Genomic DNA, 57,671 nt, shown 5'->3' on the forward strand with positions numbered 1-57,671 from the left:
ACGGCACGGGGCAAACGAGTGCAAGGATTCATTTCGCTAGCGGGTCCAATGTGGGAACAGAGTTGTTTCCGCCTTCAATGGAGGCGGACGGCATGGATTCACGCAAACGCATTCAGCGTAGTCGCATACCCCACCACATGCCACGCAGCGGCCGGCCGAACAGGCAAAAATGCTAATCTGAGCGACCAATCGCTCAACCATTCGTCGAGAGTCACGCATGTCCAATCCCTTGCTGGATACCCCGGATCTTCCCGCCTTTGATCGCATCCTGCCGGAGCATGTCGAGCCGGCCATCGACCGCATTCTCAGCGAGAACCGGGCCGCCATTGCCGAGCGCCTGGACCAGGGCGCGCCGTTCAGCTGGGAGAACTTCGCCGCCCCGATGGAGGCGCTGGAAGACCGGATCGACCGTGCCTGGTCTCCCGTCAGCCACCTCAATGCGGTCGTCAACACCCCGGAGCTCCGCGCCGCCTACGAGGCCTGCCTGCCCAAGTTGTCCGACTACTCGACCGATCTTGGCCAGAACGAGGCGCTGTTCGCGGCCTACCGCGAGGTCAGCGAGCGAGCCGACTTCGAGACGCTTTCGGTTGCCCAGCGCCGCGTGGTGGAAAACGCGATCCGCGATTTCCGGCTCGCCGGCGTCGATCTCGAGCCGGCCGACAAGGCACGGTTCAAGGCGCTCAAGAGCGAGCTGTCCCAACTGAGCACGCGCTTTGCGAACAACCTCCTGGACGCCACGAATGCCTGGTCGCTGAACATCGCGGACGAGACACGCCTGGCCGGATTGCCGGCATCATCGCGTGCCCTGTTCCGCGAGGCAGCCGAGCGCGCCGAGGGCACCGGTTGGCGCATCACGCTCGACATGCCGAGCTTCATCGCCGTCATGACCCATGCCGAGGACCGCGACCTGCGCGAGACGCTCTACGAGGCATTCGTCACGCGCGCCTCCGATGTCGGCCCGCATGCCGGTCAATGGGACAACGGGCCGGTCATGGATCGCATCCTCGCCATCCGCCACGAACTGGCGCAGTTGCTCGGTTTCGACAATTACGCCCAGCGTTCGCTGGAAACCAAGATGGCCACCAACCCGACCGAGGTGCTCGAATTCCTGCAGGAGTTGGCCCAACAGGCCGTCCCCAAGGCTCGCCAGGAACTGGCCGACCTGCAGGCATTCGCCCGGCAAATCGATGGCCCCGAGACCTTGAAGCCCTGGGACCTGGCCTTCTTCGGGGAGAAGCTGCGCGAGGCCCGTTTCGCGATCTCCCAGGAGCAATTGAAGCCCTATTTCCCCGCCGATCGGGTGGTCGAAGGGCTGTTTACCGTGGTCGGGCGTCTTTTCGGCATCCGGGTGCGCGAACGCGACGACGTGCCCACCTGGCACCCCGATGTGCGTTTCTTTGCGATCGAGGACCACGATGGCAACCCGAGGGGCCGCTTCTACCTCGACCTCTACGCCCGGGCGCACAAGCGGGGTGGCGCCTGGATGGCCGGGGCGATCCAGCGGCGCCGGCTACCCGACGGGAGCATCCAGCAGCCGGCTGCCTTCCTTACCTGCAATTTCACTCCGCCGGTGGGCGATGATCCCGCGCTGCTGACCCACGACGAGGTCACCACACTGTTCCACGAGTTCGGCCATGGCTTGCATCACCTGCTGACCCAGGTGGACGCCGCCAGCGTATCGGGGATCAGCGGGGTCGCCTGGGATGCGGTGGAGCTGCCCAGCCAGTTCCTAGAGAACTGGTGCTGGGAGCGCGAGGCGCTCGACCTGTTCGCCCACCACTACCAAACCGGTGAGCCGCTGCCGGCCGAGTTGTTCGATCGCCTGCGTGCCGCGCGCCAGTTCCAGGCCGGCATGCAGATGGTCCGCCAACTGGAGTTCTCGCTGTTCGACCTGCTGCTGCACCAGGACTTCGACCCGGCCACGGGGGCCCGTATCCAGGAAACGCTCGATCAGGTACGCCAGTCGGTGGCCGTGATCCAGCCGCCGGCCTACAACCGCTTCCAGCACGGATTCGCGCATATCTTTGCCGGTGGCTACGCGGCCGGTTACTACAGTTACAAGTGGGCCGAGGTCCTCTCCGCGGATGCCTGGTCACGCTTCGAGGAAGACGGGGTGTTCAACGAGCGCGCCGGATCGGATTTCCTCGTCCATATCCTCGAACGCGGCGGCAGTGAAGACCCGATGGCCCTGTTCAAGGCCTTCCGCGGCCGGGAGCCGAGCATCGAACCGTTGCTCAAACAACACGGGATCGCCACCTCCGAGGGGGCGACACGATGACGCCGGATGCCTGCCAAACGTACAAGCCGAGCGCCCTGACCTGGCTTGTCGGGGCGGCGGCCGTGTTCATCCTGCTCGCCGGGCTCAAGACCGTCAGCCACATCGTGACCCCGTTCCTGTTGGCGGCCTTTCTCGCGATTATCAGCGCGCCGCCGATGGCCTGGATGCAGCGTCGTGGTGTCCCGGGTCTGGTAGCGATCCTGTTCCTGTTCTCGCTGGTGGGCATCGCCTTTTTCCTGCTCTTCCTCGCGCTGCAGGGAGCGGCCGAGAGTCTGGCAACGCAGGCACCCGCGTACCAGGCCAAGCTCGTCGGCTGGCTCGAGCAGATCCGCACGATGCTCGCCGAACGCGGTGCACCGCCCGAACTACTGCCGGCGCAGATCCCATTGCCGGCGACCAGCACCATCACCGGCACGGCCACGGGTATCGCGACTGGCCTGGGCCAGTTCACGGCCAGTACCCTGCTCGTCCTGCTGGCCTTCATGTTCCTGCTGCTGGAGGAACGCACCCTGGCGGACAAGCTTGCCGCGGCATTTCCGGGTCGCCGCCGGGCGCGCGTGCGTACTCGGCGTTTCCTGCGCTCGGTCTACCGTTACCTGCTGATCAAGACCGGCGCCAGTGTGCTCACCGGGCTGCTGGTGGGGGCAGGCTTGAGTTGGCTGGGTATCGATTTCGCCATTCTCTGGGGCATCCTTGCCGGGCTGCTCAACTTCATTCCCACGATCGGCTCGTTCATCGCCGCGATACCCGCCCTGCTGGTCACGGTAGTCAGCGGGTCACCGCTGGATATCCTGCTGGTCGGTACGTTGTACCTGGTGGTAAACATCAGTATCGGCAGCATCCTCGAGCCACGACTGCTCGGCCGCACCCTGGGCCTGTCACCGGTCATCGTGCTGATTTCGCTGCTGGTCTGGGGTTGGGTGTTCGGGCCAATCGGGATGCTCCTGGCCGTACCCCTGACCATGATCGCCAAGCTCGCCCTGGATTCCAGCCCGCAAACCCGTTGGGCAGGCATCCTGTTGAGTGACCGCGTTCGTCGCCAACCCCTTGCCGCGACCCGCCCCGATGACTGAGCCGGATGAGGCGACGCCCACTCAGGCCGACAGCGCCTTCGACACATCGGGAAGCCCGTCGCGGCCGGTGACCTCGAGCCAGACGGCACCGCACGAGGACCTTGAGCGACAATTGCGACGCCACGCGCGACGCCCCTTCGCCAAACCGATTGCCGCCTACAACCGCGAGGCATTCGATCGGGTGGCCACCCAGCTGGCATCAACCGAGCGCCCCCTGATCCTGGATTCGGGCTGCGGCACGGGCGACAGCAGTCGACTGCTCGCCTACCGCCATCCGGATCACTGGGTCGTGGGCGTGGACCGATCCGCCGACCGGTTATCACGACAACGCACGGACACCCCGGCAAACTGCCTGCTGGTAAGGGCGGATCTGGTCGATTTCTGGCGGCTGGCCCATGAGCACGGATGGAGGCCCGCCCGGCACTACCTGCTCTATCCCAACCCGGAACCCAAGCCCCGGCATCTCAAGCGGCGGTTTCATGCCCACCCGGTTTTCCCCGCCTTTGTCGCCCTGGGAGGGCGAATCGAGTCGCGCAGCAACTGGCGGATCTATCTGGAGGAGCTGGCGCAGGCCTTGGCGTTCCATGGACGGGCGTGCCACATCGAGTCCGTTCCGGCCGACGAGCCGGCCATGACGCTATTCGAGCGCAAATACCAGGCAAGTGGTCAATCGTTATGGCGATTGATCAGTATCGATTAATAAAGCCTTCCATTACGCACAAATGCCGGCACCTCATCTCCGATGTCATCAGCCACGCAATTTATGCGCAAATCTGCCTTTTCTATAGGCCGGCACGTTTGACAAGGCCGCTACCCTGTCCCGAGGCAGTCTCGACATGGCCCCGAATTCGCAGAGCTGCTGGCCTGTGCCTATACTCGGCCTGTCTTTGTGCCCCGCTGCCAAAAGCGAATCAATTTAATGGCACGGGCCGTCCATAAACGTTTCGTCCATGAAACGGGGCCGCAACCCTATTCATGGGAATTCCAGGAGGAGCCGATCGCATGTTTAACTCGATAATGGTCCCGGTGGATCTCGCGCATCTCGATGCGCTGGAAAAACCATTGACGGTGGCAGCCGACATGGCCCGTCACTACAACGCCCAGCTTTGTTACGTGGGCGTCACCACCTCTCAGCCGAGTTCCGTTGCCAGGACGCCCGAGGAGTACGAGCAGAAGCTCAAGACGTTCGCCCAGGAACACGCTCCGGATAACGGGCATCAGCCGACCGCTCGTGTCTACAACAGCCACGATCCGGTGACCGATCTCGACGACATCCTGCTCAAGGCGATTGACGACGTGGGCGCCGATCTTGTGGTGATGGGCACGCACCTGCCGCATCACATCGACGCGATCATGCCGGCCAATGGCAGCAAGGTCGCCGCGCACTCGGACGTCTCGGTCTTTCTCGTTCGGCCCTGATCACCGAACGACCGAAACGAACGAACTGGTCAACCTGAAATCGACGGAGAGACACACGTGGACAACAAACCCGACAATTCCCCGGACACCCATGAAGAGTCCGTCGGCGTTCCGGCGCCGGAAGGGGCCGCCAACCTGATCGATACCGATTACAAGATCGGCCAGGACAACTACCAGGCAAGCCCGATGGGCGTGAACATCGACCTCCACGGTGCGGTGTTCAGCTTCTCATCCCTGGTGGTTCTGGCCTTCGTGATCCTGACCCTCGCGCTGCCCGATCAGGCAGCCTCCTGGTTTGACGGCGCCAAGAACTGGATCAACGCGAACATGAGCTGGTTCCTGATCGGCGCGGCCAACGTGTTCGTGATCCTGTGCCTGGCGCTCATCGTCTCCCCGCTCGGCAAAGTCCGTATCGGCGGGGCCAAGGCCAAACCGGACTTCAGCTACCTGGGCTGGTTCTCGATGCTGTTCGCCGCCGGCATGGGCGTCGGCCTGATGTTCTACGGCGTTTCCGAACCCATGTCGCACTACGGCACGGCCCTGGGCGGCATCAGCATGGGCGAGGATGGCGCTCGGACCGACTGGGCCCCGCTCGGCGCGGCCGCCGACAATCCCGCCGCTGCCTATAGCCTTGGCATGGCCGCCACCATCTTCCACTGGGGTCTGCACCCCTGGGCGATCTACGCGATCGTGGCACTGTCGCTGGCCATCTTTGCCTACAACAAGGGCCTGCCGCTGACGGTCCGCTCGATGTTCTACCCGCTCCTGGGTGAGCGCATCTGGGGCTGGCCGGGGCATCTCATCGACATTCTGGCCGTATTCGCGACGCTGTTCGGGCTGGCAACCTCGTTGGGTATCGGTGCCCAGCAGGCAGCCGCCGGGCTGAACCATTTGTTCGACGTGCCGGGAGGAAACACGACGCTGGTGCTGCTGATCTCCGCGATCACCGCGGTAGCGATCGTTTCCATCGTGCTGGGTGTCGACAAGGGCGTTAAGCGCCTGTCGGAGATGAACATGGTGCTGGCGTTCCTGTTGCTGATGTTCGTGATCTTCGTCGGCCCGACGCTCTTGATCGCGACCGGCTTCTTCAAGAACCTCGGCTCCTACTTCGTCGAACTGCCGTTCCTGTCCAACCCGTTCGGGCGCGAGGACGCAAACTTCAGCCAGGGCTGGACCACGTTCTACTGGGCCTGGTGGATCAGCTGGTCGCCGTTCGTCGGCATGTTCATCGCACGGGTTTCCCGTGGCCGCTCGGTGCGTGAATTCCTCACCGCCGTGCTGCTGGTACCGTCCACTGTGTCCGTACTCTGGATGACGGCGTTCGGCACCACGGCCATCGAGCAGATGAAGAACGGCTTTGAAGGGGCCACGAACGCCGACCTGCCGGTCAAGCTGTTCGAGGTACTGAGCCAGATGCCGCTTGCCGAAATCACCTCGTTCATCGCCATCGTCTTGGTGATTGTGTTCTTCGTGACCTCGTCGGACTCCGGTTCGCTGGTCATCGACACCATCACCGCCGGTGGCAAGATCGATGCGCCGAAGCCGCAGCGTGTGTTCTGGGGCGTGATCGAGGGCGCCATCGCCATCGCCCTGCTCGTGGGTGGCGGTCTCGCAGCGCTTCAATCGGCCGCCGTGGCAGCCGGGCTACCGTTCACGGTGGTTCTGCTGGTGGGTTGTTATGCAATCGTGAAGGGGCTGATGAGCGAACCCCGCGGCAAATAATGAGCTGAGAGGCTCTGATTGACGGTGGGCCTGGACTCACCGTCATCCCATCAGCTCACACAGCAAAGGCGGCCAATCGGCCGCCTTTTTTCGTGGTCAGATGAAAATGCTCTCGGCCTGACCGCGCGTCACTCCCAGAGCTCGCCCACGGGCGTGTCGGGAGAGTAATGCCGGGCAATCTGTGCCTGTAGCAATTCGGCCGTTGCCAGGGCATCCACCTTGGCGTGGTGGGCCGAGTAGGCCGGCAGGCCGTAACGTGTCCGGCTATCCGGCAGCCGGACCGATGTGTGCGATCCCAAAAGCATCCCCTTGAGACGATTCCACCCGCCCTGGCGAACCTGGCGGGCCTCGATGCTCATGGTGTCGATCAACGGAAACAGACAGCGTTCACCACGCCGTGCGACCACGGCCGCATCCAGGAACGGCCGTTCGATTCCACGGAAGTGAACCACGACCACGTTCCCCGCGAGGGCAGCCAGCACCTCGTCGAGCACCTCGTCCAGATCCGGCGCCTGGGCGACCTCGGCATGCGTGATGCGGTGGAACCGGATCGAGGCTTCATCGAGGGGCCGTGGCGGTTTGACCACCCAGTAACGACCGGCCGAGGGACGGATTCGGGCCAGATCAAACGGCACCATGCCGATTGAGATGATGGCATGACGATGGACGTCCATGCCGGTCGTCTCGAAATCCAGCGCGATCAGGGGCACGTCGCGCAACGGGGTATCCGGGGCCGGCACCCCCGCGCCGTAGAACGCGCGCAGGGCCGAATCACGGCTGCGTCCGGCCTGGTCGGCAAAAAACGCCGCCCAAGTCGCTTCATCCGATTGTTGACAGGACATGGCCAGGCTCACCGTGTCGGCATCGGGTAGCGGAAACGCAGGAATTTCTGGGCGTTGCTCAGCACCTGGAAAGCATCCTTGAGGTTGTGGCGCTCGCCATCCGAGACGTTCTCCGGCTCGATGTTGTTGTCCGGGGCGTGGTGGTGCTTGAGGTCATACGCCTGGTGGCGGATACGCACCATGGAGATGAATTCCAACGCGTAGCGGAGCTTGTCCGCCTGCCCTGCCGGCAGCGTGTTCGCCCTGACGATGTCGTCGAGGCGGTCGAACGAGGTCTGCGAGCGCGAACCAACCGCCAGAGCGTGGACCCGGATGACGTCGACCAGTGGCGCGGTGCCACGTCGTTTGAGATTGATGGAGTTGTTGTGCTGACCGTCCTTTTCCATGACGAAAGTGCGAAAGAAGCCCAGCGGCGGCGTGCGATTGAGCGCATTACGCGCCAGGGCGGCCAGAAACAACGGGCTTTGGCTGGCGCGTTGCGCGACCAGATCCTGCAGCTGTTCGACAAAGCGCTCCTCCCCGTGCACGGCCTCGAGATCGAAGAAGATTGAACTGTGCAGCAGTTTTTCGGGATCGGGCTGATCGATCCACCCTTCGAAGTAGCGCCGCCAGACCGAGAGCGGTTGGCGCCATTTCTGATTGGTGCCCATGATCCCGCCGTTGCAATAGGGATAACCGCAGGCATGCAGGCCGTCGCTTACCCGCTTGGCCAGTGCCACGAACCAGGCATCGTGCTGTTCGGGGTCGAAGGAGTCGTCCAGGATCAGCGCGTTGTCCTGGTCCGTCGCGATGGTCTGATCGTTTCGCGCCATCGAGCCATTGACCATGAAGCAATACGGCACCGGCGGCGGGCCCAACTCGGCCTCGGCCAGTTCGATCAACCGTCGGATCAGGCTGCGTCCGATACTGGACATCGCCTGACCGATCATCTGCGAGGTCGCCCCGTCGTCCACCAACCGCACGAAGGCCGCCCGCACATCCGGCATCAACCGGGACAGCCCCTTGACCGACCCCTGGTTGAAGATATTACTGACCAGATACAAGCTGCTGTGCGTCTCGTAACGTACGATATCCGACAGGTGCACCACGCCCACCGGTCGACGGCGGTGCAGTACCGGCAGGTGATGGACGTTGTTGCGCAGCATCGCAAGCATGGCCTCATAGACCGACTCATCCGACTGGATGGTGATCAACCGGTCGTGCTTAATCTCGGTCAGCGGCGTTTCCCCGGATAGCCCGGCCGCCAGTACCCGACCGCGCAGGTCCTGATCCGTCAGGATGCCAGTCAGCCGCCAATGGCCGTGCTCCTCGCCGGCAAAAGCACGCTCGTCATCTGGTTCCGCGCGAGACAACAACAGGATCGACGAGACATGATGCTCGGTCATCAGCCGGGCCGCCTCATGCACCGTGGCGGTTTCCTCGATGTTGACCGGGCTTCGAGTCAGCAGTCGACGCACCCGACTGACCATCAGGTCGTTCTCGCGCTCGTTCTGTTCCACCGTGGACTGCAGGCGCGGACCGGACAGCTCGACGAAATCGGCGAACTGGTCGTCTTCCTCGCACAATTGATCGAACACTTCCGCCGGGATCAGGTAGAGCAGCGTGTCCTCGATGGCGCGCACCGGGAACCGCACCCGGCGATTGTGCAGCAGGCCGGTGTGGCCGAAGATATCGCCCTCGCCGATCCGGTTGTACAACTCGCCGTTGTGCCGATAGACCTCGACCGCGCCACTGCGGATGTAGCGCAGCGTGTCGATCGGTTCGCCGTACTCCTGAATCATGGAGCCGTCACGGTAATAGGCCACGTCCGTGCGGGCGGCGATCTGGTCAAGCCACTTCCGGTCAAGCCGATCGAACGGCGGGTAGTGACGCAAGTGTTCACTGATTTCCTGGACTTCCGCTTCCATCTACTGCCTCTGCCGGTTGGGTACGTGGCATCACAAGCGCACTCCGATGCGCCCCCTGCCCCGAGAGGTTGGCACAAAAAAGGCGGGCTTTCGCCCGCCTTGGTAACACTCAATTTCTCAAACGTCAGAAATAATAGCCGACGTTGATGTTAAACACGGTGTTGCTCTCACCGTCGCCAGTCATGCTACCGCCAACGAACGGCTGGTTGCGGCCGTTGATGATGTCGAAGTACGTGTACAGACCGCCGGCAGACACTGCCATGCCGGTGACGTTCATGTAGGTATCCTCGAAATCGTTGTTCTTGTCATAGATCAGGCTGTAGTCGTTGTAGAACGTCAACGAGGAAACCGGACCCCATTCAACCGGGAGCGTATAGGCCAGGTTGGCCGTAATCGCCTTAGCGGACAGCGGCCCGGTAAACAAGCCCGCGTAGTAGCCGTAGTTCATGAACTGAGCATTCGGATCATCCAGATCGTATTCCCAGTCGGTGTACTGCAGTTGCAGATTCCAGCGCTCGTAGTCCGCCACCAAGTGGGCTGCTGCCGCATAATAGTCGCCGTCTCCGCCGGAGTTTGCTCCATCCAACTGCCCATATTTCAGCGAGGCGCCCGGCTTGAGAGTGAGCTTGTCGCCAACCTTGTAATCATACTCAGCGCGGGCTGCCAACGTATTTACGGTTTGAGAATCTCGAGCCCCGTCCACCGCGTCGATGGCATCAGCATCGTCATAGTCGTAGCCCACAATATTCGCGGAATAGGATTCGAGGCTGGAACCACCACGCTCGTCATTCTTCATCAACGCCAAGTCGAAGCGCCAATCACCCGGCGTGTAGGTGGTGCCCACACCGAAATCGTAGTTGTCCTCCAGGCCTACGTAATAAAGCGAGGAGAAATAGAAGTTGTGGGAGTTGTATGGCAATACGCCGAACGGCACCTGGAAGATACCCGCCCGTGCCATCAAGTCATCGGTGAACTCGTAACCAACCCAGGCGTGGTGAATCACCGACATGTACTCGTACCAACGCCATTCAGCGGACAGGATCACGTCGTTGATCTCGCCGTCGAAGTTCAAACGGAAGGTATCGAACGCCAGGTCGCCGCCACGGTCCTTGCCCGCGCTATCGTTGTCAGCCACGGTGTAGTTGAACCGCACTGCACCACCGACATTGATATCCGGCTTGGCGGCTTCCGCCTTTTCTTCGGCCTTGGCGACCTTCTCGGCCTGCTCCGACTGCGTCTGCTCGATCTGATCGTTGCGCGCGCGCTCTTTCTCCAACTCGCCCTGCAGGTTCTCGACGCGCTGCTTGAGTGCCTCGAGCTCCTGCATGATGCGTTCGGCGCTGGCGTCGCCGGTGGCCGCCATACCGGAAAGCGGCGACGTTCCCAGCGCCACGCCGATGGAGATTGCCAATAACTGCTTCTTCATCATCGATCCCTCTTTCTTCGTTGTTTATCAACGGCTCTGATCGTTTTATTTTGTGGCCGTGGCCACGTTAACACGGGGTGCAAGCCCCTGAATCCGACGCTCACAGGAGCAGCCGACGTCACTTCCCATCTTCTGCTGCGCGATCCGGTGCACACGGGTCCGGCCGGGACACGGCCGGCATGATCAGTCGCAGGTCGAACGCGTCGTCCGCCCCCGGGGGATCACTCAGATGGTTTAGCGGCACCATGCCGACGGACAACACCTCCGGACGCCTCTTCTCGGCGACCCGTGCCAGCCAGTAGCCAACACCCCGGTCAAGTCGCGCGTGCTGATTGCCCATCACGGCGACGATCTGGTGGGCGGGAAAGGATTCCCGCGCGGCCATGATCGCTTCGGCCATCAACACATCGCGTGCCACCTGCGCCCGAACCATGCGGCTCGACATGGCGGGCGGAATCGCCTGGCAATGCGATTGCTCGAGGACCTCGACCAGCCCACGCTGCTGTGCATCCGGCAAGGACAATGTCGGGGCAATCGAATCGATCCATGCCCGTGCGTCGGCGTCCAGTTCGTCCCGCCAACCGGCATCATCTGCAATCGCCACCGCCATGGCCTTCTCTCGCGACAGGTTCAATGGCCAAAGCGGCACCCCGTGCTCCGTTGCCCAGTCAAACAACGGGCCGTAGTGTTGCCATCCCCACCCCTCGAAATCGAAGCCGCCCGCGTGGGCTCGTGCTCGACCGTTCTCGAAACGCCCGGCGTTTAGCCGATCGATCCTGCCCCCACCACCACGATCGAGCTGCTCGAGGGCAAGCACAAGCGGACCATCGAAGGCATCGAACAGCTCGACCTGGCGCCGATGGATGGCCTCGGAATCATGCACCTCCCCCAGCAGAATCACCGGGGCATCACGCAGGCGATCCAGCGCCTGGTCATTGGTCACGGCATGACCGCGGGCATCCCACCAGCTACCGACAAGCGGGGCGGTCTCAGCCCGAGCGGTGGAGATCACCAGCAAAACGGCAAGTCCGCCCAGCAGACCACCGATTCCGGGCAGCGTCCGACCATGCCGAACCACCAACGGAGTCATTTTGTTCGGGGATGCCATCGGGTCCATGCGTGACAGGTCGACTCCTTCTAGCTGGGGCATACGGTGGGCGGCCAAACCCGGGATGAACCGGAGCTTAGTAAAACGAGGGCGATTTGCCTCCCGCTCAAAACTCCATGCTGGTTGAAGGCGGTGGCGCCCGATACACGACCTCGATGGCTTCGAACGCTTGCTTGCCCTCCCAGACCCCCGTTTGATGCGCGTTTCCCATCGCCAGACGGGCATGGCGAACGCCACTGACCCGGGCTAGCGACCTCCCGTCAGAGTGATGGAAAACACTGCTTGCGTTCACGCCCGAATCGTTTACTGTCAATCCAATGAAGGGCCCGGCCCCTGCCCAGCACAAGTTTGGTGAGGCGAGCTGGTTACCTTCATCCGACCGGGGTGGATGCGTGCTGAACACCCCGTCCGGTCGCCAGATCAGCACGGTTTTGAGAGTTTGTTTTCGAGATGATCAATATTTACGTGGGCAACCTGCCCTACTCCCAGGATGACCAGGGCCTCCAGGCCGCCTTCGAAGCCTTCGGCGAAGTCAAATCCGCCAAGGTGATCAAGGACATGGCTACCGGTCGTTCCAAGGGCTTCGGTTTTGTCGAGATGACCGACAAGGCCGCCGGCGAACAGGCCATCGAAGCGCTTAACGATACCGACATGGACGGCCGCACCGTTCGTGTCAACGAAGCGCGTCCGCGCGAGCGTAGCAACGATCGCGGTGGTTTCGGTTCGCGTTACTAAGACGCTCTCCGGGAGATGACGAAAAGCCGGCCATTGGCCGGCTTTTCTGTTTCTGGATGGCCGGAATGCGCCGGTCGCTGACGAGCGTCCGCCACCATTACTCGGAATCAGATACCACCGACTGCCGCGGCAGTCGTGGATAGCGGAACAAATCGAACCGCCCCGCACCGATCAACGACTCGGCCTGAATTCCCGGCACCTCGAAGGCCAGCGAGTACAAGCCGCCCCCCTCGGGCAACTCGCGCTGACACTTGCGCCAGATACGCAACATCGGCTCAGGGGAAAGGAAGGTAAACACCGCCTCCTGATCACGCCAGGACACGCGCCAGAAATCACGAAATTTCACCTGGCAATTCGACAGCTGACGACAGCGCCACCAAGCCACGACATAGAGCAACGGCGCGGTCTCAAAGCCGGTGAATTGCGTCCCGGGAAACCGTTTGGCCAAGGCCGTGATCACGTGGCCGTCCCCACAGCCCACATCGGCCAGTTGCCGAATCCGGCGTGTCCGGATCTCCTCGGCCAATACCTCGATCACCGCCGTCCCCGAGCGATAAAGCGGCACCCGGTGGCGTATCGCATTGAACTGAATCAGCAAGAGGATCAAGGCCGCGGCGAGAAACCAGCCCGGATGGATCTGTAGCCCACCCCACATCACCAGCGGGGCGACCAACAGCACCCCGCGCCACCACGGCGGCAACAAGCGCCACCCCATCAGCATGGCCAACACGCCGGCTACCAACGCGATCAGCCACGCGTCAGGCATCTCGCCCTGCCACTGCATCCAACTGCGCGCAATCAGGAGACTCGCCAGTATCGCGAGTGCCAGAACGGCGAACCCGATCAGCAGGGCCAGATGGCGACGCATCGTGAGGTTATCGGCTGGCTTCGGTGTCGATCGGCGTGCCGGTGTCGGGGTTGTCCGTCGCCCCGGCTCCTGGATCGGTCACGCCCGTCGGGCCCTCGAGTAGATCCTCGACATTCATTCCGCCCCCGCGGGAGGGTTCAAGGATGCGCCGGGTTGCGGATTCCTTCATCACCGTCATCGATATGCGCCGGTTCTGCGGATCGAGCGGGTCTTCCGCGACGAACGGCAAGGCGTCCGCCATCCCGATGACCTGCAGGAACTTGTCCGGCTGATAGCCATACTCCGCCAGTGTTCGACGGGCCGAGTTCGCTCGCTCGGCGGACAGCTCCCAGTTGCTTCGCTCCCGACGATCGAAGGGACGGGCGTCGGTATGCCCCTCGATCGACAGGCGGTTGGGCATGTCGTTCAGGACCGGGGCGAGCGAATGCAGAATCTCGACGGCATACCCCTGCAGGTCATCGGAACCCAGCTCGAACATCGGCCGATTTTCCTTGTCGATGATCTGGATGCGCAGCCCATCGCGGGTAATGTCGAGCTTGATCTGATCCTTGTAGGCCTTGAGGGCCGGATCGACCTCGATCAAGGACTCCAGGCGCTCCTTGAGCTCTTCGATCTGCTCCCGCTCGAGCGCCTCGATCTGCTCCTGGATCTGCTCCTGGGTCATTTCGGACGGATCGGCCGTCTTGTCCTCGGATCGGGTATCCCGCTTTTCGGGCGTGGGCTTGTCGCCCGCCTGCACCTGCCCTTCCTGGCGGGTGAGGTCGTCCCCGCCCCCGTCGATCAGGCTTTCGCTCATGCCGGCACTGCTGCCACCTTCCAGGGTGACCTTGGTCGGGTTGGCGAAATATTCCGAGATGCCCTTGAGATCTTCCTCGCCCATCGAGCCCAGCAGCCACATGAGCAGAAAGAACGCCATCATCGCGGTCACGAAATCGGCGTAGGCAATCTTCCACGCCCCACCATGGTGACCACCATGGCCCTTCTTGACCTTCTTGATGACGATCTGCTGGTTTTGATCCGGTTGTTCGGCCACCGTCTTTCTACCCCGTATTCAACCGGTTCACTTGTTTTCCTTGAGGAAGGTCTCGAGCTCCGTGAAGCTCGGTCGATCCGAGGAATACAACACTTTGCGGCCGAACTCGACGGCCACCTGCGGCGGGTAGCCGTTCATGAACGCAATCAGCGCGGCCTTGATGCTTTGCTGATACTTGGTGCCGTCATTGATCTTGTGCTCGAGATTGTTGGCCACCGGATTGACGAACGCGTAAGCCGCGAGGATACCGAGGAAGGTCCCCACGAGAGCCGCGGCGATCAGTTTGCCGAGTTCCGACGGCGGCAGGTGGACCGACTCCAGGGTGTGCACCACCCCGAGGACCGCCGCAACGATACCGAACGCCGGCAGGGCCTCACCCATCTTGGCAATCGCTGATCGGGGCAGATCCGCCTCTTCGTGGTGGGTATCGATGTCCAGGTCCATCAGGTTGTCGATCTGGTGCACATCCAGCGTGCTGGAGACCATCAGCCGCAGATAGTCGGTGATGAATTCGACGGTGTGATGGTCCTTCATGACGGTCGGAAAACCATTGAACAACTCACTGTTTTCCGGATCGTCGATGTCTTCCTCGATCGCCATCAACCCCTCCTTGCGCGCCCGCGTGAACACCGCATAAAGGAGTGCAAGGGTCTCCATATTGAGTTTCTTGCCATACCGAGAGCCCTTAAAGGCGGTGCCGAAGCCACCGAGTGTTGCCTTCAGCGTCTTGGGCGAGTTGCCGGCAATCAGGGCGGCACCGGCCGCGCCGAAGATCATCAGGTACTCGATTGGCTGGAACAGGATGATCAAATGACCACCCGCAAGCATAAAGCCGCCAATTATGCTGCCCGTCACGATGAGCCAGCCGATTGCAACCATCATGGCGCGTTCATCTCCAAATAGTCATTCATTATCTTTTTATTTCAATGCCTTGCCGGCAATCTCGGCGAGATCGGGCGAGCAATCGACGCGATCCAGCATGCGCTCGAGTTCCCCTCGCATCCGATCGGCACGGCCGCCATCATATCGGCGCCAGCGACTGAACACCGTCGCCATTCGGGCGGAGATTTGCGGGTTGAAACCGTCGATCTCGATGATCTTGTCGGCAACCCAGCGATATCCTGAACCCGTCGCGGCATGAAACGCGACCGGATTGCCCCGCGAGAACGTACCGATCAGTGAACGCACCCGGTTCGGATTGCGGATCGAAAACGACGGGTGCGCCTCGAGTGCGGCCAACGTCTCCATGTCATCCGGCTCGACGATCCGCGCCCGCAAGGCAAGCCACTTGTCCATGACCAACGGGTCGTCCTGCCACTCGCTGGCGAAGGACTCGAGCGCCTCATCCCGCTCATCCGTCGCCCGCAGAGACAGCGCCGTCAGGGCGTTGAAGCGCTCGGTCATGTTGTCGGCTTCACGGACTTGCTCGACCGCGAGGCGGCGCCATGCCGGATGATCGAGCGCATTCAGATACGTCAACGCTTGAGCGCGCAAGGAACGGCGACCGACATCCACGCCATCGAATCGGTAACCGCCATCGACGGCGAGCTTTTCGAACACCAGGACCAGGGTCTGGGACCACTCGTTGGCCAGCTGCTCGCGCAGTTCGACACGCGCCTGGTGGATGGCGTCGACCGGTACATCCTGCGTGAACTGCTCGGCGATGTAGTTTTCGCTCGGCAGCGTCAGGCACTCGGCGACAAAGCGTGGATCGGCGCCTCCCTGCGTGCCTGCCGCCGAGTGCAGCAACCGTCCGAAGGCCTCGCTCAAGCCGTCCGGCAACCGGGTTTCCGGCCACTCGCCGTGTGCCTCGGCCTCACCCACCCGTTCGACCAGTGTCTTCATCACCAGACGCTGGTAGGCATCCCAGCGATTGAATTCATCGGTATCGGCACTGGCCAGCAAGGCCAGATCCGCGGCATCGTAGTCGTGCTCGATCTTGACCGGCGCGGTGAAACCGCGATTGAGCGAGAGCACCGGCAGATCGGACCCGGCCGGCAGGGAGTAACGACGGCTTTCCTCCGTCTTCGCGAGCACCAGGGTCAATGCCTGTTCGCCGTTGCCGTCCGGGCCGCCCAACGCCACCGGATGGCCGTCACGGTCAAACGCCGCCAGCCCGAGCGGAATCAGGAACGGCTCGTCATCGTCCTGCCCGGCGACCGCCGGCACCTCTTGTCGAAAGTCGACCACCAGCTCGTCGCCTTCCAGGCGTTTGCTCACGTGCACGTTCGGCGTGCCCGCCCGATCGTACCAACGGCGGAACTGGGCGGTATCGAAATCCGCCTGTTCGGCCATGGTGTCGATGAAGTCCTCGATGGTGACCGCCTGGCCGTCGAAGCGCTCGAAGTAGCGATCCGTGCCGCGGCGAAATGCGTCCCAACCGAGCAGGTTATGCCACATCCGCACCACCTCCGCGCCCTTGTTGTAGACGGTCGCGGTGTAGAAATTGTTGATCTGCTCGTATTCCTTGGGCTGCACCGGATGGGCCTGCGGGCCGGCATCCTCGGGGAACTGCACCTGGCGGAGCAGGTTGACCTCCTCGATGCGCTTGACCGCCCGTGAGCCCATGTCCGCCGAGAATTCCTGATCGCGGAACACGGTGAAGCCTTCCTTCAACGACAACTGGAACCAGTCGCGGCAGGTCACCCGGTTGCCCGACCAGTTGTGGAAGTATTCATGGGCGACCACCGATTCGATGCCCTCGTAGTCATGGTCGGTGGCGGTTTCCGACCGGGCCAGGATGAACTTGGAGTTGAAGACGTTCAGCCCCTTGTTCTCCATCGCGCCCATGTTGAAGTCGTCGACCGCGACGATGTTGAACACGTCCAGGTCGTATTCGCGACCGTAGGTTTCCTCGTCCCAGGCCATCGACTTGATCAACGAGCGCATCGCGTGATCGCAACGATCGATGTTGTGGGGTTCCACGTAGATCCCCAGATCGATCGTCCGGCCCGAACAGGTCGTGAACTGATCGTGGATCGACTTGAGGTCACCGGCAACCAGGGCGAACAGGTAGGACGGCTTGGGGTGCGGATCTTCCCAGATGGCCAGGTGACGGCCGTCCTCGAGATCGCGGGACTCGACCGGATTACCGTTACTGAGCAGCACCGGGCAGGTCGACTTGTCGGCAATAAGCGTTACACGGTAACGGCTGAGCACGTCGGGCCGGTCGGGGAAGAACGTGATCCGTCGAAACCCTTGCGCCTCGCACTGGGTGCAGAAATTGCCGGAGGACTGGTAGAGCCCGTCCAGCGTGGTGTTGTCGACCGGATCGACGCGGCAGACAACGGTCAAGCGGCACTGATCCGGCAGGCCGCTGATCGACAGGCCGTTTTCGCGTTGATCGACCTGCTCCTTGGCCAGCGACTCGCCGTCCAGCGCAATCGACTCGAGCGTCAACTCGTCGCCATCCAGCCACAGCGGCTCGTCGTGGGAGCCGTTGCGCCGGACGGTGAGCGTTGATTCCACCCGAGTCCCGCGAGCGGCCAGCTCGAAGGTCAGGTCGACATGGTCAATCAGGTAATTCGGCGGGCGGTAGTCGGCGAGGCGGACGATATGCGATTGACGTTCGGTCATGGTGGCCTTGTAGATAACAGCAAAAAAGAGAATTCCAAGTCTCGTGAGCATATCAGGAACCGGATGGATTCCGTGCCCGCGGGCCGCGAGCAATGCCCCCATCCATCAGGCATAATGCGCCGGTCCTGAACTGGGTGGGCGTGGGAGGATCTGCACGCATCCCATGCCACCGGTTCGTCATCCGCCAACCGTTTATCGGAGTCGCCGACGCCATGCTCTTTTCCCAGATTGCCGCCTTCGACCTGGCCGACTGGCCGGAACCGTCGCTGGATACGCTATCCGAACAGCTGGCCGAGAAGCGCTTTGCCCCGACCCTGTCGCAGCAGGTCGAATCCATGGGTTGGGCCCCGGTGGTCGCCGAGGCGCTTGCCATCGAGACCGACGGTGCCTTCGGCCTGCTGTTCCGCCGCGAAGAACGCGCCGTGCCGCCGCGGGTGGTCCAGGACCACGCGGCCAAGAAGCTGGCCGAGGCCGGTGAGCGCGAACCCTCCCGCGACGAGCTGCGCCAGGCCCGCGAGAATGCCCTGCTGGAGCTGTTGCCGCAGGCCTTCCCGCGGCAGGCCGAGACCCGGGTGATCATCGATGCACGCAACAAGCAGGCGTGGCTGGCCAACGCCGGCGAAAAGCGCAACAGCCAGATCAACTCCCTGCTTCGCGAGACCCTTGGCCAGTGGCGCGTCACCCCCGCGTTCGGGTCCGAGGAGCACGGCAGCCGACTGTCGCGCTGGTTGCTCGAAGGGCCGCCGGCCGGATTCGAACTGGGCGATTCGGCCAAACTGCTCGAACCGCGTGACGGCGGCAGCATCACGGTCACCCGGCTGGGATTGCCCGACGAGAATGTCCTCGCCCACCTGCGCGACGGCATGACGGTCGAACAACTCGAACTCGTCTGGCGCGATCGGCTGCGCTTTACCATGCGGGCCGACGGCGCCCTGACCAAGGTGAAGGCGCTCGACACCCTGGATGACGAGTTTGACGACGATGGCCTGGATGATCCGGCCACACGCCTTGAAGCCGAGCAACGCCTGACACTCGACGTACTGCGCGAACTGACCCGGGTGCTGCACGAGGCCCTGGCCCGGCCGGAGACCGCCAACTGATCGGCAAGGGAAATCCGGGCGCAACGACTGAAAAGCCCGATCCAGCCCCAGGCCGGCGCGCACCGCATTTGGCTCGCCCGGCCGCCAATCGCATAATCACGAACCAACCCGTTGAATTCGAGCCCCCTGCCCGGCTCGACCAACCGATTTTTTTACAGGAACGCGCATGACTGACTCCGCCCAAGCCGCCTTCGCCCTGACCGCCGTCTCGCCGCTCGACGGCCGCTATGCCCGCCATACCCGCGCGCTGACCGAATGTTTCAGCGAGTACGCGCTGATCAAGTATCGCGTGCTGGTGGAGGTCGAATGGTTCAAGGCACTGGCCGACGAGCCGAAGATCGCCGAGGTGCCGGCGTTGAACGACGAAGACCGAGCCTCGCTCGATGCCATCGTCTCGGAATTCCGGGTCGAATCGGCCATGCGCGTCAAGGAGTTCGAGGCGACCACCAACCACGACGTCAAGGCGGTGGAGTACTTCCTCAAGGAACAGGTCGCCGATCATCCGCGCCTGGCTTCGATCAGCGAATTCTTCCACTTCGCCTGCACCTCCGAGGACATCAACAACCTCGCCTACGGCCTGATGCTCGCCAAGGCACGCGAGGACGTCGTCCTGCCGGAGATCGACGGGCTGATCGACACGCTGCGCAAGATGGCCCACGAATGGGCCGCCGTCTCGCTGCTGTCGCGTACCCACGGCCAGCCGGCCTCGCCGTCAACCATCGGCAAGGAGATCGCCAACGTGGTCGCGCGCCTCGAGCGCCAGCGGGCACAGATCGCCTACGTGAAGCTGATGGGCAAGATCAACGGCGCGGTGGGCAACTTCAACGCCCACCTGGCCGCCTACCCCGAAATCGACTGGCCGGGCTTCTCCAAGCACTTTGTCGAGGGGCTGGGGCTGACCCACAACGCCTACACCATCCAGATCGAGCCACACGACTACATCGCCGAGCTGTTCGATGCGATCGAGCGCGCCAACACGATCCTGATCGATTTCGCCCGCGACATCTGGGGTCAGATCGCGCTGGGGCACTTCAAGCAGCGCCTGGTCGAGGGCGAGGTCGGCTCGTCGACCATGCCGCATAAGGTCAATCCGATCGACTTCGAGAATGCCGAGGGTAATCTCGGCGTGGGCAACGCGGTGATGGGACATCTCGCCCGCAAGCTGCCGATCAGCCGCTGGCAGCGCGACCTGACCGACTCCACTGTGCTGCGCACCCTGGGTGTAGGTATTGGTCACTCGCTGATCGCCTATCGCTCGATGGCCAAGGGCCTGTCCAAGCTCGAGATCAACGCCGAGCGGCTGGCCGCCGAACTGGACGGCAACTGGGAAGTGCTCGGTGAGGCCATCCAGACGGTCATGCGACGCTATGGCGTGGAAAAGCCCTACGAGAAGCTCAAGGCGCTGACCCGTGGGCAACGGGTCGACGGCCCGGCCATGCGCGCCTTCATCGAGGGCATCAACGAGCTGCCGCCCGAGGCGCGTGAACGGCTTGCCGCCATGGCACCGGGCGACTATGTCGGCAACGCCAAGGCAATGGCCGAGCGCATCTGAACCAGGCCGACCGGCAGTGCACATGCACGGACGGCGGCTTCGGCAGGATGCCCGGTCTCGGTTGGGTCAAAGCCTGAGTAACGCACCGGGTATTGCGCACGGCAAAAAAAGCCCGCAATGTAGCGCTGATGGCCAGGGAATGACGTCCAGCGACTGGCGTTGAGGGACTACGTGGGGGAAGTCGGCATGACGCTGCCCGAGAACTGGAGCGAGTACCTGCTCGATCACCCGTTGCCTGTCCGACGGGCGATTCACCAGGGCATGTGCCGGGAATTGCTGAACGAGTCGCCCGATTTCCCGCGGCTGGTCGGCTGGCTGCGGCGTGATCCGGCCGCCGCCAGCGTGGTGCTGGGGGCCGCGGCCAGCGGCCAACGCAAACGCGAACGCAGTGCACCACACAACCTTGAGCACGCCCTCTCGCTGCTGGGTAGCAACTGGGCGCGCAACCAGTTGCCACAACTCCCGATCCTGGAAAACACCCTGACCGATGAGGCGCAGCGGGCCGGCTATCTCGCCGCGTCCTCCCGGGCCATGCGTGCCGCCCGGATGACCGAGACCTGGCTGATCGAGCGCCGCGAAACCGGCTTCGAGATGGTCTCGGTCGCCGCCCTGCTCCACAACCTGGTCGAACTCGCCCTGTGGCGGGATGCCCCGGAACTGGCCAGACAGGCGTTGGCGATCGCACGCAAAAGCTTGATCGATTTCACGCAGGCACACGCCGAAAACGGCAGTCTCGACAGCTGCTTCTCGGTCGGCCGTGCCTTCGAGATGGTTCTGGGGGAGGCCGGCATCGATCTGCACCAATTGGAGACCACCTTGACCGAACGGTATTACCTGCCGGTCATGCTCCTGGCCGAGGAGGCGAGCATTCCCACCCTCGGCGCCCACCACGAATCCATTCTCGTGCTCGCCCGCCGGCTCGCCTTCGCCAGCGAATTCGGTTGGTATCACCCCGTGATCCGACGATTGACGGTCAGCATTGCCGAGCAGCTCCACTTGTCCCCCCACGCCGCCTGGCGGGTGACGGTGAAAAAGACCCTGGCCGATGCCCGTGAATTCACCGAGGTCCCGCTCTACCACCCCGGTCACTTGCTCGTTCAGCAGGAGGACGGCCGCGACCTGCTCTGGCCCCTGACAGCCGACTATGGGCTCGACGATAGCGACAATGGTTGCCACGCCAGTGGGGCTGCCACTCGAACCGCGCCGCCGGCCACGCCGGGACGTCAACTGGGCGATACCATCCGGCAATTGACCCGGCTCGACGGCGTCGAGGAGATCGCGCTCTACGAGAACAGCGGGGACAGCCTGGTGAAGCACCGTTTCCATTGGAGTCGCAACGGGGAGACGGCCCTTCCAGAACGGCTGGCGTTGGCCCAATCCCCCTTGCTGTCCCGTCTCCAGTCGCGTTTGGAAACGCTGGGAATCGATGCGGGGAATCTCGAGCGCCTGGCCCCGCATCTGGACCCGAACCTGGGCCAGGCCGCGAAAGGCGGGCTTGTGATCGCGCCGCTGGCGGTCGACGGTACGTTGATCTCGACCCTGTTCGTGCGGGGCCCTCGGGGCGACCAGCAGCGCGAGATCCTGGCGACACTGGACCGCAGCTGAGGACCCACGGCATGCGTGTTGCCGCGGCGGATTACCTCGCCAGTCGTGCCAGCGCCCAGTGAATGTGTCGATCAACCTGATCGCCCGCCTCACCCAATCCACCCTGTAGTGCCGCCAACGCGGCCGGGATGCGCGGATGCCCTGTCGGGAGGTTTCCCAGCGCGACGGCCAGGTTGCGCCGCCAGCGGCGCCAGCCGATTCGTCGAATGGCCGAGCCTTCCGTGCGCGCCAGAAACGTCGGTTCATCCCAGCCGAACAGCTCGACCAGATCGGGGGCCTCCAACCCCTGCCTGGCGTGAAAATCCGTGTCGTTGGTCTTCCGGGCGAACCGATTCCATGGGCAGACCAACTGGCAGTCGTCACAGCCATAGATCCGATTGCCCATCAATGGACGCAGCGATTCGGGTATGTCGTCGTGCGACTCGATGGTGAGATAGGAGATGCAGCGACGCGCATCAACCACGCCGTCGGCGACGATCGCCCCGGTCGGGCAAACGTCCAGGCAGGCCGTACAACTGCCGCAATGTGGCTGGACGGGCTCGTCGACCGGGAGATCGATGTCGAGAAACAGCGCGCCGAGGAAGAACCACGACCCGCCGGAGCGGTTGAGCACCAGCGAGTGTTTGCCTTTCCAACCCACCCCGGCGCGTTCGGCAAGACCGGTCTCGTAGACCGGTGCGGAGTCACAGAACGCCCGGTAGGTAAACGGGCCGACCGACTCGCTGATCCGCTGGGCCAGTTGCGCCAGCCGCTTGCGCACCAGCTTGTGATAATCCCGCCCCAGCGCGTATCGGCTCACGTAGCCCAGCGCCGGCTCGCCCAGGACTTTCGACGGCCCCAGAGATTCGGGTGGTAGATAGTCACGCGTGACCATCAGCACCCGGCGGGTTCCGGGCACCAGTTCCTCCGGATGGAAGCGCATCAGACCGTGACGCTGGAAAAAGCCCATCGTGCCGGCGCACCCGTCCTCGAGCCAACGCTCGAAGCCGGCCTCATAGGCCGAGAGATCGGTATCGGTTACCCGCGCTTCGGTGAATCCCAGTTCGGCTGCCCAGTCCTGGATCGATTCCTTGAGTCGCTGCGGCGAGGTTTGAGTCGTCATGTCGTCTCGAGCATCGGTCATCCGGCGAGGCGCTCGCCAAGCAACATCCCACCTCGCGCCGCCGCCAGGCACAGGATCACGGTCGCCGTCACGTACAGGCCCGCCCAGAGCCACGCCTGGCGCTGCATCAGGGCCAGCGTGTCGATGGAGAACGCCGACATGGTGGTAAACGCCCCGAGAAAGCCGGTCAGAACCGCGAGCCGATACTCGATTGGCAGCTGCCAGCGCGTCAGCAGCCACACCCCCAGAAACCCCATCAATCCCGAGCCGATCACGTTGACGCTCAGCGTGCCCCAGGGGAAGGCACGCCCGCCAAACTGCATGATCGCCGCCGTCAGGCCGTAGCGAGCCATGGCGCCAAGACCACCGGCCAATCCAATCAAAAGATACAGTTTCATTCCGACCAGCTTTCTCTAGGACGAACGGTCAAACGATCGGGGGCGACCGATCGCTAACGGGACAGCCGCTTCCAGCACAACCCGTCGTCGTGGGCGTCAGGTTATCACGCGCGATCACCTCACCTGGCAGGCTCGCTCAGCCTCTGTTCGAATCCAAGCGCCCGTTGTCGCGACGACCATCCTTGCAACAGCGGGCAAGTGTCCTAAGCTCCATCCCATACCGGTAAGCCAGGCACGGGACACGGGCTTCCAAACCCAAGCCGCCCCCAAGCCGCTTGGCCGTCGAACGTTTTCAACCAAAGCACAGTCAAGGAGAACGCATGAAGAAATTGCTACTCGCCAGTGCGATTGCTGGGCTTTCCGTAGGTATGACCACGCCGACGATGGCTGCAGACGACAAATATGAAGCGTATCAAGCCTCAATTCAGGAGCGGGGAGACTCCGGCGTTTCCGGCACGGCGATCTTTGATCCTGAAAATGGCCGGATGGCCGTCGTGGTCAATGCCGAAAATGCCAACGGTATGTCCGCGGGTATTCATCGGGGGATTTGTCGTTACGCTGAAGACAGCGAGGGAGCGCCGGAAGACTTCGCCTTCAACAAGGAGCCGGAGTTCCAGTGCACTCCCTTCCAGGACGGTAAATCCATGACAACCATCGACGTAACAGTCGAAGAGTTGATGGGGCAACCGCGTTCAGTCGCGATCTACGACGGCGACACCGTCGTCGCCTGCGGGAACATCCAGTAACCCGCATCACTTGGTCGGCCAACCGACCGAACACAAGAACGCCCCGCAATGAATTCGGGGCGTTTTTTTATTGGGTCATCCCCCGTCGGGGTTTTCTGGGACCGCGATCCGGCTCAACGACCAGCGACCTTGTCGCGCAGATAGCTCGGCACGGCCGCATCGGGAGAGATACGCTCGTTTTCCGGCAGTCGGCGAATCAGGTCCAGCGCATCCCGCGCATGTGGCAAGGCCTCCGGTTCCACTCGTATCGCCGCCGGGCCCTCGCCGAGCTTCGGGTACCGACCGAAGCCTGTGCCGCAGGCTACCACTCGGTTTTCCTTCGCTGCCGGGAACGTCGGCTCGGTCACCGCCTCCTCCACCAGCGTGATCAAGTCACCTGAGTCGCCCAAACGATAGACCGCCCGGTAAATCTCGCCCATGCGGGCGTCGATTGCGACCTGCACCTCGACGTCCCCGGTGTACTCGCCAGATTCCTCCAACCGCCGGAAAGCCCCGGCTGCCAGACACGCGAGCGACGAGATCCCGACCATGGGCAAGTCGCGCGCGATGGCAATACCCTGAGCCATCGCGGTGGCAATGCGCACGCCGGTGAACGATCCCGGCCCGCGCCCGAAACCGATCAGATCCAGGTCCTCGAATTCGATCTGTGCCTCTTCCAGCAGCCCTTCGGCCATTGGCAGCAGCTTTTCGGCATGTCCCCGGGGGGCGACCTCGAAGCCGGTGACCACCCGGTCGCCAGCGAGGACACCGGCGGTACAGGCCTCCGTGGACGAATCTAGATAGAGAATGTTCACACTCACCCCTGGGTGATGAAGGCAATCCGCCAACCGTCGGCCTGGCAGCGCGACCATGGATCGGCGGTTTTTATGGCGGGGATTCTATCGGAAACCGCCGTGAAATCGCGAGGCGGTCATTGCCAGGACGCCAGTTGGACTCAGCCTTCCTCGTCGCCACTCTGCTCGGCGGTCCAGTGCTGGCGAATCTCGTCGAGAAGCCACCGGGTGGAACCGTCGAAGTCATCGTCCGCCAGATCGCTGCCGACGAAGGGCTCGAGTTCGTTGGCCATCTGCTTGCCCAGCTCCACCCCCCACTGGTCGAAGGAGTCGATCTGCCACACCGCCCCGGCCACGAACACCCGATGCTCGTAGAGCGCCAGCAACGCGCCGACCGCCTCCGGGGTCATCTGCGGGAACAGGATGGTATTGGACGGCTGGCCACCGGGGCAGACCCGGTGCGGGGCAATCCGCGCGATGGTCGCTTCATCCGCGCCTTCGGCCCGCATTTGCGCCTCGATGTCCTCGCGCTCGCGCCCCAGCATCAAGGCCCGGCTCTGGGCGACCAGGTTGGCCAGCAGCTGCTGTTGCTGGCTACCAATCGGGGAATGGGTGCGGATCGCGCTGATGAAATCCGATGGGATAAGCCGGGTACCCTGGTGGAGCAGCTGGTAGAACGCGTGTTGGCCGTTGGTCCCCAGGCCACCCCACAGCACCGCGCTGGTGTGCGAGTCGACCGGTTGGCCGTCGATGCGCACCCGTTTGCCATTTGACTCCATCATCACCTGCTGGAGGTGGGCGGGCAGGAAGCCGAGCCGCGTGCCGTAGGGAAAGACGGCCAGCGAGTCCGAGCCGAGGAAGTCGGCATTCCAGACGTCGATCAGCCCGAGGATCAGCGGCAGGTTGTCCCGCCCCGTGTTGAGCCGGAAGTGCTCGTCGAGCGCATGCGCCCCATCCAGCAAGCGCTTGAATCGATCCATGCCCAAAAACAGCGCGATCGGCAAGCCGATGGCCGACCAGAGAGAATAGCGCCCGCCGACCCAATCCCAGATGGGGAACATGTTGTCCGGGTCGATGCCGAAGTCACGCACACGCTGGGTGTGGGTGGAAACGGCGACGAAATGCTTCTTGATCGCCTCCTCGTGCGGCGCACTCTCGAGAAACCAGCGCCGGGCCGAGCGGGCATTGGCCAGGGTCTCCTGCGTGCCGAAGCTTTTCGAGGCGACCACGAACAGCGTGGTCTTCGGGTCGAGCACGGCAAGCTTGGAGGCCAGGTCACTGGGCGCGATGTTGGAAACGAAATGCACCCGGATGCCGCGATCGGCGTAGGAACCCAACGCCCGGCACACCATACGCGTGCCCAGATCAGAGCCGCCGACACCGATATTCACCACGTCGGTTATCGGGTCGCCCGCATAGCCCCGCCATTCTCCCGATTGGACCGAGTCGACGAATGTCTCCATGTGATCGAGGACGGCGTTGACCTCCGGCATCACGTCCTTGTCATCGAAGCAGATCGGTCGGTTCGACCGGTTGCGCAGCGCCACGTGCAGCACTGCCCGGTCCTCGCTGCCGTTGATGTGCACGCCGTTGAACATGTCGTCGCGCAACTCCAGCACGCCGCGTTCCTCGGCCAGCGCCAGCAGGCCATCGATCACGTCATCGGTGACGCGTTGCTTGGAATAGTCGATCGACAAGCCGGCCGCGTGCCCCGAAAGACGAGCGGCCCGATTGCCATCGGCCTGGAACCAGTCATTCGGGTGGCGACGCATGTGTTCGGTCGCCTTGACCTCGAGCAACTGCCAGATGGGACTCATCCGGCCGACATACCGTTCCTGTCGCATCAATCCTCCCCGGGGATCTTGAGATTGTTTCGCCAGCGGTGGGAATCGGCATCGAACAGCCGGTCGGCTTCCGGCGGCCCCCAGCTGCCCGCCGGGTACGTCGGAATATAGTCACGCTCGACCGCCCAGTTGCGCAGGATGGGATCAACCACCCGCCAGGCCCAAGACACCTCATCATACCGAAGGAAGAGCGTCTGATCGCCGTTCATCACGTCGAGAAGCAGGGTCGCGTAGGCATCGAGGTTAGGCGGCTCCTCGCCGGTGTAGGTGGCATCCATCTGCACCGTGCGGGTACGCATTTCCAGCCCCTCGGTCTTGATCTGCATCTCGAAGCGGAAGTTTTCCTCCGGCTGGATGCCGATCAACAACCAGTTGGGCGCGGTGTTGGCAACCTGGGTCTCGCGGAAAAGCTGCTGTGGCGGCTCGCGAAAACGAATCGAGATCTGCGAGTGACTCTTCGACATGCGCTTGCCGGTGCGCAGGTAGAACGGCACGTCCCGCCAACGCCAGTTGTCGATGTAGAGCTTGAGGGCGGCATAGGTCTCGGTGACCGAGTCATCCGGCACGCCCGGTTCATCCAGATAACCGGATTCGTTCTTCCCTTCGACCACGCCGCGGGCGTACTGAGCGCGAAAGGCCTGCGCGTGCACGCCCCGGTGGGAAACCGGGCGGATGCAGCGCAGCACCTTGACCTTCTCGTCGCGGACCGCCTCGGCGTCCATCGATGCCGGTGGCTCCATCGCCGTCAGCGCCAGCATCTGCATCAGGTGACTTTGCACCATGTCGCGCAGCGCCCCGGCCGAGTCGTAATACTGCCCTCGCCCTTCGATGCCCTGTTGCTCGGCGTGTGAAATCTGCACGTGATCGATGTAATTGCGGTTCCACAACGGCTCGAGCAGCAGGTTGGCAAAGCGCATCACCATGATGTTCTGCACGGTGCCCTTGCCCAGGTAATGGTCGATGCGGAAGATCTGGTGCTCGTCGAAATACTGGTGCAGCAACCCATCGAGGGCATGCGCACTCTCGATGTCGTGCCCGAAAGGCTTCTCGATCACCACGTGCCGGCAACCGAGGGTCTCGTCGGTCAACCCGCAGGCACCCAGGTTGCGGCAGATCGCACCGAAGGCCGACGGCGATACCGCGAAGTAGAACACCACGCAGTCCGGATATTCGGCGTGCATCAACCGGTCGGCGAGATTCTCGAAGCATGCCGTGTCGTCGAGATCGCCGTTATGAAAGTGCAGCTTGGCCAGCAGCCGTTCGATCCCCTCATCGGCCGAGCAACCGTCTCCCTCATCGCTGCCGGCCAGACACAGTCGACGCACCTCTTCCCGCCAGGCGGCATCATCCCAGTCCCGACGACCAAAGCCGACAATGCGGCTGCCCTCGGCAAGGCGTCCGGCCACCTCCAACTGGAAGAGCGCCGGCAACAGTTTCTTGCGAGACAGGTTCCCGGTCGCCCCGAAAATGACGATCGTGACCGGCCGCGGCGGCTCACTACGGGTTGGCTTACGCATGATGATTCCGTTCGTTATCTGAGTGCCTCATGACTCGTCCCGGCGCTGAACCACGTGTCCGCCGAAGGCGTTGCGCATCATCGCCAGCACGCGGTTGCCGTACCCTTCATCATCCTGGCTGGCAAAGCGCATCTGCAGGGCCAGCGTCATGACCGGTGCGGCCACGCCCAGATCGATCGCCGCGATCGCCGTCCAGCGGCCCTCGCCGGAATCGGCAACGTGCGGCTGGATGGCCTCGAGTCCCTGCCCTTCCTGTTTGAGCGCGTCGGCCGTCAGGTCGAGCAACCAGCTTTGCACCACCGACCCCTCGCGCCACAGTTCGGTCACCTGGGCCAGATCGAGATCGAACTCCGACTTCTTGCGCAGCACGGCCAACCCCTCGGCCATCGCCTGCATCATCCCGTACTCGATGCCGTTGTGGATCATCTTGGTGAAGTGCCCCGATCCGGCCGGCCCGACGTGGCCCCAGCCTGAATCGGGCGTCGGCGCCAGCATCCGGATCGCCGGCTCGATGTGGGCGAAACCGGCCTTCGTGCCACCCACCATCAGGCTATAGCCATTCTTGAGTCCCCAGACGCCACCGGAGGTGCCGCAATCGAGGAAATGCACCCCGGCCGCCTCGACACGCTCGGCGTGCGCCATGGTCTCGCTGTAACGCGAGTTGCCCCCGTCGACCAGGACATCACCGGGGCTCATCTGTGGCAGCAGGCGCTCGATCGCCTGGCTGGTGATCTCGCCGGCCGGCAACATCAGCCAGATCACGCGCGGGCCGTCGAGCTCGCGGAACACGTCGGCCTCCTCGTAGGCCGGCACGATATGTTCCTCCTCGCGCAGCAACTCGTCGATGGGCCCTCGACTGCGGTTGTGCGCCACGACCGTGATGCCACCACGCGAGAGGCGCCGTGCCATGTTGGCGCCCATGCGCCCCAGACCGAAAATCGCGAGTTTCATCGCCTCACACTCCTGTAATCGTGCAACGGTTACCCGTCCAACGGTTGAAAAACGGCGGATTACCAAACAACTCGACGCCCGCGGCAAGCGGTCAATCGCGTCCTGACGGCGCTCTGCCACGTCTCTGACCTTGCGCGTGGATCGATCAACGGTCAATCATTGATCGCTCCAGTGATCGACCTGGGAGACCAATGCCCGGTCACCGCCCCTTTGCGTTCGTTGAGAAAACATCGCCCAACAAAAGGCAGCAAACTTCGCGCCATGTCGGCGTGCCGACATCAAGATCGACTGATTCAAGCGTAGCCAACGCGGATTCGATTTCCATGACGCCATGACCAAAACAGGCCAGCCACAAGCCAACGAGCACGACATATGGAGCCCGCCATGACGGGCCTTGCGGTGCCAACCGGCAAGAGAGGCCAGAAATCGATATAATGCCCGCGATTTTGCCCGACGATCCCGATCCCCTTCCCACGGGCCAACCCCAGGGTCCCCGCGGTCGGGCGGGCCACTCCGAGCCGGGGCAATCCCCGATCTCGGAGCCGCAACCATCAATCCGCGAGAACTCATACGCGATGACGACAAGCAAAGACAAGGATAAGGCCCTGCGCGCCCGAGTGCGCCTTTTCGGCAACCTGCTCGGTGAAGTGCTCCGCGAACAAGCCGGCGAGGCGGTCTTCGATACCGTCGAAAGCCTGCGTCGTGGCTTCATCCGCCTGCGCAAGAGCTACGATCCCGAGCTCTACGGCGAGCTGATGGACGAGATTGAAGCGCTCGACGCCGACAGCCTCAACCTGGTCGTGCGTGCCTACGGGCTGTACTTCAACCTCGTCAATATCGCCGAGGAAGACTATTCCCATCAGCATCGTCGCCGCCAGATTCGTCGCGGTCTGCGACTGTGGCGCGGGTCGTTCTACGACACCATCCGAGGCTTCCACCGCGAGGGCATGACCTCGGAACAGCTCCAGGGGCTGCTCGACCAGCTGGTGTACATGCCGGTTTTCACGGCCCACCCGACCGAAGCCAAGCGCCGTACGGTCATGGATCTGCAGCGCCGCATCTTCCTCCTGTGCGGCGAACTCGACCGTCCGGAGTCCACCGGGGTCGAGCGTGAACGCCTGCTGGATGAAGTGAAATCGATCATTCTCGCCCTGCTTCGCACCAACGAGGTGCGCACGACGCGTCCCGAGGTGTCCGACGAGATCCGTCTGGGCATGTACTACTTCCGCACCTCGATCTTCGCGGCCGTGCCCAAGGCCTACCGCTACCTCGAGCGGGCCGTCAATCTCAATTACAACGCCACCAACCCCGACCAGCCGGTCACGGTGCCCAGCCTGTTCAAGTTCGGCTCCTGGATCGGCGGTGACCGGGACGGCAACCCCTACGTCACCCACGACGTCACCATCCAGGCGGTCTGCCTGGCCTCCGAGACCATCCTCAAGGAGTACCTGGATCGCCTCGAGACACTCAAGCGCATCCTGACCCACTCGCTGCAACTGGTGCCGGAAATCGACTGCCAGCAGCTGCAATTGAAGGCCGATGCCGAGGCGCTCGGCATGCTGAAGGCCAACCAGCACAACGGCGAGTTCTTCCCCGAGGAACCCTATCGCCTGAAACTGCGCGCCATCCGCCAGCGGCTGCGTTACAACCTTGCCTACATTCACAGCGAACTCGATGGCAAGCCGACCGAGCTCGATCCGCGCGCCTACCAGAGCAAGGATGCCTTCCTCGACGACCTGTACCGCCTGCGCGATTCGCTGGTCGGCATTGGTGATCGGCTGCTGGCCGAGGGCGACCTGAAGGACCTGACCCGCCTGGCCGAAACCTTCGGCTGGCATCTCGTGCGCCTGGACATCCGTCAGGAATCCACCGAGCACACCGAGACCGTCACGCAGGTCCTCAAGCAGCTTGCCCCGGAAATCGATTACGCCAACCTGGCCGAGGACGACCGCACCCGCGTGCTGGGCGAACTGATCGAGGCCGGCAAGCACCGGGCCGAGGCGCTGGCCGCGGACGGGTTGAGCGAGAAGTCCCGCGAGGTGGTCAAGGTCCTCGAGGTCAAACGCCAGCTGATCGATCACATCAGCCGCGAATGCTTCGGTACCTACGTGATCTCGATGACCCACTCGGCCAGCCACGTCATGGAGGTGATGTATCTCGCCTCGCTGACCGGCCTGGTAGGCAAGACCGAAGACGGGGCCTGGTTCAGCGACATCCAGGTCTCGCCGCTGTTCGAGACCATCGAGGACCTCAAGCACATCGAGCACGTGCTGGGCACGCTGTTCGACAACCCGACCTACCGGGGTCTGGTGCGCGCCTCGGGCGAACTCCAGGAAGTCATGCTCGGCTACTCGGACTCCTGCAAGGACGGCGGCTCGCTCGCCTCGGTCTGGAGCCTTTACAACGCCCAGAAGCGCGTCATCCGCCTGACCCGCAGCCACGGCATCCAGTGCCGTCTTTTCCATGGTCGGGGCGGCACGGTCGCGCGCGGCGGCGGTCCGACCCACGAGTCGATCCTCTCGCTGCCACAGGGCACCGTCGAGGGCCAGATCAAGTTCACCGAACAGGGCGAGGTGCTGTCCTCGAAGTACAGCAACAACGAGACGGCCATCTACGAACTCACCATGGGCGCGACCGGCCTGATGAAGGCCTCGCAGCACCAGGTCGTCAACGAGCACCCCGTACCCGAGGAATACGAGCACGTGGTGGGCGACCTGGCGCGCTTCGGCGAAGAGGCCTATCGCGATCTGACCGACCACACGCCGTTCTTCTTCCACTACTTCCACGAGGCCACCCCGGTCCGCGAACTGGGGCTGCTGAACATCGGGTCGCGACCCACCTCGCGCAAGAAGGGCGATCTCTCCAAGGCATCGGTCCGCGCGATCCCCTGGGTGTTCGGCTGGTCGCAGTCACGCCACACCCTGCCGGCGTGGTATGGCATGGGCTCGGCGCTCAAGCGCTGGCGCGAGGAGAATCCGGGCCGCGAAGAGCTGCTTCACGACCTGTTCGACCAATGGCCGTTCTTCCACAGCATGCTGCGCAACACGCAGCTGTCGCTGACCAAGGGCGAGATGAACATCGCTCGGGAATACGCCGGCCTCGTCTCCGACCAGGAACAGGCTCAAACGGTCTACGAAAAGATTCGTGCGGAGTACGACTGCGCCGTCGAGCAGCTGCTGGAAGTGGCCCACGCCGACTCGTTGGTGGAAATCGACGAGTACATCGGCACGTCGATGATGCGACGCAACCCGTATCTGGACGTCCTCAACCACATCCAGATCACGCTGCTGTCACGCCATCGTGACGAAAGCGTGCCGGAAGGCGAGCGCGAGAAGTGGTTGCCACCGTTGCTGCGCAGCATCAACGCCATTGCCGCCGGGATGCGCAACACGGGGTGATCGACCACCGTTAGCAGCCCATCGAGGCCACCCCCGTGCGCGGGCGGTGGCCTTTTCTTTGGCTCCTCGCGCTTTATCGGGGGGCTTGCAGGCGGCGTCGGTCAAGCAAGACGATCGTGCCGCGCGAGCCGGACACGCATTTCTCGGGCGAGCTCGTCATCCAGGGCGGCGGCGGGCAAATGCCAACACCAGTTGCCCTCCCGAGTGCCAGGGACATTGATGCGCGCCTCCGACCCCAGGCCCAGCAAATCGCCGATCGGCAGGATGGCGAGATTCGCCGGGGAGGCCAATGCCGAGTCGATCATTGCCTCCGGCATGGGCGTGGCCGGGTCGATGCCCTGCATCGCCTCGAGCCACCGCCTCACGCGCGCCCTCATGGCCTCGTCGAGCGAACGCCACCAGCCCAAGGTGGTGTCGTTGTCGTGCGTGCCGGTGTAGACCACGCAGTTGGGTCGATGGTGTCTGGGCAGGTGAGGATTGTCCTCGTCACCGTCGAAGGCGAAATGCAGCACCACCATGCCGGGCAGACCGAAATCATCGCGCAGCGCGATCACGTCGGGGGTGATCACGCCCAGGTCTTCCGCCACCAGGGGCAAGTCGTCCCCACCGACGGTTTCCAGCGCTTCGAGCAGCGCCGCGCCGGGTCCAGGCACCCATTGCCCCCCGGTGGCGTCGGGATCGTCGACGGGGATCGCCCAGTAGGCGGCAAGCCCGCGGAAGTGGTCGATCCGGACCCAGTCGTACAAGGCCAGGTGACGGGCCAACCGCTGCTTCCACCAGGCGAATCCATCCTCGGCCATTTGCTGGAAATCGAACAGGGGATTGCCCCAGCGTTGCCCGGTCGCCGAAAAATAGTCCGGTGGCACGCCGGCCACCACGCTCGGACGGCCGCTGGCATCCAACTGAAACAGGGGTCGATGCGCCCAGACATCGGCCGAGTCACCGGCCACGAAGATCGGCAGATCACCGAACAGGCAGATCGACCGCTCGCGCGCCTCGTCGCGCACCGACTGCCATTGCCGCTCCAGCAGAAACTGCTCGAAGGCGATCGCCTCGATACGCGTCGCATGCTCCTGTTCGAAGGCCTGCATGGCCTGGGGGTCACGATCACGAAGACCGACGGGCCAGTTCAGCCAGCAACGGCCGTGCTGGGCTTCGCGAATGGCCATGAAACGCGCGTAGTCTTCGAGCCAGTGCGATTCCCGGTCGCGAAATTCCGCAAACGCCGCACATAACGCCTTGCTGACCCCTTCTCCCCGCCGGCGCGCGCTCACCGGGGTCGAGATCTGGAAGGCTGGGTCGGCGGCCAGATCGCTTTCATCGAGGTACGCCGGCTCCAGGGCGAACGACGACAGGCACTGGTAGGGACTGTTGTCGGGATGGGTGGGGCCCAAGGGCAACACCTGCCAGACGGACAGCCCCGACCGCTCCAGGAAAGCCAACACCTCGTGGGCATCCCTGCCGAACCCGGGCGAGGCCAGGCTGCCGATGGGCAGGAGCACGCCCGCCCGCCGACGCGTCGCCGGGGGTTCGTGGGGCTCGATGCTCACGCCTGTCCTCGACGCATCGTGCCGCCGCCGCTGACCCGCCCGGCCGCGTCGCTCGGCACGCTGATGGGCTCGTCCAGACTGGCCGGTACCGCCACGTCGATCAGTTCATACAGGCGCGCCAGTTGGAGGCGAAACAGCCGGTCGAAATCGCGCGTCGCCTCGGCGGGATTGTCTTCCCCGAACCACCAGAACCAGTCCGAGCCCTCGCAGACCGCCAGTTGCTGGGCGTTGCGAGCCCGGGTGGAGTGATCCCAGTCCCCGGCGGACTCGGCGTCGACGTAGGCCTGACGGGCCTCGACCAGCCGATCCCAGGCCCGGTTCTTGGCGGGCTCGCCGACCCAGGTGGCAAGGTTGCCGTAGACCCAGCTGCCGGCGACCAGCGCCTTCAATTCCACCGCCTGCGGTTCTTTCTCGAGGAAAGCCGAGAAGGTGGTCATCTCGATGCGGGAATGAGCCGAGAGGTGCTTGTAAAGCCCGTCGAGCAACCAGAAACCGTTGTCCGGATAATGCTCCCAGGCATTCTCGCCGTCGAGGATGATCGGCACCAACGGCATGTCGACGCCGAGGTGGTCACAGGTTTCGGCGATCGAGACCAGGTGATGCACGAGATCGTCGACCGCATCGTCGGCATGCCAGTTCTGGTAGTCGAAGCCGATACGATCGGAAAGCCCGTCGTCGCGGAAGAACAACCGCAGCCCCTGCCCCGGCCGACCATAAACCTGGTGATCGCAGTGCAGTGTCTGGTGGGCCTGGTTCAGGCTGTTTCTCAGCACCTGCTGGCCACTGGCCGCCCAGGCAAAGCCGGCCTGATCGAGCAGACGACAGGTGGCATCGGAGATGGCCCCTTCGGCCGGCCAGCAGCCGGCGGGCTCACGCCCCAACAGACGACGGAACACGGCCCGTCCCCGTTCGATGTGCCAGCGGCTGCGCTGATCACCGTCGGGGTAGTCCTCGGCCTGCGGTTGCGGAGCACCGGGCTCGGCCTCCCGTCCGGCGCGCAGATCCTGCAAGAGCGGTGTGATCGGGTGCGCGTAGGGCGTCATCGACAATTCGATCTGGCCACGATCGGCCAGGGCGGCAAACCGATCGAACAACCCGCCAATGGTCTCGCCGATCACGCCCAGCAGCGAACGACGTGATTGGGCATCAAAGCCGCCCTCGTACTCGAGCAGACCGCTGATGGTGGGGTTCGTCTGTCGCAGGGTCTCGCCGCACCAGGCCAGGTGGTACCATACCGACAAGTCACCGATGAACGCATCGCTGGCGTAACCGGCCGGATCCCTGGATTGCAGCAGCGCCTCGGCCGTCTCGACCAGCCGCGCCAGTGGGGCAAATCGCTCGATCATGCGCTCGCGGTTGGCGCGTAGTAACGCCTCGAGCACGCCCAGACGCTGCTCGCCCGTGAGTGCGCCCGGCTCGGCGAGACTCACCAGCAACGGATCGCGAAGCTCGCTGATATCCCCGTCACGCCGGTAGGCCTCGATCTGAGTGGCGTAATCCTCAAGTTGCTCGAGGAGTATCGGAACGAAATTGACCACCACCCGGGCATCGGGCCAGCGCTCGAGGTGCGCGGCCATGTCGGCGTAATCCTTGATCGCGTGCAGGTAGGTCCAGGGTTGCTGGTAGACCCCGTCACGCGGGTCGCGGTACTCCGGCTGATGCATGTGCCAGAGAAACACGACCGGCAGCGGTCTCGAGGGGAGCGTGGTTGGCATGCCGAATCACCCAGCTGGGCGCCCCAGGCGCCCGGTTATTCGCGAAAGACGCTGTCCCGGCATCGCCCCGGGGAATGACCCGGGGCGATCAGGATCGATATCAGCGCACCATGTGCAGTTTCTGTCCCAGCATTTGCGGCGTGACCAGCACCACACCCTCGGGACTGACCTCGAATCGTTCCCGATCGGCCTCCAGGTCGACCCCGATCTGCATGCCCGGCGGAATCAGGCAGCCCTTGTCGATCACCGCCCGACGTACCTCGGCGCCCTCGCCCACCTGCACGTTGGGCAGGATCACGGCATCCTCGACGTAGGCCTGTTCGCGCACCATCACGTTCGAGAACAGCAGCGAGTGGCGCACGACCGCGCCGGAGATGATGCAGCCACCACTGACCATCGAATCGATGGCCATGCCCCGGCGACCATCCTCGTCGAAGACGAACTTCGCCGGCGGCAACTGTTCCTGGTAGGTCCAGATCGGCCAGTCGGTATCGTAGAGGTTGAGATCGGGCTGGACCCCGATCAGCTCGAGGTTCGCCGACCAGTAGGCATCAATGGTGCCCACGTCGCGCCAGTAGGGTTGATCGGTCAGTCCCGGCTCACGGAACGGGTAGGCATAGACCTGGTGCTCCTCGATCAGGCGCGGGATGACGTTCTTGCCGAAATCGTGCTCGGAATCGGGGTCGTCGGCATCCAGAATCAACTGCTCGAACAGGAAATCGGTGCGAAAGACGTAGATCCCCATCGAGGCGAGCGACGTGTCGGGCGAACTCGGCATGCGCGGCGGGTCGTCGGGCTTCTCGACGAAGCTCTCGATCCGTCCCTCGCGATCGATCCCCATCACGCCGAAAGCGCGGGCCTGCTCGACCGGCACCTCGATGCAGCCGATGGTCAGATCCGCGCCCTTCTCCACGTGATAGGCGATCATGGGACCGTAATCCATCTTGTAGACGTGATCGCCGGCCAGGATCAGGGTGTATTCGGACTCGTGCGCGCGCAGGATGTCGATGTTCTGGTACACGGCGTCCGCCGTGCCGCTGTACCAGGACTGGTCGTTCATGCGTTGCTGTGCGGGCAGCAGCTCGACAAACTCGCCGCGGGCGACGTGGTTGCCACCCCAGCCAAGCTGGACGTGCTTGATCAGCGAGTGCGCCTTGTACTGTGTCAGCACGCCCATGCGGCGAATGCCGGAATTGACGCAGTTGGATAGCGGGAAGTCGATGATGCGGAACTTGCCCCCGAACGGCACGGCCGGCTTGGCACGCCAGTCGGTCAACTGACGCAGACGCGAGCCACGTCCACCGGCAAGGACCAGGGCCAGTGTGTCCCTGGTGATTCGACTGACCAGTCGCTTGGGGCTGTCGACAATCATCCCGAGTTTCCTCTCGCGTTCCATGTGGTCGAAACCAGCGGCTAACCGCCAATCAAAAGCCTAGCGCATCCGTGTTTCCGGGGTATAACAATTTTGAGTCATGAAGCCCCGCACCGGAAACGCCAGGCCGTGCAAATGATCCTGTTTCCCCAAGTCGTGCCGGTAGGTGGAAGCCCGGCAACGCGGCCTTCGCACCTGTCACCCCGGAACGGGAGCCTCGCTGCGGGCTCGCTGCGACCCGGCGCCTATGCCATAGTCGGGGCAGCGAATCCGCCAGGCATCGCCGACAGCGCGCACCAGCGCCAACTACCGGGATCGAAACCGCATGGAAAACGACCTTCAAGCCATTGTCGATGCGCGCCACCACGACCCGCACCGGGTGCTGGGCGTGCATGCCACCGATAACGAAACCCTCCGGCTACGTACCTATCAGCCTCACGCCGCGTCGGTGGAGACCGTCGATCAGGACGGCGAGCCGATGGCACTGACCGCCCACCCGGAATGCCCGGGCCTGTTCGAGGCGACCCTGCCGCGGGCCTGGGCCCCCAAACATCCGGCGTATACCGTCATCATGCCGGACGGGCACCGATACGAGATCGTCGATCCCTACAGTTTCCTGCCCACCGTCGGTGAACTCGACCTGCACCTGTTCGCCGAAGGCCGCCATCTGCAGTTGTGGCAGATGCTCGGCGCCCAGGTGCTCTCGGTCGACGAGGTGGTCGGCACCCGCTTTGCGGTGTGGGCACCCAATGCCGAGCGCGTCAGCCTGGTCGGCAGCTTCAACGACTGGGACGGCCGTCGTCATCCCATGCGCGTGCTCGGTGACAGCGGCGTCTGGGAACTGTTCGTTCCCGGTGTCACGGTCGGCGATCTCTACAAGTTCGAGATCACCAGCCACCTCACCGGCGAAACGCAACTGCGCACCGATCCGGTCGGCCGCGCCTTCGAAATGCGCCCCGACACCGCCGCCATCGTACCGGCCTTCCAACCCTATGAATGGCACGACGACGACTGGATGGCCCGCCGCGAGCAATGGCAATGGGACCAGGCGCCCATGGCGACCTACGAGGTGCACCTGGGCTCCTGGCGGTTGCCCGACGGGCAGTTTCCCAGTTACGACCAACTGGCCGACCAGCTGATCCCCTACGTCCAGGAACGGGGCTTTACCCACATCGAGTTGCTGCCGGTCACCGAACATCCCTTCGATGCCTCCTGGGGCTACCAGACCACCGGCTATTTCGCCCCCACCAGTCGCTTCGGCAGCCCGGTCGCCTTCTGCCGTTTCGTCGATCGGGCGCATGCCGCCGGCATCGGCGTGATCCTCGACTGGGTTCCCGCGCATTTCCCGCGTGACGAGTTCGCCCTGGCGCGGTTCGACGGTAGCGCCCTCTACGAGCACGACGACCCCCGCCGCGGCGAACATCGTGACTGGGGCACCCTGATCTTCAACTACGGCCGGCGCGAGGTGCAGAACTTCCTGATCGCCTCGGCGCAGTACTGGGTCGAGCAATTGCACCTCGACGGGCTGCGGGTCGACGCGGTGGCATCGATGCTCTACCTCGATTACTCCCGCCAGGCCGACGACTGGCTGCCCAACCGCCACGGCGGGCGGGAGAACCTCGAGGCGATCGATTTCCTGCAGCGGCTCAACCACACGATCCTGTCGCGCAACCCCGGCACGTTGATGATGGCCGAGGAGTCCACTGCCTGGCCGATGGTCTCCCGGCCGCCGGAGCACGGCGGGCTGGGCTTTTCCATGAAGTGGAACATGGGCTGGATGAACGACTCGCTGGCCTACTTCAGCGAGGATCCGCTGCACCGCCCGTATCACCACAACCTGCTGACCTTCGGCCTGCTGTACGCCTTCTCGGAAAACTTCGTCCTGCCGCTCTCCCACGACGAGGTCGTGCATGGCAAGCGCTCCCTGCCCAACAAGATGCCGGGTGACGAATGGCAACGTTTTGCCAATCTGCGCCTGCTGCTTGCCTGGCAGTACACCTTCCCCGGCAAGAAGCTCCTGTTCATGGGGACCGAATTCGGCCAGGGCAACGAGTGGTCGCATGCCCGAGAGCTGGACTGGTGGATGCTCGACTATCCGTTGCATCAAGGCATCCAGGCCCTGGTCGACCAACTCAATTTCCGCTATCGGCACGAACCGGCGTTACACGAGCGCGATTTCGACGCCGGCGGATTTGCCTGGATCGACTGCAACGACCGCAACCAGTCGGTGATCAGCTTCTGTCGTCACGGCCATTTCGAAACCGTGGTGGTGGTCTTCAACTTCACGCCGGTCGACCGCCCCGGCTACCGCATCGGTGTCCCGGAGCCCGGGCGATACCAGGTGCTGTTGAACACCGACAGCGAGGGCTTTGGTGGCGCGGGCCACAACCCCTCGCCCGGCACGGCCGAGACCACCCCATGGCATGATCAACCATGCAGCCTTACCCTCGACTTGCCCGGCCTGTCGGCGATCGTGCTCAAGCACGGCGGCGAGGGGTAACTCCCGCTGTGCCGAACCACGGCGTTCCGATAACATGCGATACTTGGCGGTTTGGGAAACACATCCCACGTTGTCCCGGGGCGTGACGCCCGTCCGGCGTGGCCCCACCCGGCCGCCGCAACTGATATCAAGGAGATACCGACGTGTCGCTGTCTGTGCTGTTTGCGACGAGTGAAGCCTATCCCCTGATCAAGACCGGGGGGCTCGCCGACGTCTCCGGGGCGTTGCCCGCCGCGCTGACCGAGTTGGGCGTCGACGTGCGCCTGGTTCTGCCGCGCTACGGCGACCTGGCCCTGCGCGAGGACCAGACCACCGAGCATCTCGCACGTCTTGACGTGCTCGGTCAGCCGGTCGACATCCTGCACACCGTCATGCCCGACAGCGGCGTGCGCGTCTACCTGGTGGACCACCCCACCTTCTCCGCCCGCCAGGGAAATCCCTACATGGGGCCGGACGGCAACTCCTGGCACGACAACCCGGACCGGTTTGCCCTGTTCGCCCGCGCGGCGGTCGCCGTCGCCACCGGCGAGGTCGATCCCGACTGGCACCCGGACGTGGTGCACGCCAACGACTGGCAGACGGGCCTGATCCCGGCCCTGCTCCACGAGGCCGAAAAGCCGCAGACCGTCTTCACCCTGCACAACCTCGCCTACCAGGGCGTGTTCGACCGTTCGACCTTCGAACGCCTCGGGCTGCCCTGGAGCCTGTGGCGACCCGACGGAGTCGAGTTCTGGGGCAACATGTCCTTCATCAAGGGCGGCATCGTGTTCGCCGACCGCATCACCACGGTAAGCCCCAACTACGCCCGGGAAATCCAGACGGCGGAATTCGGTTACGGCCTGGATGGCCTGCTGCGCCATCGCAGTGATGCGTTGGTCGGCATCCTCAACGGCATCGGGTCGGACTGGGATCCGGAGATCGACCCGGCCCTGGTCACGCCTTACTCCCACGACAATCTCGACGGCAAGGCGACCAACAAGGCCGCCCTTCAGAAAGAGCTCGGTCTGCCGATACGGGATGACGTGCCCCTGATCGTGCACGTCGGTCGGCTGGTGGAACAGAAAGGGATCGACCTGGTCATCCAGGCCCTGTCCATGCTGGGTCAGCGCGACGTGCAGTTTGCCTGCCTCGGCAGCGGCGAGCGCCGCTTCGAACAGGCGCTGCGGGCACGCGCCGAGGCCGATCCCGAACGTATCGCCGTGCGCATCGGCTACGACGAGGGACTGGCCCACCGACTGGAGGGGGGTGGCGATGCGTTCATCATGCCGAGTCGTTTCGAGCCCTGCGGGCTCAACCAGCTCTACAGCCTCAAGTACGGCACCGTGCCGATCGTCCACAGCGTCGGTGGCCTGGCCGACACGGTCACCCCGGTCACCCCGGCCACCCTGCGTGACGCCACCGCCACCGGCATCGTGATGAGCCACGTCGACGTCACCTCGATCCTCTGGTCGATCGACGAATTCGCCGCGTTGTTCAAACGACCCGACGACCTGATGCAGGTACGCCAGCAGGCCATGGCCCAGGAGTACGACTGGGGCGCGAGCGCCCGCTCGTATCTCGAGCTCTATCAAGCGATATCGAACGCTGAAACGAAATGATGAATCGATTCCAGACCAGCCCTGCCCAGGTCCGCAACGAATTGGCCCGCCTGATGGGGGCCGCGTTGCACGAGGGCGTCAAGCGGCTGTTCGCCCAGGTCGAGCGGCGACTGTTCGACCAGGCCTCGACCGAGACCGACAACGATCGGCGGGCCGAGGCGTTTGAGGCCATCGCCCAGTCTCGCAGCGAGCAGGAGGACTTCTACCGCGCCTTTGCCCAGACCCTGCTGGAGCCGGCGGCCGACTGGCAGCAAACCGAATGGCATCAACTGATCGGCGATCGCACCCGCGCACTGGCGTTTGAAGACAAGCTCGCCGAGGCCGGCCAGCGCTGCGGCATCGAACACACCCAATTCGAGGCCCGCATCGGTCAGCTGCACGGCGATGACCCGGAGAACGTCCCCGCCGGCCTGTTCACGCTCGAATCGATCAGCCGAGCGTTTCTCGCCCGGACCCGCGACTTGCCGGCCGCTGTACGGCACCGACTGATCGCCCACTGGGCCGACCAGGTGCTGTTCCGGCTCACCCCGATCTACTCGGTACTCAATGATTACCTGATCCAGGTCGGCGTCCTGCCCGGCATCAAGCGACTGCGCGACCCGCTGGCCGACGCGGTCCCGCTCGGCGCGCCGCCGACCGCCCAACCGACCGTGCCCGATGTGCCGCAACACGCCGGTCCCTCGCCCGACGCACTGGCCGATCGGTTGGTACCGCTGGTGCGCGCCAGCATTGACGGCGACGACCAGTACCAGTTCCGCTTCGAGCGCGACCAGGACTGGCGTGCCGAGGATTTCGCCGCGTTCATTCAGGATCGCCTTGAGCCCACCCTGCCGGCCGCCAACTGGCCGACCCGCAGTCGGGAAGTGATTCGTCTGGTCGGCATGACCTTGAGCGACGTGCTCAACGACGGGCTGATCGATCCGCGTCATCGCCGCCAGATCGCCACGCTGCAACTGGCGGTATTGCTGCTCGCATCGAGAGATCGGCACTTTCTCTCCGACGCCGATCATCCGCTGCGCCGCATCCTCAACCTGCTCGCCCTGATCGGCTCGGACCCGGATCTCAAGCCGGATATCGAGTCGACCGCGTCCATCCTCGGCCCCATCCAGCAGGCCGTGCTGGACAACCCCGCCGAGCTTGACGCCCTCGCCGAGCGCCTGCGTGACATCTCGCGCGGCAAGCCGGTCGAATCGCCGGAGCCGGCCGTCACCCCAGCGCACGAGCGCCTGGCCCAGATCGAGGAACGCTGCCGTCTCCGTGTCAGCAAGATCCTCGCCGGTCATGTCAACGACACGCCGGTGCGCGCGCCCACCAGCGCCCTGCTCGACGAGGTATTCCAGCCGTTCATGGTCCGCACCATGATCAACCAGGGTCGGCAAAGCGCCCCCTGGGCCGGGATCATCGGTCTGCTCCAGGATGCCCTGACCCTGCAGCTCGATCCCACGCTGGGCCCGGACGACGTCAAGGCATTCGCCCGCGAGGCCTCGCGGGTATTCAACGACACGACCAGCGACGGCCTGCTCGGCGAAGAACAGCAGGCCCTGGATGCCTTCATCGAGTATCTCGACCACCAGAGCCGCGACAGCCTGGACCTGCCCGAGCCGCCTCGGTCGACACCGGTGGCTGCCGAACAACCACCGACGAGCGCCAACGACGACAAGCCGGCGGCCCAGTCCGAGCCGGTCGATACCCTGACGATTCCCTCGCCGGTTGCCGAGACGGACACGGCATCGGCCCACCCGAGCACCGACGGCACCCGGGATGACAGCGCGGATAACACCACGGACCACGTGCGCGTCGCGCCGGATGCGCCGGATGCGCCAGATGCGCCGGAAGACGCGGGCACCAGCGAGCCGGCAGCCACCGCGAGCCACATCCCCACCGACGGGCTGCTGCTCGCCTCGCTCGCCGTCGTTCAGACGTTTTTCGATCAGCAGAGCGCGAGCGAGGAATGGTTCGAGGTATACACCGGGCCCGGACGTGCCCTGCGTCGCCTGAAGATCCGGGATCTCGACACCGACAACGGCGTGATCAACTTCGCCAACCGCACCGGGCAGGCGAAGCTTAGCCTTCCGGTCGGGCAGGTACTCGATGACCTGTTCGCCGATCGCACACGGCTGGTGTTCGGCAACCCGCGGTTCGCCCGCTCGCTTGTCGAACTGCGCGGCCAACTGGAGGAGCATCGCGATGAACATTGAACGCGCGACCCGCCCCAGCGACGAAGAGCGCCACCGCGACCGCCGCGATTTCACGCGTCTCGACAAGACCGGCACCGGCCTGCTGCGCCTGGCCGGCGAATCCCACCCCGTGGGCAGCGGACACATCATCGACATCAGCGCCAACGGCCTGAATCTGTGCTGCGACGCCGGCTGGGCCGACCGGGTAACCCCCGGCATGTCCGTCGAGGTGGTCGCGCGCCTGGAGGAAAACACCGAGCCGTTCTACCTGCTTGGCGAGGTGATCTGGTTTCGCCCCCTCGGCAATGGTGAATGCCAGATCGGCATCGAGCTGCCATTGCCCGGAGTAAAACCCGACCTGCCGCGCAACGACAACCGCGACTGGCGGGCCCTCTTTCTGGCCTGAGAACGGCCAGGCGATCTGAACGGCCTGCCTGATTCGCGGTCAGCCGGGCCCCGCGACACCCCCTCGGCCGGCACCCAGGCGATCAGCCCACCGTCCGCCCCCAGAGCCTGCCGTGGTTGTCGACAGGCTGTTGTACAATTCACGCCCTCAGCACGCGCCGCCCTGCGACCGCCTTGCGCGCCCCGTGCCTGCCACCCGACACACACCGACCCAGGCGACACGCCCGACCGACCTATGCGAATTATTACCGGCAACGCCGCTCGATCCCCGTTTCGACTCGCCAAGCTCCAGCAGCGACTGGCCGCCATACATCCCGGGATCGAGGCCGTGCACGCCCGGTTCGTGCACCTGGTCGATACCCACGACGGCGGGCAGATCGACGAGGCCCGCCTCGAGGAGCTCCTCGACTACGGCGAGCCGGTGGAAGACTGGTCGGACGTCTGGCCGCGCATCGTCGTCGCGCCCCGGACCGGCACCATCTCGCCGTGGTCGAGCAAGGCCACCGACATTGCCCGCATCTGCGGTCTCGACCGCATCGATCGCATCGAACGCGGCATCGAGTTCGCCGTGTCCGGGCACTCGATCAACGCCGATGACTTCGACTGGCGCCCGGCACTGCTCGAGGTGCTGCACGACCGCATGACCGAGTCGGTCTACACCGACGAGGCCTCGCTCGAGGCCCTGTTCACCCACGCGCAACCCGCGCCGCTGTCACGCATCGCCCTTGGCGATGACGCCCAGGGGGCGATCGCCACGGCCAACCAGCGCATGGGGCTGGCCCTGAGCGATGACGAGGTGGAATATCTCGCCAGCGCCTACGCCCGACTCGAGCGCGATCCGACCGACGTTGAACTGATGATGTTCGCGCAGGCCAACTCCGAGCACTGCCGCCACAAGATCTTCAACGCCGACTGGACCATCGACGGCGAGGAGCGCGACCTGTCGCTGTTCGCGATGATCCGCAACACCCACCAGCGCCATCCCGACGGCACGCTGTCGGCCTACAAGGACAACGCCGCGGTGCTCCAGGGCCAGGACGGCACGCGCTTTGCGGTCAATCCCGTCACCGGCAACTACGAGACGGTCGACGAACGCATCGACTTTCTCGCCAAGGTCGAGACGCACAACCACCCCACCGCCATCTCGCCCGACCCGGGTGCGGCCACCGGCGCCGGCGGCGAGATCCGCGACGAGGGCGCCACCGGTCGTGGCGGCAAACCCAAAGCCGGCCTGAGCGGTTTTTCGGTCTCCAATCTGCGCATCCCCGAACTGCCGCAGCCCTGGGAGGCGGCCACCGCCGACATCGGTCGGCCGGACCGCATCGTCAGCCCGCTGGAGATCATGCTAGACGGCCCGATCGGCACGGCGGCATTCAACAACGAGTTCGGTCGCCCGGCACTCGGCGGCTATTTCCGCACGCTGGAGATGAACACCGGCGAGGACGAAGGCGCGCACCAGCGCCACGCCTGGGGTTATCACAAGCCGATCATGATCGCCGGCGGCGTCGGCGTGATCCGCCCCAACCTGATCGAAAAAGAGCCGATCGCCCCCGGCCATCTGCTGATCGTGCTGGGTGGCCCGGCCATGCAGATCGGGCTGGGCGGCGGTGCCGCCTCCTCGCAGGATTCCGGCGCCGGCCACGCCGAGCTGGATTTCGCCTCGGTGCAGCGCGCCAACCCGGAGATGGAGCGCCGTGTCCAGGAAGTCATCGACCGCTGCATCTCGCTCGGGGATACCAACCCGATCGTCTCGATCCACGACGTCGGCGCCGGCGGGCTGTCCAACGCCCTGCCCGAGCTGATCAACGATGCCGGCATGGGCGGCGACTTCGACCTGCGCCAGATCCCCAACGACGAGCCGGGCATGACGCCGCTGGCGATCTGGTGCAACGAGTCGCAGGAGCGTTACGTGCTGGCCATCCAGCCCGGCGACCTCGAGCGTTTCGCCGCCCTGTGCGACCGTGAGCGCGCGCCCTTCGCGGTGGTCGGCACGGCCACCGCCGAACAGCACCTGCGCGTCGCCGACCCGCACTTCGGTGATAACCCGGTCGATCTGCCGATGCAGACGCTGTTCGGCCACCCGCCCAAGATGCATCGCGACGTCAAGCACCAGCCGCACAGCAGCATCGATCTCGATCTCGACGGCATCGAGGTCAACGCCGCACTCGATCGCGTACTGGCCCTGCCCGGCGTCGGTGACAAGAGCTTTTTGATCACCATCGGGGATCGCTCGGTCGGCGGCCTGGTCGCCCGCGACCAGATGGTCGGCCCGGCCCAGGTGCCCGTGGCCGACAGCGCGGTCACCTCGACCGATTTCTACCATCATCACGGCGAGGCGATGGCCATGGGCGAGCGGGCCCCGGTCGCCCTGCTTGATGCCCCGGCTTCCGCCCGGCTGGCGCTGGCCGAGGTGGTCACCAACCTGGCCGGTACCGCCATCGACGGCACCGACCGCATCAAGCTCTCGGCCAACTGGATGGCCGCCTGCGGCCATGACGGCGAGGATGCGCGCCTGTTCGACACCGTGCGCACCGTGGGCATGGAGTTCTGCCCGGCACTGGGCATTGCCATCCCGGTGGGCAAGGACTCGCTGTCGATGAAGACCCGCTGGCAGGACGGCAAGACCGAAAAGACGGTCACCTCGCCGGTCTCGCTGGTGGTCACCGGCTTCGCCCCGGTCAGCGACGTGCGTCGCACCCTGACCCCGGAACTGGTCTCGGACGTCGACAACCGCCTGTTCCTGGTCGACCTGGGCCTGGGGCAGAACCGCCTGGGCGGCTCGGCACTCGCCCAGGTCTACAACGCGACCGGGTCAACCACACCGGACATCGCCCCGGCCCCGCTCAAGGCCTTCTTCGACCTGACCCAGGAGCTCAACCGCCTGGGTTATCTCACCGCCTACCACGACCGCAGCGACGGCGGCGCGATCACCACCCTGCTGGAGATGGCCTTTGCCGGCCGCTGCGGGCTGGATCTCTCCATCGACGGCCTGGGCGGCGATCCGATGGCCGGGCTGTTTGCCGAGGAGGTCGGTGCCGTCTTCCAGGTCAAGGCCGGCGATGCCGAGTTCATCCGCGAGCAATTCGAGGTCGCCGGGCTGGGCGAGGCCCTGATCGAGCTGGGCCGCGCGGTCGCCAAGCCGCAGGTCCATGTCGACTGGCGCGGCAAGACCCTGATCGAGCGCCCGCTGACCGACCTCAAGGCCATCTGGTCAGCGACCTCGTTCCATCTGAGCGCCCTGCGCGACAATCCGGAAACCGCCGAGCAGGCCTATGCCGCGGCAACCGACCTGGACGACCCGCAACTGGCCGGTGCCGGGGCGAGCTTCGATGTCAGCCAATCCGTCGCTGCCCCGATGATCGCCACGGGCACACGCCCACGGATCGCGATCCTGCGCGAACAGGGTGTGAACGGCGAGGTCGAGATGGCCGCCGCCTTCACCGCCGCCGGATTCGAGGCCGTCGACGTGCACATGGCCGACCTGATCGCCGGCCACCACGATCTGACCGACATGAAGGGGCTGGTCGCCTGCGGTGGCTTCTCCTTCGGTGACGTGCTCGGCGCCGGTTCGGGCTGGGCCCACGCGATTCGCTACAACGCCCGGGCCAGTGACGCCATGCAGGCGTTCTTCGAGCGCGACGACACCTTCGGTCTGGGCGTATGCAACGGCTGCCAGATGTTCTCGCAGCTGGCCGACCTGATCCCGGGCGCGGCCCATTGGCCGCGATTCCTGCGCAATCGCTCCGAGCAGTTCGAGGCACGACTCTCGCTGGTCGAAGTGCCGCAGTCGCCCTCGATCCTGCTGGCCGGCATGGCCGGCAGTCGCCTGCCGATTACCGTCGCCCACGGCGAGGGTCGGGTGGCCTACCGCCGTCCCGAGGATGCCGAACAGGCCTTCACCGCCCTGCGCTACGTCAACGGCCACGGCATCGCCACCGAACAGTATCCGGCCAACCCCAACGGCTCGGCCGCCGGCGAGACCGGCTTTACCACCGAGGACGGCCGTTTCACCATCATGATGCCGCACCCCGAGCGGGTCTGGCGGGCGAGCCAGTTCTCGTGGCGCCCGGACCGCTGGTCGGCCGATCAGCGCGATCCGGACACCGATCGCGGCCCGTGGCTGCGTCTGTTCGAGAACGCCCGCGCCTGGGTCGGCGGCTCGTGACGCCCGACATGCAACCCCACCGCCTGCCGCGCGCCTGACGTGTCGCCCGCGATGACAGCGGGCGCGCGCATCCCGCCCACGCTCATCCTGATGTCGGGCTCCACCCTGTGGGGCCTGACCTGGATCTGGCTGAAATACGCCCACGCGCTGGGCATCGGCCCGATCCTGCTCACCGTGATCGCCTACGCGGCGCAATGGTTGATCATCCTGCCGTTTGCCTGGCGTGCCTGGCACGACCCGGCACGCCCACCGATCACCCGGCTGAACTGGGAATGGCTCGCCCTGTTGGCCTTCGCCGCCGGCGTATCGGGCACGGGTTTCACCATGGCGATGGTCTACGGCGACGTCGTCCGCTCGATGATGCTGTTCTTCCTGATCCCTGCCTGGGGCGTGCTCTTCGGCCGTTTTTTCCTCAAGGAGCCGCTGACACCCGCCCGCGTCCTCGCGGTCATCAGCGCCCTGGGCGGGGCGTTTTTGATTCTCGGCCCGGACTTTGGTGACGGCTTGCGTGCCGCGGACCTGTTCGCGCTGGTCGCCGGCTTTAGCCTGGCCGCGGCCAACACCCTGTTCCGGTTTCTCCACGAGCAGCCCATCCCGATCAAGCTCAGCCTGATGCAGGGCTCCACGGTGGCACTCGGCCTGATCGCCTGGTCCCTGTCCACCGAATTCGGCGTGGCACCGACGCTCTCGGCGGTCGGCAGCAGCGCGCTCTACGGGGCGACCATGCTGCTGGCCGCCGTGCTGGCCACGCAATACGCCGTCGAACGCCTGCCCGCCTCGCGCACCGCCATCCTGATGACCCTGGAGCTCTTGGTGGCCGTCGCCTCGGCGACCTGGCTGGGGGATCGCATCCACGGGGCCCACGTCTGGACCGGGGGGGCATTGATCCTCGCCGCCGCCCTGCTCGAGGCGGCAACCGCCCGTCACCACCGCCCACCGGTCGCGCCATGCAAGGGCTGAACCCCCAGCAACAGGCCGCGGTTCGCCACATCGACACGCCGCTGCTGGTGCTCGCCGGCGCGGGGTCGGGCAAGACGCGCGTGATCGTCGAGAAGATCGTTCACCTGATCGAGTCCAAGGGCACACCCGCCCGGGCCATCTGGGCGGTGACCTTCACCAACAAGGCCGCGCGCGAGATGGGCGAGCGGATCGGCCAGCGCCTGCCCGCCGAGCGCCGTCGCGGCCTGAATATCTCGACCTTCCATACCCTCGGGCTGAACCTGATCCGCCGCGAGATCCGCACCCTCGGCCTGCGCCCCGGTTTCACCGTGCTGGATGCCGAGGACAGCCTCAACCTGTTCAAGTCGCTGCTGCAGCAGAACGACTCGGCCGCGGGCATGATCGAGCCCAAGGAGGCCCAGTGGCAGATCTCGCAGTGGAAGAACGACCTGCTCACCCCGACCCAGGCGGCCGAGACCAGTGCCGACGAGGTCGAGGCCGCCTGCGCGTCGCTGTACAGTGACTACGCCCGGCAACTGACCGCCTGCAACGCGCTCGATTTCGACGACCTGATCAAGCGCCCGGTCGAGCTCTTGCGCGACGATCCCGAGGCGCGCGAACGCTGGCAGAACCGGGTGCGCTATCTGCTGGTGGACGAGTACCAGGACACCAACGCCAGCCAGTACGAGCTGGTCCGCCTGCTGGTGGGCAAGCTCGGCCGACTGACGGCCGTGGGCGACGATCACCAGTCGATCTACGCCTGGCGCGGGGCGCGCCCGGAGAACCTCTCGCAGCTTGCGCGCGACTTCCCCAATCTCACCACCATCAAGCTCGAGCAGAACTATCGCTCGGTGAACACCGTGCTCTCGGCGGCCAACCAGCTGATCGCCAATGACCCGACCACCCAGCCCAAGACCCTCTGGAGTGCGGTCGGGCCCGGCGAGGCCCACCGAGTGCTGGTCTGCGATACCGCCGAGGACGAGGCCGAGCGCATCGCCACCGACATCCTGCACCGGCACTTCAAGGACGATTCGCCCTACCGCAACTTCGCGATCCTGTTCCGCGGCAACCACCAGGCGCGCCTGATCGAGCAGCAGCTGCGCAAGCTCTCGATCCCCTACATCCTCACCGGCGGCCAGTCGTTCTTCGAGCGCGCCGAGGTCAAGGACGCCATGGCCTACCTGCGCCTGATGGCCAACCCGTCCGACGATGCCGCCTTGCTGCGCATCATCAACACCCCGCGGCGCGGCATCGGCCCGACCACCCTCGAGCGCCTGGGCCAGATCGCCCGCGAACGCCACGTCCATCTGGCTGCCGCCGCCCGGTCCGTGACCGCCGCGCAACGGCTCGATACCCGCGTGCATCACCAACTGACCCAGTTTCTCGACTGGCTGGATGCCACCCGGGCGCGCATGGACGAGCAACCGGCCAGCGATGCCATGCGCACCATGCTCGAGGAGATCGACTACTTCGGCTACCTGCGCGAGCAGGAGAACAGCGCCAAGGCGGCCGAGCGTCGCTGGACCAACCTGCAGGACTGGCTCGAATGGACCGAACGGATCGCCGTGGACAACGACAGCGGTGAATCCCTCTCGCTGACCGAACTGGTTCAGAAGATGAGCCTGCTGGGCATCCTCGAGCAGAAGACCCGCGACCAGGACGACAACGCGGTGCGCCTGCTGACCCTGCACGCCGCCAAGGGGCTGGAGTTCCCGCATGTCTATCTCACGGGCATGGAGGAGGACCTGCTGCCCCACCAGGACTGCCAGGAAGACGATCGACTGGCCGAGGAGCGACGCCTGTGCTTTGTCGGCATCACCCGCGCCCAACGCAGCCTGACCTTCACCCTGACCCGGCGACGGCGACGCTACGGCCAGTGGCGCGATATCCAGCCCAGCCGTTTTCTCGAGGAGGTCGAATCCGACCTGCTCCGCTGGGAAGGCATCGGCGTGCAGAAAAGCGAGGAGGAAAGCCGGGCGACCGCCGCCGAGGCGATGAGCGCGATCCGTGCCATGCTGGGCAAACCGTGATGCCGACACCCGGTCGATTAGTTTTACTGATTTGGCATTAGTGCCGCAACGCAAACCCCGGGGCGATTTGCTATGCTTCGGGCGCCTGATTCCGTGACCCGACACCCGGTCACGCCCGTCCAGTTGCCTGCGCGAAGGACCAGCGGAACACCATGCAGCCATCCGATACCCCCTCCGATACCCCGTCGCGTTCCTCCCGACCGCGGCGCTGGCTGTTTCGGTTCCTGCTTCCCCTGCTGATCCTCGCGGTCGCGATCGCCGCCTTCCTCGCCCTCAAGGCCAGTCGGCCCGACGCCCCTCAGGCCACGCCCGAGGAGCGCGCCTGGCTGGTCGAGACCATGATCGTCGACCCGGCCACGCGCCACCCGGTGCTGACGCTATACGGCGAGATCGCCAATCCCGACCGGCTCTCGATCAACGCCCCGCTCTCCGCGCGCGTCGCCGCCGTACCGGTCGAGGATGGCCAGTCCGTGACCCAGGGCGAGCGCCTGGTCGAACTCGATCGCCGCGATTTCCAACCGGCCCTATCACGCGCCCGGGCCAATCTCGCCGATCTCGAGGCGCAGATCCGCGAAGTGCGCGCGCAACACCAATCCGATCGCCAGGCACTGGCCCTCGAACAGGAAATCGTCCAGAACGCCGAGACGGCCCTGTCGCGCAGCCGCGACTTGCGGGCGCGCAACCTAGCCTCGCAAGCCGATGTCGACAACGCCCGCGATACCCTCAGCCAGGCCCGACTCGCCCTGAACACCCGGCGCGAGCGCCTGTCGACGTTCGATGCCCGCCTGGCCGGTCTCGAGGCCCGCCGCGATGCCGCCGAGGCCGACGTGATGGCGGCCGAACGCGATCTGGAACGCGCCCGCGTCGACGCCCCGGCCGACGGCCTGATCGGCAACGTCGAGGTCACCGCGGGTGACCAGGTCGGCGCCAATGCAACCCTCCTGACCTTCTACCCCTGGAACGGCTTCGAGGCGCGCGCGCTGATTCCCTCCACGCGGGTCGGCTCGATGCTCGAGGCATTGCAGGCCGGTGATCCGCCCCGGGCCCGCACCCACGAGACCGGGGCGTTGCTCGAGCTCGAGCGCATTGCCGCCGAGGCCAGCGGCCAGGGGGCGACCGGACTGTTTGGCTTTGTCGATCCCGACCACTCGCTGCGCGCCGGCCAGGTGCTGACGATCGAGCTCGACATGCCGGCGGTCGAAGATGCCGTCGCCATCCCGCACAGCGCGCTCTACGGCAACGATCACGTCTACCGGATCCGCGACGGACGACTCGAGCGCGCCCAGGTCGAGCGGCTGGGCGAATACCGCGGCGATGACGCGATGGGCGGGAAAGGCGCCCTGCTGGTACGCGCCCCGTCCCTGACCGTCGGCGATCGCCTGGCGACCACCCAGCTGCCCAATGCCGTCGACGGGCTGCGGGTGCGTTGGGAGGACGCCAGGACCGAGTCCGGTGATACCTCCCCCACCGGGACCGCGGAATGACCGACGGGCAACCGCGCGGCGTACTGGAGCGCTTTGCCCGTCACCGGGTGGCCGCCCACCTGGTGATGCTGCTGATGATCCTCGGCGGGCTGTTCGCCATCTCGCGGATGAACATCCAGTTCTTCCCCAATTTCGCGGTGGACATCGTCAGCGTCTCGGTGGTCTGGACCGGCGCCTCGGCCGAGGACGTCGAGCGGGGCATCACCAACCCGCTCGAGGAACGCCTGCGCGCCGTGCCGGACGTGGACACCATGACGTCCACCTCCGCGCAGGGCATCTCCACCATCACGCTGGAATTCCTGCAGGGCACCGACCCGGTGCTCGCGCTCAATGACGTCCGCGAGCAGGTCGATACCTTCCGCAACTTCCCGGCCGACGCCGAAAATCCGCAGATCAGCCGGGCGCCGAAGTTCGATCCGGTCGCCCGGCTGCTGGTCTACGGCGATGTCGAGCGCGGCGCCCTGCGCCAGTGGGTCGATCGTTTCGAGCGCGAACTGATCGACCGGGGCATCGACCGGGTCAACGTCAACGGCGTGCCCGAGCAGCAAATCTCGATCGAGGTGCCCTCCGCCTCGCTGGTGGCCCTGGGCCAATCCCTGCCGCAGCTCTCGGAGACGATCAACGCCCTGTCGCGCGACGTGCCGGCGGGCGAATTCGGCAGTGCCGACGGCGGACGGGAACTGCGGGCCGTCGAGCAACGCCGCCGACCGCTGGAGTTCGCCAACCTGTCGGTGATCAGCAGCCCGCAGGCGCGGCTCGACCTCGACCAGATCGCGCAGATCCTGCAGGAGCCGCGGCGCGATTCGCTGCTGCTGCGCTTTGAAGGCATGCCGGCGGCCGAACTGGTGCTCCAGCGCGCCGAGCACGGTGACAGCCTCGAGTCGGCGCGCGCCCTGCAGCAGTGGGTCGACGAGACCCGCCCGACCTTGCCGCCCGGCCTGCACGTCAAGGCCTATGACCAGTCCTGGCAACTGATCCGCGACCGCATCAACCTGTTGGTCACCAACGGCGCCGGCGGCCTGATCCTGGTGCTGGTGCTGCTGTACCTGTTCCTGCCCGGGCGCGTGGCCTTCTGGGTGGCAGCGGGCATCCCGGCGGCCTTTCTCGCCGCCCTGGCGATCCTGTGGCTGATCGGCGGGTCGATCAACATGATCTCGCTGTTCGCCCTGATCATGGCCCTGGGCGTGATCGTCGACGATGCGATCGTGGTCGGCGAGGACGCCGATGCGCATTTCCGCCATGGCGAGGCGCCCCTGCTTGCCTCGCAGGGGGCGGCGCGACGGATGTTCTGGCCGGTGATGGCCTCCTCGCTGACCACCATCGCCGCCTTCATGCCGCTGCTGGTGGTCGGCGGTACCATCGGCCAGATCCTGCGCGACATCCCGGTGGTGATGATCTGCGTGATCGCCGCCTCGCTGGTCGAGGCGTTCCTGGTCCTGCCCGGCCACCTGCGCGGCGCGTTCAGCGGTCGCCACCGCGACGACCAGCTCCAACAACGACAACCCGGGCGCATGGCTCGTTTCCGCGCCGGGTTCGATCGCCGGTTCGACCACTTCCGTCAGCGCCACTTCCGACCCGCCGTGCGCTTCGCCATTGGCCACCGCGCCGTCACCCTGGCGACCGCGGTGGCCACCGTGATCCTGGCCGTCGGCCTGTTGGCGGGCGGGCGACTGGGCTTTACCTTCTTCCCGACCCCCGAGTCTCAGATCGTCTACGCCAACGCCACCTTCGTCGCCGGCACCGACCGCGAGCGCATGGCCGGGTTCATGGACGAGCTGGAACGCAGCCTCAACGAGACCGAAGCGGAACTGGGCGAGACGCTGGTCCAGACTGCGATCACCCGCCTGGGCGGCACCATCGGGGCCGAAAGCGGCACACAGGGCGACCAGCTCGGCTCGATGCTGATCGAGCTGGTCGAGCCGGATGCCCGCACCACCCGCAACGCCGAGTTCATTCGCACCTGGCGGGAGAACGCCCGCATGCCGCCGGGCATGGAAAACTTCTCGATCAGTTCGCGCCAGGGCGGGCCGCCGGGCGCCGACCTGACCGTGCGCCTCAAGGGCGGAACCACCGATGATCTCAAGGCCGCGGCCGTCTCCCTGGCCGAGACCCTCAAGGGGGTGCCGGGGGTGGTCGATGTCACCGACGACCTGCCCTACGGCCGCCAGCAGATCACCTTCTCGGTCAATGCCCAGGGCCGGGCGCTGGGCCTGACCACCAGCGATGTCGGCAACCAGCTGCGCGCGGCCTACGACGGGGCGCTGAGCCAGATCTACCAGTCCGGCCCGGACGAGGTGGAGGTGCGTGTGCTGTTGCCGCGCGCCGAACGCCGCCAGATCGGCTCGCTCGACGACCTGAGCATCCGCACCGACGACGGCAGCTTCGTGCCGCTGCGCCAAGTGGTCGATCTCGGCTCGCAACGGGGCTTCGAGGCCATCCGCCATGCCGAGGGCGTGCGCGCCGTGGAAGTCTCTGCCGAGATCAACCGCGAATTGGCCAACGCCGAAAATCTGCGCGCCGCGCTCGAGCGCGACACCCTGCCGGAACTGGCCAGCCGCCATGGCATCGGCTACAGCTTCGAGGGCCGCCAGGCCGATCAGCGCGAGACCATGGCCGACATGAAATTCGGTCTCTACCTGGGCCTGGCGTTGATGTACGTCGTGCTGGTGTGGGTGTTCTCCGCCTGGACGATGCCGCTGATCGTGCTCACGGTGATCCCGCTCGGGCTGGTCGGGGCGATCTTCGGCCACTGGGCGATGGGCATCGAGCTGACCATCCTGTCGCTGTTCGGCCTGTTCGGCCTGTCGGGAATCGTGGTCAACAACGCCATCATCCTGGTCGCCTTCTACCGCGACCAGCTCGAGGCCGGGCTGCCTGTCGACGAGGCGCTGGAGCAGGCCGCCGTTCAGCGCCTGCGCGCGGTGATGCTGACCTCGTTGACCACCATCGGCGGGCTGACCCCGCTGCTGTTCGAGACATCCTTGCAGGCGCAGTTCCTGATCCCGATGGCCACCTCGATCGCCTTCGGCCTGGGCTACTCCACCCTGCTGGTGCTATTCGTCATCCCGGCCCTGCTCTCGCTGCGCGAGAGCATCAGCCAACGCGTCATGCCGGCGCAAACCGCTGCCTGAGCCCGGTCCGCAATAGCGTGATTTGTCGGGCTAAAGCCCGACCTACGGGCGATGTGGCCGCCGTGCCCCTTGTAGGTCGGGCTTCAGCCCGACACGCTGAGACCCGATCGTGCTCGGGTCGGTGACGCGGACGGGATGTCGGGCTGAAGCCCGACCTACGGAGTCGATTCGGTATCCATGGCTTCTGTAGGTCGGGCTTCGCCCCGACACAACTTCAAAGCCAGACCGCATCCCAATGCGGATAATCTCCAATGCGCTCCACCAGTCCCGCCCGCACCGGGTTAGCCACGATATAGGGCGCCACGTCACGACGCGCCTGGTCCTCACGCAAGGCATGATCGTGGTAGTTCGGTTGCCAGAGTGGCCCGTGCCTGCCCAATTGCCGATTGATCCGGCGGGCACTGACGCCGCGCACCCGTTGCATGACGTCCGCCAGGCTCGATTGCCGCAGCCTGAGCAGGGCATGGAAATGATCGGGCATCACCACCCAGGCCAGCCAGTCGGCACGATCGGCGACCTCACTCTCACGGAAGGTGGTGATCAGCAGACGAGCCAGTTGCCAGTCCTTAAACGTGGGCCTCCGCCCACGGGTCACCGCCGTCACCAGATATTCCCGACCGGGCTCCGAGCATCGACCGCGACGCAAGTCGCTGTAACTCATGCACCAACCCTCCTTGGTTGATTGCGTTCCACAATAACTTTCTGCGTTTTGTCTGGATTCGCCTTGCCTGTCCCTTCCCGCCAAGGGTTAGAGCACCGACAGCAGATCCCGCACCGGCAGCCGTCCCTTGGGCGACACGCGGTCCTGGCACAGGGCCGAATGCAGTTCGGCGGTCGCCAGCGCGTCGATCAGGGCGTGGTGGGCGTGGTAGCGCGGCAGGTGGTAGCGCCCACGCAGGGCATCCAGGCGCAGCTCGCCCGGGCCGTGATGCAGGTGACGCCGCTCGAAGCCCTGGCGGGCCAGCTGCAGGGTGTCGATTACCGGGATGGCCAGCCCGGCGCCGAATTGGCGCCGGCAGGCGGCATTGAGAAAGGCGATCTCGAAGCGTGCGTTGTGCGCCACCAGCACGCGCCCGGTCAGCGCCTCGAGCACCTGCTCCAGCGCCTGGCGCTCCGGCACACCCTCGGCGGCGGCATCGTCGGTGATGCTGTGGATCACCGCGCTCTGCTCGGGGATACCGACCATCGGGTTGATCACCTCGTGGTGCGCCGTGGCCAGGTCGATGGTTGGCCCCCGCATCACCACCCACCCCACGCTCAGCAGGCGATCCTGCTTGGGATCGAGTCCGGTGGTCTCGAAATCGAGCACCAGGAAACCACCCTCGCGCCAGTCGGCATCCAGATCCGCCACGGGGCGGTCGAGGAAGTCGGCAAGGAGCGAGCCATCCGCCGCGCGCCGACGATGGTAGCGGCGGCGCATGGCGAGCCAGGTGACATGCGGAAACCAGGACAGGCGCAGGCGGGCCATCTCAGCGGGTGCCGCTGACATCAAAGTGGGCGCGTACCCAGCGCTGGTGGTCATCGACCACCCGGAAGGCATCGCGCAGGTGATCGCGCTCCAGGCCCGAGAGCTGGTCCGGGTCGAGCCGGTTGTCCAGCGGCTCACCGCGGCGGGCCTGGCGGGCCTGATGG

General features: G+C 64.9%; 40 protein-coding genes (1 of these 40 only partly in view). 20 read left to right on the top strand and 20 right to left on the bottom strand.

Translation table 11 applies throughout. The features are described from left to right. The first annotated feature begins 217 nt into the window (after nt 1-217). From prlC to SR882_RS06850, 5 genes are all read left to right on the top strand, one after another. Complete coding sequence (gene prlC / locus SR882_RS06830) at nt 218-2,278, top strand: oligopeptidase A (RefSeq protein WP_322520508.1); 2,061 nt, start codon at nt 218-220, stop codon at nt 2,276-2,278. Further along, nucleotides 2,275-3,351 (top strand): AI-2E family transporter, encoded by a 1,077-nt coding sequence (locus SR882_RS06835; protein ID WP_322520509.1) that lies wholly within the window; start codon nt 2,275-2,277, stop codon nt 3,349-3,351. The genes prlC and SR882_RS06835 overlap by 4 nt, the downstream gene beginning before the upstream one ends. Further along, on the top strand, nt 3,344-4,051 hold the full coding sequence (trmB, locus tag SR882_RS06840) for a tRNA (guanine(46)-N(7))-methyltransferase TrmB (RefSeq protein ID WP_322520510.1): 708 nt from the start codon (nt 3,344-3,346) through the stop codon (nt 4,049-4,051). Before SR882_RS06835 ends, trmB begins: the two co-directional genes overlap by 8 nt. 302 nt (nt 4,052-4,353) lie before the next feature. After that, the gene (locus SR882_RS06845; RefSeq protein WP_322520511.1) at nt 4,354-4,770 is read left to right on the top strand and encodes a universal stress protein; all 417 of its coding nucleotides are present in this window, start codon (nt 4,354-4,356) and stop codon (nt 4,768-4,770) included. Between the two features lie 57 nt (nt 4,771-4,827). Next, a complete protein-coding gene (locus tag SR882_RS06850; RefSeq protein ID WP_322520512.1) occupies nt 4,828-6,492 on the top strand; it encodes a BCCT family transporter in 1,665 nt (554 codons plus the stop codon). A gap of 128 nt (nt 6,493-6,620) precedes the next feature. On the opposite strand, the gene SR882_RS06855 is transcribed toward SR882_RS06850, so the two are convergent. The 4 genes from SR882_RS06855 to SR882_RS06870 all read right to left on the bottom strand — a co-directional run bounded on the left by SR882_RS06855 (nt 6,621) and on the right by SR882_RS06870 (nt 11,757). Continuing rightward, complete coding sequence (locus SR882_RS06855) at nt 6,621-7,334, bottom strand: 3'-5' exonuclease (protein WP_322520513.1); 714 nt, start codon at nt 7,332-7,334, stop codon at nt 6,621-6,623. 8 nt (nt 7,335-7,342) lie between these two features. Further along, nucleotides 7,343-9,241: a DUF294 nucleotidyltransferase-like domain-containing protein gene (locus SR882_RS06860; RefSeq protein ID WP_322520514.1), complete on the bottom strand. Its 1,899-nt coding sequence runs from the start codon at nt 9,239-9,241 to the stop codon at nt 7,343-7,345. Nucleotides 9,242-9,365: 124 nt separating this feature from the next. Then, the gene (locus tag SR882_RS06865; protein WP_322520515.1) at nt 9,366-10,670 is read right to left on the bottom strand and encodes a porin; all 1,305 of its coding nucleotides are present in this window, start codon (nt 10,668-10,670) and stop codon (nt 9,366-9,368) included. A gap of 115 nt (nt 10,671-10,785) precedes the next feature. After that, the gene (locus SR882_RS06870) at nt 10,786-11,757 is read right to left on the bottom strand and encodes a ChaN family lipoprotein (RefSeq protein WP_322520516.1); all 972 of its coding nucleotides are present in this window, start codon (nt 11,755-11,757) and stop codon (nt 10,786-10,788) included. A 468-nt stretch (nt 11,758-12,225) separates the two neighbouring features. Here SR882_RS06870 and SR882_RS06875 point away from each other — a divergent pair, with 468 nt between their 5' ends. Beyond that, nucleotides 12,226-12,510, top strand: coding sequence for an RNA recognition motif domain-containing protein (locus tag SR882_RS06875; RefSeq protein WP_407653303.1), 285 nt, complete (start codon nt 12,226-12,228; stop codon nt 12,508-12,510). Nucleotides 12,511-12,607: 97 nt separating this feature from the next. Here SR882_RS06875 and SR882_RS06880 read toward each other — a convergent pair whose 3' ends face one another. From SR882_RS06880 to pepN, 4 genes are read right to left on the bottom strand one after another with little or no spacing between them, the layout of a single operon-like run. Next, the gene (locus SR882_RS06880; RefSeq protein ID WP_322520517.1) at nt 12,608-13,378 is read right to left on the bottom strand and encodes a hypothetical protein; all 771 of its coding nucleotides are present in this window, start codon (nt 13,376-13,378) and stop codon (nt 12,608-12,610) included. 7 nt (nt 13,379-13,385) lie between these two features. Further along, the gene (gene motB, locus SR882_RS06885) at nt 13,386-14,411 is read right to left on the bottom strand and encodes a flagellar motor protein MotB (protein ID WP_322520518.1); all 1,026 of its coding nucleotides are present in this window, start codon (nt 14,409-14,411) and stop codon (nt 13,386-13,388) included. Between the two features lie 27 nt (nt 14,412-14,438). Beyond that, complete coding sequence (gene motA / locus SR882_RS06890) at nt 14,439-15,293, bottom strand: flagellar motor stator protein MotA (RefSeq protein WP_322520519.1); 855 nt, start codon at nt 15,291-15,293, stop codon at nt 14,439-14,441. Nucleotides 15,294-15,329: 36 nt separating this feature from the next. Beyond that, on the bottom strand, nt 15,330-17,987 hold the full coding sequence (gene pepN / locus SR882_RS06895) for an aminopeptidase N (RefSeq protein ID WP_322520520.1): 2,658 nt from the start codon (nt 17,985-17,987) through the stop codon (nt 15,330-15,332). 212 nt (nt 17,988-18,199) lie between these two features. Here pepN and rdgC point away from each other — a divergent pair, with 212 nt between their 5' ends. The 3 genes from rdgC (at nt 18,200) to SR882_RS06910 (ending at nt 22,244) form a co-directional block, all read left to right on the top strand. Next, nucleotides 18,200-19,087, top strand: coding sequence for a recombination-associated protein RdgC (gene rdgC / locus SR882_RS06900; RefSeq protein WP_322520521.1), 888 nt, complete (start codon nt 18,200-18,202; stop codon nt 19,085-19,087). 166 nt (nt 19,088-19,253) lie between these two features. Continuing rightward, entirely contained in the window at nt 19,254-20,639 is a 1,386-nt protein-coding gene (purB, locus tag SR882_RS06905; protein WP_322520522.1) for an adenylosuccinate lyase, read from the top strand. A gap of 186 nt (nt 20,640-20,825) precedes the next feature. Next, on the top strand, nt 20,826-22,244 hold the full coding sequence (locus tag SR882_RS06910) for an HDOD domain-containing protein (RefSeq protein ID WP_322520523.1): 1,419 nt from the start codon (nt 20,826-20,828) through the stop codon (nt 22,242-22,244). A 31-nt stretch (nt 22,245-22,275) separates the two neighbouring features. Here SR882_RS06910 and queG read toward each other — a convergent pair whose 3' ends face one another. Together queG and SR882_RS06920 are read right to left on the bottom strand one after the other, a co-directional pair. Continuing rightward, entirely contained in the window at nt 22,276-23,346 is a 1,071-nt protein-coding gene (gene queG, locus SR882_RS06915) for a tRNA epoxyqueuosine(34) reductase QueG (RefSeq protein WP_322520524.1), read from the bottom strand. 17 nt (nt 23,347-23,363) lie between these two features. Then, the gene (locus SR882_RS06920) at nt 23,364-23,744 is read right to left on the bottom strand and encodes a fluoride efflux transporter FluC (protein ID WP_322520525.1); all 381 of its coding nucleotides are present in this window, start codon (nt 23,742-23,744) and stop codon (nt 23,364-23,366) included. Nucleotides 23,745-24,064: 320 nt separating this feature from the next. On the opposite strand from SR882_RS06920, the gene SR882_RS06925 reads away from it, so the two are divergent. Then, nucleotides 24,065-24,490, top strand: a complete 426-nt coding sequence (locus SR882_RS06925; RefSeq protein WP_322520526.1) for a hypothetical protein — start codon at nt 24,065-24,067, stop codon at nt 24,488-24,490. Between the two features lie 113 nt (nt 24,491-24,603). Here SR882_RS06925 and tsaB read toward each other — a convergent pair whose 3' ends face one another. The 4 genes from tsaB to gnd form a co-directional block, all read right to left on the bottom strand. Beyond that, nucleotides 24,604-25,341, bottom strand: coding sequence for a tRNA (adenosine(37)-N6)-threonylcarbamoyltransferase complex dimerization subunit type 1 TsaB (tsaB, locus tag SR882_RS06930; RefSeq protein ID WP_322520527.1), 738 nt, complete (start codon nt 25,339-25,341; stop codon nt 24,604-24,606). A gap of 83 nt (nt 25,342-25,424) precedes the next feature. Further along, nucleotides 25,425-27,107, bottom strand: coding sequence for a glucose-6-phosphate isomerase (pgi, locus tag SR882_RS06935; protein ID WP_322520528.1), 1,683 nt, complete (start codon nt 27,105-27,107; stop codon nt 25,425-25,427). Further along, nucleotides 27,107-28,624, bottom strand: coding sequence for a glucose-6-phosphate dehydrogenase (zwf, locus tag SR882_RS06940; RefSeq protein ID WP_322520529.1), 1,518 nt, complete (start codon nt 28,622-28,624; stop codon nt 27,107-27,109). Before zwf ends, pgi begins: the two co-directional genes overlap by 1 nt. Nucleotides 28,625-28,651: 27 nt before the next feature. Beyond that, a complete protein-coding gene (gnd, locus tag SR882_RS06945; RefSeq protein ID WP_322520530.1) occupies nt 28,652-29,695 on the bottom strand; it encodes a phosphogluconate dehydrogenase (NAD(+)-dependent, decarboxylating) in 1,044 nt (347 codons plus the stop codon). Between the two features lie 455 nt (nt 29,696-30,150). On the opposite strand from gnd, the gene ppc reads away from it, so the two are divergent. Next, nucleotides 30,151-32,973, top strand: coding sequence for a phosphoenolpyruvate carboxylase (gene ppc, locus SR882_RS06950; protein WP_322520531.1), 2,823 nt, complete (start codon nt 30,151-30,153; stop codon nt 32,971-32,973). A 101-nt stretch (nt 32,974-33,074) separates the two neighbouring features. Here ppc and malQ read toward each other — a convergent pair whose 3' ends face one another. The 3 genes from malQ to glgC all read right to left on the bottom strand — a co-directional run bounded on the left by malQ (nt 33,075) and on the right by glgC (nt 37,610). Beyond that, nucleotides 33,075-34,523 (bottom strand): 4-alpha-glucanotransferase, encoded by a 1,449-nt coding sequence (gene malQ / locus SR882_RS06955; protein WP_322520532.1) that lies wholly within the window; start codon nt 34,521-34,523, stop codon nt 33,075-33,077. Beyond that, nucleotides 34,520-36,238 (bottom strand): glycoside hydrolase family 57 protein, encoded by a 1,719-nt coding sequence (locus tag SR882_RS06960; protein WP_322520533.1) that lies wholly within the window; start codon nt 36,236-36,238, stop codon nt 34,520-34,522. The genes malQ and SR882_RS06960 overlap by 4 nt, the downstream gene beginning before the upstream one ends. Before the next feature lie 100 nt (nt 36,239-36,338). Continuing rightward, a complete protein-coding gene (gene glgC / locus SR882_RS06965; protein WP_407653304.1) occupies nt 36,339-37,610 on the bottom strand; it encodes a glucose-1-phosphate adenylyltransferase in 1,272 nt (423 codons plus the stop codon). Nucleotides 37,611-37,935: 325 nt separating this feature from the next. On the opposite strand from glgC, the gene glgB reads away from it, so the two are divergent. The 9 genes from glgB (at nt 37,936) to SR882_RS07010 (ending at nt 56,039) form a co-directional block, all read left to right on the top strand. After that, nucleotides 37,936-40,110, top strand: coding sequence for a 1,4-alpha-glucan branching protein GlgB (gene glgB / locus SR882_RS06970; protein WP_322520534.1), 2,175 nt, complete (start codon nt 37,936-37,938; stop codon nt 40,108-40,110). Between the two features lie 149 nt (nt 40,111-40,259). Beyond that, the gene (gene glgA / locus SR882_RS06975) at nt 40,260-41,708 is read left to right on the top strand and encodes a glycogen synthase GlgA (protein WP_322522399.1); all 1,449 of its coding nucleotides are present in this window, start codon (nt 40,260-40,262) and stop codon (nt 41,706-41,708) included. Further along, complete coding sequence (locus SR882_RS06980) at nt 41,705-43,906, top strand: DUF1631 family protein (RefSeq protein WP_322520535.1); 2,202 nt, start codon at nt 41,705-41,707, stop codon at nt 43,904-43,906. The genes glgA and SR882_RS06980 overlap by 4 nt, the downstream gene beginning before the upstream one ends. Then, on the top strand, nt 43,896-44,291 hold the full coding sequence (locus SR882_RS06985; RefSeq protein WP_322520536.1) for a PilZ domain-containing protein: 396 nt from the start codon (nt 43,896-43,898) through the stop codon (nt 44,289-44,291). The genes SR882_RS06980 and SR882_RS06985 overlap by 11 nt, the downstream gene beginning before the upstream one ends. A 234-nt stretch (nt 44,292-44,525) precedes the next feature. Beyond that, complete coding sequence (purL, locus tag SR882_RS06990) at nt 44,526-48,455, top strand: phosphoribosylformylglycinamidine synthase (RefSeq protein WP_322520537.1); 3,930 nt, start codon at nt 44,526-44,528, stop codon at nt 48,453-48,455. Between the two features lie 51 nt (nt 48,456-48,506). Then, the gene (locus SR882_RS06995) at nt 48,507-49,415 is read left to right on the top strand and encodes a DMT family transporter (RefSeq protein WP_322520538.1); all 909 of its coding nucleotides are present in this window, start codon (nt 48,507-48,509) and stop codon (nt 49,413-49,415) included. Further along, nucleotides 49,403-51,424 (top strand): UvrD-helicase domain-containing protein, encoded by a 2,022-nt coding sequence (locus SR882_RS07000; protein ID WP_322520539.1) that lies wholly within the window; start codon nt 49,403-49,405, stop codon nt 51,422-51,424. The genes SR882_RS06995 and SR882_RS07000 overlap by 13 nt, the downstream gene beginning before the upstream one ends. A gap of 152 nt (nt 51,425-51,576) precedes the next feature. Continuing rightward, nucleotides 51,577-52,908, top strand: coding sequence for an efflux RND transporter periplasmic adaptor subunit (locus tag SR882_RS07005; protein WP_322520540.1), 1,332 nt, complete (start codon nt 51,577-51,579; stop codon nt 52,906-52,908). Next, nucleotides 52,905-56,039: an efflux RND transporter permease subunit gene (locus SR882_RS07010; RefSeq protein ID WP_322520541.1), complete on the top strand. Its 3,135-nt coding sequence runs from the start codon at nt 52,905-52,907 to the stop codon at nt 56,037-56,039. Before SR882_RS07005 ends, SR882_RS07010 begins: the two co-directional genes overlap by 4 nt. A gap of 214 nt (nt 56,040-56,253) precedes the next feature. Here the strand turns inward: SR882_RS07010 and SR882_RS07015 are convergent, their stop codons facing one another. From SR882_RS07015 to SR882_RS07025, 3 genes are all read right to left on the bottom strand, one after another. Beyond that, nucleotides 56,254-56,700, bottom strand: a complete 447-nt coding sequence (locus tag SR882_RS07015) for an REP-associated tyrosine transposase (RefSeq protein ID WP_322520542.1) — start codon at nt 56,698-56,700, stop codon at nt 56,254-56,256. Between the two features lie 87 nt (nt 56,701-56,787). After that, nucleotides 56,788-57,528 (bottom strand): 3'-5' exonuclease, encoded by a 741-nt coding sequence (locus SR882_RS07020; RefSeq protein ID WP_322520543.1) that lies wholly within the window; start codon nt 57,526-57,528, stop codon nt 56,788-56,790. Further along, nucleotides 57,509-57,671, bottom strand: partial view of a DUF294 nucleotidyltransferase-like domain-containing protein gene (locus SR882_RS07025; RefSeq protein ID WP_322520544.1) — the final stretch only. Its footprint extends 1,736 nt past the window's final position; 163 of the gene's 1,899 nt are visible here — the last part of the coding sequence; the start codon falls outside the window, past its right edge; the stop codon is at nt 57,509-57,511. The genes SR882_RS07020 and SR882_RS07025 overlap by 20 nt, the downstream gene beginning before the upstream one ends.

Origin of the sequence: Guyparkeria halophila, assembly GCF_034479635.1 — a bacterium.
Classification (GTDB): Bacteria; Pseudomonadota; Gammaproteobacteria; order Halothiobacillales; family Halothiobacillaceae; genus Guyparkeria; species Guyparkeria halophila.

Coding starts and splice junctions, on each gene's coding strand:
- glgB (WP_322520534.1), top strand. CDS start 37,936: ATGGAAAACGACCTTCAAGCCATTGTCGATGCGCGCCACCACGACCCG.
- SR882_RS06870 (WP_322520516.1), bottom strand. CDS start 11,757: ATGACTCCGTTGGTGGTTCGGCATGGTCGGACGCTGCCCGGAATCGGT.
- purL (WP_322520537.1), top strand. CDS start 44,526: ATGCGAATTATTACCGGCAACGCCGCTCGATCCCCGTTTCGACTCGCC.
- SR882_RS07000 (WP_322520539.1), top strand. CDS start 49,403: ATGCAAGGGCTGAACCCCCAGCAACAGGCCGCGGTTCGCCACATCGAC.
- pepN (WP_322520520.1), bottom strand. CDS start 17,987: ATGACCGAACGTCAATCGCATATCGTCCGCCTCGCCGACTACCGCCCG.
- SR882_RS07015 (WP_322520542.1), bottom strand. CDS start 56,700: ATGAGTTACAGCGACTTGCGTCGCGGTCGATGCTCGGAGCCCGGTCGG.
- SR882_RS06835 (WP_322520509.1), top strand. CDS start 2,275: ATGACGCCGGATGCCTGCCAAACGTACAAGCCGAGCGCCCTGACCTGG.
- SR882_RS07020 (WP_322520543.1), bottom strand. CDS start 57,528: ATGTCAGCGGCACCCGCTGAGATGGCCCGCCTGCGCCTGTCCTGGTTT.
- SR882_RS06980 (WP_322520535.1), top strand. CDS start 41,705: ATGATGAATCGATTCCAGACCAGCCCTGCCCAGGTCCGCAACGAATTG.
- SR882_RS06925 (WP_322520526.1), top strand. CDS start 24,065: ATGAAGAAATTGCTACTCGCCAGTGCGATTGCTGGGCTTTCCGTAGGT.
- zwf (WP_322520529.1), bottom strand. CDS start 28,624: ATGCGTAAGCCAACCCGTAGTGAGCCGCCGCGGCCGGTCACGATCGTC.
- SR882_RS06875 (WP_407653303.1), top strand. CDS start 12,226: ATGATCAATATTTACGTGGGCAACCTGCCCTACTCCCAGGATGACCAG.
- SR882_RS07010 (WP_322520541.1), top strand. CDS start 52,905: ATGACCGACGGGCAACCGCGCGGCGTACTGGAGCGCTTTGCCCGTCAC.
- SR882_RS06985 (WP_322520536.1), top strand. CDS start 43,896: ATGAACATTGAACGCGCGACCCGCCCCAGCGACGAAGAGCGCCACCGC.
- SR882_RS06845 (WP_322520511.1), top strand. CDS start 4,354: ATGTTTAACTCGATAATGGTCCCGGTGGATCTCGCGCATCTCGATGCG.
- pgi (WP_322520528.1), bottom strand. CDS start 27,107: ATGCGACAGGAACGGTATGTCGGCCGGATGAGTCCCATCTGGCAGTTG.
- purB (WP_322520522.1), top strand. CDS start 19,254: ATGACTGACTCCGCCCAAGCCGCCTTCGCCCTGACCGCCGTCTCGCCG.
- trmB (WP_322520510.1), top strand. CDS start 3,344: ATGACTGAGCCGGATGAGGCGACGCCCACTCAGGCCGACAGCGCCTTC.
- motA (WP_322520519.1), bottom strand. CDS start 15,293: ATGATGGTTGCAATCGGCTGGCTCATCGTGACGGGCAGCATAATTGGC.
- SR882_RS06880 (WP_322520517.1), bottom strand. CDS start 13,378: ATGCGTCGCCATCTGGCCCTGCTGATCGGGTTCGCCGTTCTGGCACTC.
- queG (WP_322520524.1), bottom strand. CDS start 23,346: ATGACGACTCAAACCTCGCCGCAGCGACTCAAGGAATCGATCCAGGAC.
- tsaB (WP_322520527.1), bottom strand. CDS start 25,341: ATGGTCGCGCTGCCAGGCCGACGGTTGGCGGATTGCCTTCATCACCCA.
- prlC (WP_322520508.1), top strand. CDS start 218: ATGTCCAATCCCTTGCTGGATACCCCGGATCTTCCCGCCTTTGATCGC.
- SR882_RS06860 (WP_322520514.1), bottom strand. CDS start 9,241: ATGGAAGCGGAAGTCCAGGAAATCAGTGAACACTTGCGTCACTACCCG.
- ppc (WP_322520531.1), top strand. CDS start 30,151: ATGACGACAAGCAAAGACAAGGATAAGGCCCTGCGCGCCCGAGTGCGC.
- SR882_RS06995 (WP_322520538.1), top strand. CDS start 48,507: ATGACAGCGGGCGCGCGCATCCCGCCCACGCTCATCCTGATGTCGGGC.
- SR882_RS06920 (WP_322520525.1), bottom strand. CDS start 23,744: ATGAAACTGTATCTTTTGATTGGATTGGCCGGTGGTCTTGGCGCCATG.
- SR882_RS06855 (WP_322520513.1), bottom strand. CDS start 7,334: ATGTCCTGTCAACAATCGGATGAAGCGACTTGGGCGGCGTTTTTTGCC.
- SR882_RS06865 (WP_322520515.1), bottom strand. CDS start 10,670: ATGATGAAGAAGCAGTTATTGGCAATCTCCATCGGCGTGGCGCTGGGA.
- glgC (WP_407653304.1), bottom strand. CDS start 37,610: ATGATTGTCGACAGCCCCAAGCGACTGGTCAGTCGAATCACCAGGGAC.
- rdgC (WP_322520521.1), top strand. CDS start 18,200: ATGCTCTTTTCCCAGATTGCCGCCTTCGACCTGGCCGACTGGCCGGAA.
- SR882_RS06960 (WP_322520533.1), bottom strand. CDS start 36,238: ATGCCAACCACGCTCCCCTCGAGACCGCTGCCGGTCGTGTTTCTCTGG.
- SR882_RS06910 (WP_322520523.1), top strand. CDS start 20,826: ATGACGCTGCCCGAGAACTGGAGCGAGTACCTGCTCGATCACCCGTTG.
- SR882_RS07005 (WP_322520540.1), top strand. CDS start 51,577: ATGCAGCCATCCGATACCCCCTCCGATACCCCGTCGCGTTCCTCCCGA.